Origin of the sequence: Caballeronia mineralivorans PML1(12), from assembly GCF_001028175.1 — a bacterium.
Classification (GTDB): Bacteria; Pseudomonadota; Gammaproteobacteria; order Burkholderiales; family Burkholderiaceae; genus Caballeronia; species Caballeronia mineralivorans.
On sequence record NZ_AEJF01000228.1, the window covers coordinates 1 to 57,671 of the forward strand.

Sequence of the window (57,671 nt, forward strand, 5' to 3'; positions counted from 1 at the left end):
AAGCGCCGCTTCGGCGGGCGGCAAGGTTCGATTGTTCGCGGTCCACAAGCGCCCGAGCGGCGGGTCGATCCGCGACGGGTACGCGTCCGGCGCCAGGTAGCCCTGCCAGCCGCGATACGTGGCCGAATCGAACGGCAGGTCGCTGAGCGGTCCGCTTGATGCGTCCGCAGCACCGTCACGTTTTGGCAGGGGACCGGCAAGCGTCCAGCCGATCTTGCCGTGCGAATCGGCGACCATGAAGTTCTGGGTGGGGATCCCGCTGGTTTGCGCCGTATGCAGCGCGTCCGCGACGCTCGCGCTGTCTTCGAGCCGCTGCAGGTTCAGGTTGGTCGCCTGACGATCGTGCGCGACCCAGCGCAGCGCATACGCGTGGGAGCCGACGACGATCTGCGGGCCCCAGCGCGTGTCGACAACCGGCAAGTCGACCGGCAAGCCGCCCTTGACGGCGATCTGTTCATGGTGGACGGTCGCTTGTTCCCAGGTGCCGCCCGCGATCCGGTATTGCAACGGATCGGCGGGATTGCGCTGCAATTCGATCAGGTCGATGAAACGGCCGTAGCTGTTGGTGAAGCCCCAGGCAATCTGCCCGTTGCTGCCGGCGATCACCAGCGGCGCACCGGGCAGGCTGACGCCGGTGATGTGGCGCAGGTGCCCATCGGGTCCCGGCCACGCGAGCGACAGCCGGTACCAGATGTTCGGCAGCGACAGGCCGAGATGCATGTCGCTCGCAAGGAGCGCACCGCCGTGCTCACTGTGGGCGCCATCGACCACCCAGCCATTGCTGCCGACCATCGATTGGGTCTCCGCCAGGCTGCTGTGCTGCGACCCGGCGTTCGACGCCGGGTCGCCTGCCGGTTTCGGCGTGCGCAACCAGTCTGGGCGCGTGGAGGGTGGGCGCGCGGGGGCGTCGCGGGCTCGTCGGGCGAAGGCGGTGCGACATCGAACGGCGCGTCCCAGTGGCTCGTGGCCGGCACGAGGAACGCGAACAGATCCGCCGGCACGCGCTCGTGCAACGCCGCGCGCGACAGGATGCGGCGTATCTCTTCCGATTGCAGGTCGAAGTACATCGCATAGACGGCCAGCAACGTGTCTTCAGGGCGCCACGCTGCCGGCTGCGTGCGCAGCATCCAGTACTCGAACGGGCGTGCGGCCAGCGACGCGAGCCCTTCGTTGACGCCCGCCGTGTATCGATCGAGTAGTTGCCGCTGGTCGGGAGGCAGGGCGTCGAGCACCATCCGCGCGCGTTCGCGGAAACGATGCGGCCGGTTGCGGCGATCGAGCTCGAGCGCGGCCGGACCGACCAGTTCGGACATCTCGCCCGCGGCGACGCGGCGCAGCAGATCCATCTGGAAGAAGCGATCCTGGGCCTGCACGAAGCCGGTGCCAAAGGCAACGTCAGCGCGGGTGCTGCCTTGCAGCGTTGGCACGCCGAGCGCGTCGCGTTCGATCGAGACCGTTGCGGACAGCGCAGATGCAGCGTGCGTGCCGTCGAGCTGCGGCAGGCTGGCGCGCAACGTCATATAGCCCGCGGTCGCGACGACCACGATGATAGCGACGAGGGCGCACAACAGTGTCATCAACCAGGCGGAACACCGCCTCTGTAAGGAAAGGCTCGGACGATTCATTGCAGAAGATGGATGTCGTTGTCACCGTCCTGTCATGCCGGTCAGGTCGGTTGGAGGGCGTATGACCATAGCACGGCTGCGATAAAAACAGTGTGGACAGGCGAGATTGGAGCGAGCCCGATGCAGATCAGATGTGGACTTCGTCTCATGTCACTGCCTCATCGCCGAATGCGTCGCTACGGCGATATCGTTCGCCACGGACGCGAGGGCCCGACTGTGTGCCCTCACCAGGGCGTCGTAACCAGGCCCGTCCGCGGCCTCATGTACTACACTGCGTCCACTAACTTTCTCCCCTCGCTTCGGCGGACGCACCGACCAGATAACCGCCATCGTCACCGTCCCGTTCGTCGACGAATCGAAGGCCTGCACGTCGACGGATATGCGGTAGGCATTGTCGTCCACGCGTTGCGGGTAAGTGGACACAATCGCTCCCGGGATGAACTGCACAAGATCCGCAGCCAGCACGCGTGGAATCTGACTCTTCAACGGCTCTGCCCAGCGAGCGAACTCGTCGATAGACACGCGGTTCGCGTCCAGCGTGGTCACTATCTGCGATCGATTGACCAGTTCGGGAACCGTGACTGGATCGATCGCGATCATGACCGGCTTGGTGCCAGACGACTGCTCGACGACTTGAACAGGACTCAACGTGTAGAACTTCGACGCCGGCGACGTTGCGCATCCCGCGAAAAGAGTCAGCACGATCGCGGTCCACGGGAACCACAGATATCGGCTCATTACTTGTCCTCGGTCTTGCCGCGCAGCAGCGCTTCTGGATGGCGTTCGAGATACTCCGCAAGCGAGCGGAACGAGGCTGCGGTCCGTGACAACTCGCGCATTGTTTCAGCGGTGCTTTGCTGCAATGGCGAGTCGCTTTGCAACGCCCGATTCGCTGACGTGAGCGCCTCGCGAGCTTCAGTGAGCGTAGCTTTCGCCTCAGGCGCCACATCCGTATTGATGGTGTTCATCAGCGTGCTAGCGTCACCGAGCGTTTTGCGCAGGTCCTGGCTGATTCCCTCGAACGGAATCTTGTTCAGTTTGGCGACGAGACTGGTGATGGAGTCTTGCAAGCCCTGCAGGTTGCCTGGCACCGTTGGCAGTTGGGGTGTCTTTTTACTCCAGTCGACGGTCACTTTCGGTGCGGCGGGGAAGAAATCGATCGCAATATACAGTTGTCCTGTCAGAAGGCTCGCGGTCCTCAGTTGTGCCCGCATCCCCTTTGATATCAGGTGGTCCGCAACTACTTTCCGTTCCGACGGAATTTGCTCGACGCGACCTCCCGAGTCGTCGCTCGAGATCAGGCGCTCAGGGAAAATGCTGACCTCGACGGGGATACTGAATTCGTTCCCAGCCAGATCAAAGTGCGTGCGGATCGCCGTTACCTCACCGATGACAATCCCCCGGAAGTCGACGGGCGCACCGATAGCCAACCCGCGCACGGACTCCTTGAAGTTCAGCACGTATCTATCGACAATGGTGTCGTGCTGCTTCATTGCCTCGGCGCGATCGGCGAAGAGCTCGTACTGGCGCCGCGCGTCTGCTTCAATCTTGTTAGTCGTGTCAGGCGGGTTCTCGAATGCGAGGCCGCCAATCAAGATTGATACCAATGATTCGGTGTTGACCTTCACGCCGGTCGTATCCAAGGTCACGTCAACGCCGCTTGCGTGCCAGAAGCGGGTGTTGCTCGTCACGTACTTGTCGTAAGGCGCGTTGACAAAAACGTGCAGGGTCATTCCCGCGCCGTCAGGGTCAAGTGCGTACGAGACGATCTGACCGACCTGAAGCCGCCGGAAGAATACTGGTGAACCTATATCGAGTGAGCCGATGTTCTCACTTTTAAGCACGAACTCGCGCCCTGGCGTGCCCGAGGCCAAGACCGGCGGTGACTCGAGTCCGACGAAATCGCGTCGCTCTTTTTGCGCTGTGCCGACGTCCATTCCGATGTGAGAACCGGACAACAATGTCCCTATGCCCGATACCGTGCCACCTGAAATGCGCGGCCGAACGACCCAGAAGCGAGTGTCGTCGACGAGCATGCTGGAAGCGTTGCGGGACATTTCAGCGCTGGCGAGCACCGTCTTGTGATCGTCGGAAAGTGCAACACTTTTGATCGTGCCAATATCGACGTTCTTGAACTTGATCTTCGTCTTGCCAGCCTCGATACCCTCACCGGTGGTAAAGCTGATGGTGATGGTCGGGCCTTTTTGCCTGATCGACTGCACTGCCAGCCATCCGGCGATCAGGACGGCGACAAGCGGCACCAACCACACAAGCTGTATGCGCCACTTCGACCGTTTGACAACAACTGCTGTCGGAATGCCGGGCGCATCCTGGTCATCTTTATTCACTTTCCGGCTCCACTGCGTCCCATATCAGCCGGGGATCGAATGACAGCGCGGCGAACATGGTCAACACGACAACAGCGCCGAAGGCGATCGCTCCGGGACCCGCCTCGATACTTGCAACCGAACCGAATTGCACGAGCGCGACCAGGATGGTAATGACGTAGATATCGAGCATCGACCATCGGCCGACAAACTCCACCAAACGGTAAATACGTGTTCGCTGTCGTGGGATGAGGGGAGAGCGCAACTGAGTGCTCCACGCGAGATAGGCTAACGACAGGATTTTGAGCACGGGCACCACGACACTGGCGATGAAAACGATAGCCGCAAGCGACCACGATCCTGCGTTCCAGAGATAGACAACGCCGCTCAGGATCGTGTCGGATTGAGCCCCGAACAAGGTGCTGGTAACCATGACCGGCAAAAGAATGGCGGGGATGTAAAGGACCATGGCGCCGAAAACGAATGCCCAGGTGCGTACGAGACTATCGGGCTTGCGCCGATGCAGCGTGGCGTCACAACGCGGACAGATTCCGGCATGGACGTGGGCAAAAAGAGGCTTTGAGAGCAAGCCACAGTCATGACAAACGAATAGACCAGCGCGCGCGGCCGTATCTGCCGTGGCACTTGCCTGTGCCACGTATGACACGCCACGATCGCTCTGCACGGAATCGATACGCGCCCATATATCACGCGGATTAAACGTAACGGCCGCTGCCGCCAGCAGCAACATCACCGCTCCGAATGCCCAGATCGCGACGCCGGGGACAACGGTTGCGATGTGCTGGAGTTTGACGAGCGCGACCAGCATGCCGAGCATGAGCACTTCGATCATGCCCCAGGGCGCAACGTGCCGCAGCACACGAAGGACAAGTTCGGGTCTTTGAGGCAGACCACCGATATGCAGCGGAACGAGCAGATAGACCACAGCCGCTATGTTCATTGACGGCATCAGGATCGTCGTCACGAAGACGAGGCCCGCTATTGGCCACATGCCATGGACGTATAGGGACCAGGCTGCCCCAAAAAGCGTGGTTTCGACCAGTGTTCCATTGACCCAAAGTCCGACGATTGGAAAGCAGTTGGCGAGCACAAACAAAATCGCCGCTGCCGACGTGAACGCCAGTGCGCGATCGAACCTTGCCGGTAAGCTTCGGTAGAGGGCGGCACCGCATCGTTGGCAACGCGCGGTGCCGCCCTCCCGTAGCGGTGCCTCCCACTGGAGCAAATCACATTCGTGACACGCAATTAACTTCGCTTCATTCATCTTCGGCATCCGCTTGGGGCGAGGCGCATGATCCAGGGGCGCGTGCCCTTAGTCCGGCTAGCGCCACAGGCATCGGCTAACTTGAGGGGAACCAGTTTTGTAGGGCGCCGCTTCCGAGAAGGTGCTGTGCATACGGGCGACGCGGGACCGGCCATACTGTAAGCGGGCAATCGTCGTCCGGTATGTCGGCTCATTTAAGTTGCGCAACCAGCGCATCAGCGCCCTTCTCGATACCGGTCTTCGATGCGTTTAGCGACCCGAAGCTCGCTCCGACGTTGTATGGATTCGGGTATTGCTTTGTCACGTAAGCACTGAGGAGTTTGTCGTTCGATGCGTCGTAGATTTCAACGGCGTACATGACGGAACCTGTGAAGGCGCCTTCCTTGCCACGGGCCGTTTGAACCACGTTGTAAATGCCGCCTGAAAGGTCAAACCGTGTGAAGGGGCCGAGAAAAGGAGTGGTTGTTGAAGCACCTGTCAGAGTCAGCTTGACGCGCAACGTGCTCGGACCTGGAGCATTCGCCAGTTCGAAGCGAGCCCGCAGTTTTTCCTCAAACTTGGATTGCATATAGCCGGCGAGCGCTTTTTTGTCTGAGTCGCTCATGTCGCCGAACTGGTTATCAGCGGCTCGATACACGACCACCGGATCAATAATCACCTTCCTGTACTGCTGCCAATCCACCTGAGTCGAGAAGCGATACGGCACACGGCCGGACTTATCCTCTGGATCAGGTTTCAAATAGGACGACGACGTAATTCCAGAATAGGCGACTGGCTGAACGCTTGAGCAACCAACCACAGTTGCGCAAATCGCGATGAGTAACAGATGCCGCGCCTTGATTGACTTGACCATTCAGATCTCCGGGTTCGATGCTGCACCTGTCGGTTTCCGGATCAGGTTCAGACATGACAGCTCATGTGAGGCGCAAGCGTAACACCGCAAATTATTTATGTAAACCGACCAGGCGGTTTGTTTGTAAAATAAATCGCGGAATGTACCGGGGCATCGTCACGATGGGTTTTGCGTCAGGGGAGGGCTTGGAAATGGGGCAAGCACTTCGCGCCCCATTTATCGACACCTTGGGATGGCCGCGGGTCGGTGCCCGGAACGCCACGGTCGTTGAGCGAATCGGCGCCGCGGTTTTGCTTGTGCGGATGTCACTGCAGTCGCAGCAGTCGCTACTGGCGGCCCGTCGGAAACTGACCGTCCATCGCGGATCAGATCCGGATCTGGGCAATTCCCGTTGCCGCTATGCCGGGCAGATACGCGGCTCTCAAGCGCTTTGGTCGCTGTGGCTGGCGCTACGTGATGAACGCGCGGAACGCGGTTTTTTGACTTTGACGTCAGGAGAGGATGGCCATTGGTCCTCGTCAAGCAGGCGATCGAACAAACGCCCGCGCTCCTTGTCGGAAAATGGGCAGAGCCCGAAAACAGCCGTCAATGCAAGGCCTCTGGCCGCTGACCAGCGCAACAGCGCCAGCTCCGGGTCGACCGCTTCGGCCTTGATACGCTTGACCTTCTTTGCATCGCCCTCTCGAACCGTCGACAGAAGCTCAGGGTCTTCCACCAGGGCGGCGAGAATGGCAAGGGCGATCGAGTGCTGCTGGGTAGTGGATTCGCGCACTGTCGCAATCTGCGCTAACAGCGCGGCTTCGGGTTTGGTGTCGCCGATCGTAGCCAGGGAGTCTCGATAGAAGTTCTCGAAATATTCGGTCTGGTGCTCAAGCAACGCTTTCAGAACGTTCCCCTTCGTGCGGAACTGATGCATCAGCCCGCCCTTGCTGATACCGCTTTCGCGCGCAATGGCGTCAAACGTGAGCTGACCCGGACCATCCCGGGAAATGATGGTGAACGCCGCCTCGATGGCCAGTTTGCGGGAGCGTTCCGAGCGAGAGGGATTATCCATAATTTTTCTCAAGGGTTAATGCGAGTTCAGGCAGCCAGACAGAAGTATGCGAGAGCATCAGTTGCTATTCAAGCGTTCTGGATCTTTGTCGATGGAAGTACGCGTAACGCGCACGCCGATCATGTCGATGGCTTGCAGATGTCCCTACGGCGCCCTGTTACCACTCGACTGTCGCCGATGACAGGCGTCCGTGACATTACCACGACTGCGGATCCGGAATTTCCCGCTGTTCGGGGCATGTCGGGTTTGTGAGGGCGAAGCGGGCACGCACATTTTATTTTACGGTTTCCGTGGCAGCACGAACGAATACCCGAGTGTGCAATCGCTTGGCCCTTCGTCATCCGCTCCCTCGGTGCCGCCGACCGACGAATACAGGGCCATCGCGGCGAATTGTCCTCGACTTTGCGCACAGTGGCGGCGTCCTCCGGGAATATCGGAACCACAGATCCTTTTCTGCTCTATTTGCCGTGTGATTCTGCCCGGGAGAACCCTGCCGTGATATTTCCTCAATCCGCGCCTATAACAGAATAGCTTCCCGCGAACGGACCCATGCGAGGACATGCCGATCGCGGAAAAAGCAGAACACCACTCGTCGATCTCGACGCGAGCCGAGACATCCGCAGTGGCCTGCGTCGCCAACGCGATCATAAAACCACGCTGTGCACGGATGGATGACAGCCCTGAAGCACAGTCCCGAGTCGTCACGAAAGATTGGCCGGACCGCAGGCGCCGGCTAACCTCAACAGACCTACTAACCAGGAGCGATGCGATCATGCGCATACTCGTGAACGTCCACATACCGCACGAACCGTTCAACACGCTTGTTCGAGACGGCAGCGCTGGCGCCGTCATCTCGCAGATAGTGGAGGAATGCAAGCCGGAGGTGATCTATTTCACTGAACAAAGCAGGAAACGCGGTGCCGTTCTAGTCGTCGATATCGCGGAGCCCAGTGATCTCCCATCGATTGCAGAACCGTGGTTCCTCAAATTCAACGCGGAATGTGAGTTCCGGCTTGCGATGAAGCCCGAAGATCTACAAAAGGCCGGGCTCGATAAGCTCGGCGCGAAGTGGAAGTGACGCGTTGCGTAGTGAATCGGCATTCGTTGGGGTCATAAGGTCCGACGGATGCCGTCTGCGTGGTGCGTCATTGGCGGGATCGTCATTCGAACGATACGTCATGCTGCCGCGCGAAAGGGTCTGTTAAGGGTCTGTTAGCCAAGCCAACGACCTGAGCGGTTTTACTTGACGCATATGCGCTCGATCAACGCTCTATCTTTCCATAGACGCTGCACCATCCGTTCGCACTGACGAATTCGCCCAGGAATATTGCGCAGGGACCTGAACGGTCGGCGGCAAGCCCCTTATAGTGGCGACAGTTCGCGCAAACCTGTCCGCTTACGTACTTGGGGTGTTCGGCTTTGTCGACGGATGTTGCGTCAATCCGATAGCTGAGCAACCGCGCCGTCAGGTCGCTTTCAGAAACGGATCCGGTTTCGGCGAAGGCGTTTGCCCCCGGTACACAAGCGGAGATAAGTGACGCCGTTCGCAAAATGAAGTGACGACGTGAGGGTTTCACAGTTCAACTCCTCAAACATGATCCCCAAGAAGGCGACTGACTACGCAAGATCCCAACGGGGTTGCGATAGATCGACTCAAGCTCAATGGGCTGAATTGCGCGCTTGACGAAGCCATCGCAGCGGCGTGTGCAGCGCATTGTGCGGCCGTGTGACTTACCTGACACTTACCGCGCAGGCGTGGATCGCGCGTGCTTCACTCAAGCCCATGAACCGGAGGATATTAAGTCCGCGCATCAGTTCGGTTAATATTTGTCGCTTGGGCGAACCTTGGCGGGTCATACGCGGCCTGATTTATTTCGAATGATTATGGGAACAGTAATGCCTAGTTTGAAGGAACTACTGGCACGGCGCGAAGCGCTCCAACAGGAGTTGGAGCAAGCCCGTCAGCAGGAAGCAGATCGAACGCTGCGCGAGATCGTCGCGAAAATGAGGGAATACAAGATCACGCTGCAGGAGGTAGTGGGCACCAAAGCTCATGTGCGCATGGTCCCGCCGGCGGCCAATGCGAAATACCGCGACCCGGCCACCGGGGCCACCTGGAGTGGGCGAGGACGCGTGCCCAACTGGATCGCAGACAAGAACCGGGACGATTTCCTTATCCAGCCATCTTTGTTTCGCAGTTAGTGCGGTGTCGCCTCGCGACGAGCCTCAGAGATGAGGACGCCGTATCCCAAGAGCCGCCTCGTCACGGTTCGAAGTGCGGTTGCATCAACGCTTTAAACCACTCTATGAAAGCGATGAGCCTGCGCGAGCGTTGCCTGCGATGCGGATAGAGCGCTGAGACATCCATCGGCGCCGCTCTGAAGGCGGACATCACTTCGACCAGCGCGCCTGAGTTCAGCAGATGCTGCACGTCAAACCGCGGTATTTGAATCAGTCCCATCCCCGCGGAGCAGCAGGCGATGTAGTTCTCCGCATTGTTCACAATGACCCGGCTCGTGACCGGCACATGCTCTTTCCGGTCCGCGATCAGGTATTCCCATCGCAATTCGCGACCGGTCGCGGGGGAGGCATATCCGACACACAAGTGCCGGTCGGCCAGATCGTCGGGGCGTTCGGGAACGCCATGCTCGCGCAGATAACCCGGGCTCGCGCAGTTGATCATCGCAATGCTGCCAAGCGGTTGCGCCACGAGATTACTGTCGTGCAGGTTACCCACGCGAATGGCGCAGTCGACGCCTTCTTGCACCAGGTCGACCGCACGATCGGTCGAGCTCAAGACCAGCCGCAAGCCGGGGTGGCTGCGCAGCAAGCCGGGCAGCGCGGGCACGACAAGGCGGCGAGCGATGCGGCTGGGCATGTCGACGTTCAATTGTCCGGAGATCTGCCGCTGCCGGACCTGGAATAGCTGGTCAATTTCCTCCGCGTCAGCCAACAGCAGCCGCACCCGTTCCAAGAGTTGAGCGCCGTCCGCGGTCAGCCGGACCCGGCGCGTGGTGCGATGTAATAACCGGATACCGACGCTGGCCTCCAGTTGCTGGATGGCGGCTGACACCGAGGCGCGCGGCAGCTCCAGCGCGTGTGCGGCCTTGATGAAGCTGCCCATATCGGCTACCTGGGCGAAGACACGGTATTGATCAAGTTTATCCATCGGATCGTTTTACCTTGATACGCCGTTTTCGACATCACTCTTCGCCGCAGCGCTCACTATCACTTCGTCGTATAGCCGCCGTTGATGAGAATAGTCTGGCCCGTGATCCACCAGCCGTCGCTGACCAGATGGCGGATGAACGGCACCACGTCATTGATATCGGTCAGTCCGGTCTTGGAGAACGACGATAGCGCCGCAGCGGTCTTATGATAAGCGACCGCATCTTCCCCTTCAGCAGGATAGAAAAACGGCGTATCCATCGGCCCTGGGCCCACCGCTGTCACCGAGATGCCGCGTGCGCCGTACTCCTTGGCGGCAGCCCTCGTAAAATGCTCGACAGGGGCCTTGGTGCCGGCATAGGCGGCATAAAACGGAGTGAATGCACCCAGCAGAGAAGTGACCAGCGTGACGATCTTGCCACTGTCGTTGACGTGCTTGCCGGCTTCCTTGAGAAAGAAGAACGCAACCTTTGAATTGACTGCGGCCATCTCGTCATACTCGGCCTCGCTGATGTCCGTGAATGACTTCTTCAGCACCTTGCCGACCGTGTTGATGGCGATGTCAGGCTTGCCGACCGCGGCTACGGCATCGGCAAAGAGCGTCTCTACAGCGCCCGCGCTGATCAGGTTTCCCTGTAAGGCCACCGCCTCGGCGCCCGCAGACCTGATCGCGGCTACCGTGGCATCGGCTTCAGTTTTGCTGCTGGCGCTGTTGTAATGAATGGCGACGGCTTTGGCTCCTTGCGCCGCGAGGTCACGGGCGATCAGGCCGCCAAGGTTCTTCGCGCCGCCCGCGATGAGGACGACTTTGCCTTTGATGGAATGGTCTGCCATGAGGATCTCCTTTTAGTTCGGGAGATTCAAGTCTACTCAGGATTGGCTGGAGAATAAGCGCCCGCAACCTGGATGGATTATCCAGAAAAACAGTCCAATCCTCGCGCCGGTGCCGTTCATGATGGATTGCCCCGTGAACTACCACTCAATCCAATCGAATGGATTATGAAATAATTCATAATTAAATATGAAAGAAATATGCGACGACATGTCGCACATTTATATTCAGTGATCCTGATTGGAGGATCGATCTGGATCATGCATAACGTGAGCATGAATATGATGTCGCGATAAACGCGGCCGCGGCGTCTCGGCCATACGACAGCTTTTTGATTTAACTAGGGTTTTCACTTAGTTGGGGGGCAGTTGGTTTTCGCTCGCGCCGATGGACGGGTTTTTCGTTCGCACTCGGGGTTGGTTTGGATCTGTCGGTGCTCACTGGTCGGGGTCGATGCCGGGTAGCCGCACTATTTTCGTCGCTGCTGGCCGGCCACCAAAGTGCATTCAGTGGTTTTCACTGGTGACCAGTTGCAACGGCGTCTCGATGAAGCGCGACAAGTCCGCCTGCTTCCTTCTTTCAATAAGCGCTTTTAACGCAACGTCGACCCCGAACGCGGCCTGTCTTTCGGCAAACTGATCCATGGACGCGAGAATCCGGCCGTCGTTGAGCAGCGGTCCGATTGCATCGATGTTGTTATAGCCCGTGACATACACGCGGCCGGTTCTTCGCGCGTTGTGAACCGCCTCGACAGCGCCCATGGCCATATTGTCGTTGCCGCACATGAGCGCCCGGATCCGCGGGTGTTCGTTCAGCATCGCCGACGCGGCCTCCTTGCCTTTTCCGTATTCCCAGTCGCCCGGCTGTATGGCGACAATCCTGATGCCCGCGGCGTTCATTGCGTCCTGGCAACCCGTTGTTCGCTGCTGCGCGTTGCGATCGGCGGAGACGCCTTCGATGATTCCGACTTCGTCGCCCGGCTTGAGCTTCCCCGCCAGATACTTTCCTACCATTGCGGCACCTCTGCGGTTGTCCGGGCCGACGAAAGGCACGGAAATGCCGGCGGCATCCTGGGACGTTTCGTCGAGCGGATTGTCGATGGAGATCACAATGACACCGGCGTTGATTCCGCGCGCCACCACGGATATCAACGCTTTTGAATCGGCGGACGCGAGCACGATTGCGTTCGTCCGGGCGCCAATCAGCTCGTCGACGATGCGTGTCTGCGCGAGGGTGTCGGTTTCCGTCGCCGTGCCCCGGACAGTCAGGTCGAACTGCGACGCATAGTGTTTCTGATAGTTCTGTGCACCGCCTGCCATGGCGACGGCAAACGGGTCCGCGAGCGACTTCAGCACGAGGGCAATTGTCAGCTTGCCGTCCTGCGCGGCGTTGGCGCTCTTTGCGACCGGCAGGCCGGCCGCTGCGAGCGCACCGGCCACGAGCAAACGCCGGCGTATCTTTTGTAGCATCGGTTCTTTCCTTGCACGCTCAGCCCGGCATGATATGACGTCGATCGACGACGTGCCGCCACACGCGGATGCTGACCGCAGCCGGCCAGCGCCTTCCTCATCATCCGCGATCGTCATTAAAACGCCATTCCTCGACATCTCATTCGATATTGCACCAGCTTTGTGATTTGTTCGTGTGCCTCAAGAACAATCGCCTGGTGCCGTAATGCTTTAGTGAAAGACCGGCATGCAACTGCTGTGAATCAGCGTCGGTATTGTTCGACGAGATTATTTTCGCCGGCACTGGCCACTCCAGGACAAACGAAGAAGTGCAGGCAGACCGCCATGAAAATCAAGACTCTCACGACCATTGCAACGGCCACGCTGAGCGTTCTGTTATTGCTGCTTCTATTCATTCTGTACCAGATCCTCGATATTGAGCACGACACAATCCGCGGTCAGGAAAAGCGCTTCGAGTCGTTCAGGCTGGCTGACGAATTGCGGCAAAGCTCCGACGATTTGACGCGCATGGCGAGCACTTATATTTCGACTGGAAACCGGCTCTACGAAAATCAGTACTTTGAGATTCTGGATATCCGTAATGGCAAAAGGCCCCGGCCGGCCGACTACACCAGTACGTATTGGTGGCTGCCGCATGACGCGCAGCTTCCGGGAGCACGTGCAGTGCCGCTCAAGGAACTCATGCGCCGCGCCGGTTTTACCGCACACGAATTCGATCTACTTCAGCAATCCCAGTCGCGCTCGGACAAACTCGTCAATATGGAGAAAGAGGCCTTCGCCGCCATGGAAGGTCTGTTCATGGACTCCGCCGGCAACCTGACGGTCAGACGGACGCCGGATGCGGGTTATGCGCGCTCGCTCCTTTATGGCGAGTCGTATCAGGTCGAAAAGGCCAGCATCATGGCACCAATCCAGACTTTTCTGGCCGCTGTGGACGCGCGTACCGCCAGCGCACTGCAAAACCTGGAGCGACGTCAGTTGCTGTACGTTCGCCTGGCGCTTTTCGTGGTGAGTGCTGCTGTTATTGGCATGGTTTCATTCGGGTTTTACATCCGCAGGCGCATCGTCAATCCGGTCTATCAACTGGTCGGGAATATGGAGTATGTCACCACGGGCAAATACGGCGTGCGCAACCGGGAGACAGGCAATGACGAGCTGTCCACACTGGCAAGGGGATTTAACGGCATGGCCGCAGCGGTCGAGCGCCATACCGCGACGCTGGCAGCGGCCAACCTTGAAATGACGGCAACTCACAAGAAAATCGCTGACTCGATAGATTATGCAAGCCTTATACAGACGGCCGTTTTGCCGCATCGGCAGCTTGCTCGCCATTTTGGTGCGCACTATTTCGTGCTTTGGAAACCGCGCGACGTAGTGGGGGGTGACTTTTATGTTTTCCATCAGGACGGTGATAATTTCCTGATAGGGGTCGTGGATTGCGCAGGTCACGGCGTACCGGGCGCACTCATGACGATGCTGGCTCATGCAGCCATCAGCCACGCTATTGCAGAAGTGGGGCTGCATGATCCGGCCGCCATCCTGGGTCGTACCGACACAGCGTTGCGCGCGATGTTGAGCGCCTCACATCTCGACAGCGCGCTGGCAACACATGCAGACGCCGCGCTCATCTATGTGGATCGTGCGGCCGGGCATATGTCATTTTCGGGTGCAAAAATGTCGCTCTATATCTGCGATGACGGCCGGGTTGAAGAGATCAAGGGAGCCCGGCGTCCGCTTGCCCACAAGCGCATGGGTGAGTTCGCCAATACCGCGCTTTCGCTTGCACCCGGGCGTACTTACTATCTCGTGACCGACGGTTATCTGGATCAGGCCGGCGGGGACGACGGCTTTTGCTTTGGCAACGACCGCTTCAAACAGGCGCTGCAGACTCATGCGGACCTGCCCCTGACGGAGCAATCCGATGCGTTCGCCGAGACGCTTGCGCGCTACCAGCGAAGCCAGCCGCAACGCGACGACGTCACCATTGTGTCGTTCCGCCCGATATGACTACGCCACCCACGCTCACCCACGCCGGAGCCGCCATGCACTCCCCAGACCTTTACGCGTTACGCGAAAATTTCAATCGCGAACGCATCATGCTTTGCTTCAACGGGCCAATATCACGCAGCCTGATCGAGGAAATTGGCAATGCGTTGAAGAATTACCTGGCGGCGGACCAGGCGCTTCCGGCGGCCGCCACGGATGTTTTCGCAGCTTATATTGAAATGACCCAGAATATCCGGCACTACGTGGCACGGCGTGGCTACGCAGAGGCGGAAACCGCAGCCACCGTGGTGATCTCGCGCGACGAGAGCGGCCGCTACATCGTCTCGGCAGGCAACCTGGTCGAGGCCGGCGACGGACGCGCGGTGATGAGCCGTATCAACGCAATTGCCACGCTGGATAAAGCCGCACTGAAAGCGGCTTATAAGGAGCAACTGCGCAAGCCGAGAGACCCGGCGCTTACCGGAGGAGCCGGCCTGGGTTTATTGGACATTGCAAGAAAGGCTAGCGAGCCGCTCCAGGCTGCTCTGATCGAGCATGGCGACGATCGCGCGTTCTTTAGTCTGCGCGCGGTAATCTGAACACTATCGGGGCATCGTATCGTGAAGAATATCAATGTTCCCGCAAGCCAGTCCACGCCGGCCATACAGGGCGACTGGCAGGCAGGTGTACTGAAGATGCAAGGGGATTCTTACCCGGAGAATGCTTTCGAGCTGTTCAGCGAAATCATTCAGTGGGTCGAGGATTACCTGACCCAGTCCGCCGATCCGCTTCGTCTGGAATTGCAGCTGCTTTATCTTAACACGAGCAGTATCAAGGCGATGATGGACATTTTCGACCTGCTCGAAGACGCGCACGTGAAAGGTCGTGCTGTCTCGGTCAGATGGCACTATGACAAGCGCAATGAAAGGCTCGCGGAACTGGCCGAGGAGTTCAAGGAAGACTGCACTTTTCCATTCCTGATCACCAGTCATGAATAAGACGCGCCGTGTGATCAAACGTGATCATTTTGCGTTGGAAAAGCATGTCCAGGCGCTTCTGGCCGAGTCGGCCGCTTCACCGTCCGACTTGAGCGAAGCGCTCGCGCAACTCTGGGAGCATTACGGCGAGCAGCTTGCCCGCCTCGAGCGGATCACCCGTTTGTCGGATGCTTATCAAAGCCTGGCGCGTGAACAGGACAACAGCCTCGTCGCGCGTTTTGACAAGCAACTGCGCCAGTTGCAAAAGGTCACCCGGATTTCCGACCGGTACCAGAAAATGATGGTCGAGCTGAATCTGGCGTTGAAAGAGGCGTCCACGCACGATCCGCTCACGGGCTTGCCGAACCGGCGGTTACTGATGGAACGGCTCAAGGCCGAAGTCGAGCACGCCGGCCGGCATCGTGAGCCCTTCGTGGTGGCGATCGTCGATGTGGATCATTTCAAGCAGGTCAATGACACGTACGGCCATGAAGCTGGCGACACCGTACTGCAGGAGGTCGCGCGTTTCATGACCAGCCAGATGCGCGAGTACGACGTGTGCGGCCGGTGGGGAGGAGAGGAGTTCCTGGCGCTGCTGCCAAAATCGACGCTGGACAGTGCGTTGAGTGTGATCGGCAGAATCCATCAAGGGATTCCAGATCACTCCATGGACGTCGGCGGCCAGGCTGTTTCCATCACCGTCAGCATTGGGGTAGCTGAACATCGCGCCGGGGAGGAATGGGAGGGCACGCTCCAGCGTGCAGACGCCCTTTTGCTGAAGGCCAAGCGTGAAGGGCGTAATCGTGCCCTCGGTGAATAACGAATAACGAGTCACCGTTCGGAGTCACCGTTCGCGTCGACGCCGGCGCACCGGGCAAGCCTGTCAGTTTTCTCCTCGCCCGGACGCTTCATCATATTGGCTTACGCCGCCTTCCAGGTTTCCGGCGGTGCGTTGACCGCTGACTCGGCCGTCATTTTTTCGACGTAAGACCAAAGCTGTTCTGCGGCCCGGCCTCTTTGCTTGCCGGAACGGTACAGACGTATTTCCAGTTCAGTCGCCCAGGCGTCCGAACCCGCGCCGACAAGATTCCCTTCGCTCAACTCCCGGGTGATACAGCTCTCCGGAAGCCAGCCGATACCGTGACCCGCCAGCACCATGCCTTTTAATGCCTCGGACATATGGGTTTCGAAGCAGCGATACAGTGCGTACGGTTCGGTGGCGTTCAGCAACAGCATTTCGACCACGTTGCCGAGGAATGCACCGGATGAATAAGCCAGGAGCGGCAGGGGTTTGCCGCTTTTTCCAGGCAACTCGAATAACGGTTTGCCATGGCTGTCGGCGGCAGAGACCGGCAGAACGCGCTCCACACCGAGAGTAAGGAAGGGAAAGAGATTGGGGTCCAGTCCGATGGGCAGGTGCGGATGGTGGTAGCCCATCAGCAGGTCACTGTCGCCCGCGAGAAGATGTTGCACGCCCTCAGGGACATTGACCGCCTGAACCCGGGCCATGACGTCGCCGAATTTGCCGTTAAGCCGCTTGAGCCAGTCCGGGAAAAGCGTGAATACCAGAGTATGAGCCACCGAAAAATGGACGACATGATCGCTGTCGGCGAACTGTTCGTAGCCACCCACCATATTACGGGCAGCATACATACTCTTCAGGATGTCCGTTGCCAGGCTGCGAAACATCCGGCCTGCCGGAGTGAGTGAGATCGGGTTGACGCTGCGGTCCACCAGTTTCGTTCCCATCCAGGTCTCTAGCGCGACAATTCGTCGGCTAAATGCCGACTGCGTTAAATCCCGGTTGCGAGCCGACCGGGAAAAGCTTTTGGTCTCCGCGAGACTGAGAAAATCTTCCAGCCATTTTGCTTCCATAGTCATCGCTCTGTTTAAAGACGTCGACCGCTAGCATGGGCCGATAAGTTTCTCTAGCGTGCCACAGGTCGGCAAACTAGCAATATCTATTTTCGAATGGCGTTAGTCGAAATTTGCATAGGCATTGCGCCCATCAATTTGGCACCATAATTTTGGGTTTCCCTAGCTGAAAGCGGCATGTCGCTCGATATGCCGATACGGGCCTACGTCATCTGGATAACGTTTGTAGCAATGGGCCGTAAGGTTTTGGGTACGCACGCCCAATCCGTCCAGGCTCAGCGCAGCATTGTCAAATTCTGAAAACCGTTCTTAAGTTGGAGACGATTATGGCTACCGCACCCGATCAACCATCCGCTCAATTGCCCGGTGAAGTGGATAAGAAAAGCTGGCTGGAATCCCATGAAGCTGGATACCACAAAACATTAGGTAATCGTCAGGTTCAGATGATTGCAATCGGCGGCGCGATTGGAACCGGATTATTTCTTGGTGCGGGTGCGCGCCTGCAAATAGCCGGTCCGGCCCTGGCGCTCGTTTATCTGGTTTGCGGCGTCTTCTCATTCCTGATCCTGCGTGCACTCGGCGAATTGGTCATGCACCGTCCGAGCAGCGGCAGCTTTGTGTCGTATGCGCGTGAGTTCCTGGGGGAAAAGGCGTCGTTCGTCGCCGGCTGGATGTACTTCCTCAACTGGGCGATGACCGGCATTGTCGACATTACCGCGGTCGCGCTATATATGCATTATTGGGCGGCGTTCAGCGCCGTGCCCCAATGGCTGTTCGCGCTGCTGGCGCTCTGTATTGTCGCCACGATGAACCTGATCGGCGTGAAATGGTTCGCCGAGATGGAGTTCTGGTTCGCCCTTATCAAGGTCGCGGCGATCTCGCTGTTCCTGCTTATTGGTGTCGCTATCCTCGGCACGGGGACACCCGTTGCCGGGCACGCAACCGGATCGCACCTGATCACGGAGAATGGCGGCCTGTTCCCGCATGGTCTGATGGCCGCGCTCGTGCTCGTCCAGGGCGTGGTGTTCGCCTTTGCCGGGGTCGAACTGGTCGGCACGGCCGCGGGCGAGTGCAAGGACGCGCGCAAGGTCCTGCCTCGCGCGATCAACAGCGTGATCTGGCGTATCGCCTTGTTTTATGTAGGGTCCGTGGTGCTCCTCGTCTGCTTGCTGCCGTGGAGCGCCTACAAGGCGGGGCAGAGCCCGTTCGTCACGTTCTTTGGCGCGCTCGGCGTGCCGGGCGTTGGCTCGGTGATGAATATCGTCGTGTTGTCGGCTGCGCTGTCGAGCCTCAACTCGGGGCTGTATTCCACAGGGCGCGTATTGCGCGCGCTGTCGATGGGGGGATCCGCGCCGCACTTCCTGTCCCGCATGAGTTCTCAGTCGGTCCCGTACGCCGGCATCCTGGTGACGGTGGCCATCTACATCCTGGGCGTGGTGCTCAACTATCTCGTGCCGTCGAGTGTGTTCGAAATCGTGCTCAACGTAGCGTCGCTCGGCATTCTCAGCACCTGGGGATTTATCGTTGTCTGCCAGATGAAGTTGCGCCAGGCCGTCGCGCGCGGCGACGCTGAACCGGCCACCTTCAAGATGCCGGGCGCCCCGGTGACATCCTGGCTGACGCTGGCGTTTCTGTTGGGCGTGCTGGTGCTGATGGCGTTCGACTATCCGAACGGCACGTGGACCGTGGCCTCGATTCCCGTCGTGGTCCTGCTGCTGGTAGCAGGGTGGTACGGGGTGCGCCGTCGGGCGCTGACCATGATGAAACCGACGATCCCGTCGGTCACCCTGACCCAAAGCATTTTTGAGGACAACCCGCGCTAGGGTACGATCGCGGTGAGGGCAAGCGCCGCGGTCCCCGTGCTTCCTGGCCGCCCAGGGGGATCCCGGTTCACGCCATGACCGGTTCACAACACGGCAGGGCTGGACATCCCTTTGCAGTCCAGCCGCAACGACGGAGAAGTTACGTGAAGCCATTCGATGAGATGCTGACATCCGGTGACGGCGTTCGCACGCCGTATAACCTGCTCAAGCAATGGCTGGATACGCAGAATCCGGTGAATCTCGCGCAGAAGGCGCGCGACGCGGAAAGCGTTTTCCGCAAGACGGGCATTACGTTCGCCGTGTATGGCGAAGAAGAGGCGGCCGAGCGCCTGATCCCGTTCGACATCATTCCCCGGATCATTTCGGGTAACGAATGGACCCGGCTGTCGCAAGGCATTGAGCAGCGTGTCATTGCGATCAATGCCTTTCTGCACGACATCTATCATCGTCAGGAGATCGTGCGTGCCGGGATCATCCCCAAGGAGCTGATCGCCCATAACGAGGCCTTCTTGCCGGAGATGATCGGCTTTCGTCCGCCGGGGAATGTCTACACGCATATCATTGGCGTGGACATCGTGCGCACGGCCGAAAATCAGTTCTACGTGCTGGAAGACAACGCCCGCACGCCGTCCGGTGTCTCCTACATGCTGGAGAACCGCGAGACGATGATGCAGCTTTTCCCCGAGCTGTTTCAACAGGTCAAGGTGCGTCCGGTCGAGACCTATCCGCAATTACTGCGGCAATCGCTGGCCGCCGTGTGCCCGCCGGGCGGCAACGAAGCCAGTCCGACCATCGCCGTGCTGACGCCGGGCATCCACAATTCTGCGTACTACGAACATTCGTTTCTCGCCGATCAGATGGGCGTTCATCTGGTCGAGGGCAGTGACCTCCAGGTGATGGACGGCCGCGTGGTCATGCGCATGACGGAAGGCTTTCGCGCCATCGACGTGCTCTATCGCCGCCTGGATGACGCTTTCCTCGATCCGATGACCTTCCGGCCCGACTCGGTGCTGGGCGTAGCCGGCATCATGGATGTCTACCGTGCCGGGAATATCACGATTGCCAATGCACCCGGCACCGGGATTGCCGACGACAAGGCGATCTATTCGTACATGCCGGAGATTGTCGAGTTCTACACAGGCCGCAAGTCGATCCTGGAGAACGTGCCGACCTGGCGCTGCGCCGAGCCGGACAGCCTGAAATACGTGCTGGACCATCTTGAGGAACTCGTGGTGAAGGAAGTCCACGGGTCGGGCGGCTACGGCATGCTGGTCGGGCCTGCGGCGTCGAAGAAGGAGCGGGAGGAGTTCGCCGCCAAGCTCAAGGCGCGGCCGGGCAACTACATCGCTCAACCGACGCTGGCGCTCTCGACCACGCCGATATTGACCGAAAAGGGCCTCGCGCCGCGCCACGTCGATCTGCGTCCTTTCGTGCTCGTGTCGGACCGCATTCGCATCACCCCCGGCGGATTGACGCGAGTCGCATTGAAGGAGGGCTCGCTCGTTGTCAATTCGAGCCAGGGCGGCGGTACCAAGGACACCTGGGTGCTCGCGGACTGAGCTTGGGCTTTTTACGCCGTTCATGGCGCGGACGCGAGGGAACCTGGCAGCGGCCCCGGTCCGGCGCAAATCACGAACGCGGCACTAAACAAAACTGGAGTTGGACAGGACATGCTTCTCGGACGTACTGCAAGCGGTCTCTACTGGATGCACCGCTACATCGAGCGCGCGGAAAACATGGCACGGATTGTCGATGCCGGGTTGCGCATGGCGCTGACCCGAACCTCCGACGCACCAGCGGAATGGTCGTCCGTCGTGGTGACATCGGGTACCGAAGACGGCTTTCGCAAGAAGCATGACGTCTATTCCGCGAGCACAGTGTCGGACTATCTGCTGCGCGATGGCGACAATCCGTCGAGCGTGCTGTCATGCATCGAAGCAGCGCGTTCGAACGCCCGCATGGTGCGCACGGCGCTTACCCGCGAGGCCTGGGAGAGTGTCAACGAAGCGTGGATGGTGATAAAGCGGGCGCTGGCGAGCCCGGTTCCAGCCAGCGAGCTGCCTGTGGTTCTCGACCAGATCAAGCGGGAAACCGCGCTCATTCGCGGCACGTTCCACGGCACGATGCTCAGGAACGAGATTTTCGACTTTGCCCGCATTGGGACTTTCATTGAACGCGCCGACAACACGGCACGCATTCTCGACGTCAAGTATCACTTGCTGCTGCCGTCGGTGTCCTATGTCGGCACGTCACTCGACAATTACCAGTGGGAGTCGATCCTGCGTTCCGTGGCCGCGCATCGCTCGTACCGGTGGGTGTACGACGTTCAGTACAAGCCTGTGAATATTGCAGATTATCTGATGCTTAATGGGCGGATGCCGCGCTCGCTGCATTTCTGCTATCTCAACATTGTCGAGAACCTGGGTTATCTCGCTGAAGACTACGGCATCCGTCACGCGTGCCACGACACCGCCGATAACACGCTAGCCACGCTTAAAGGCAACACGATCAAGCAAATCTTCGCGGACGGCCTGCACGAATTCCTCACCCGGTTTATCGGCCAGAACAACCGTCTCGGCTTCGATATCGCCGAAACCTACAACTTCGATTGAGTCCGGCCATGCGTCTCGCGATCCGTCACATCTCCCGGTATCACTACGACCAGCCCGTGCCTTACGCGTTGCAGCGGCTGCGGCTTCGTCCCCAGACATGCCCGGGGCAGAGAGTCATCGACTGGCAGGTTACGGTCGACGGTATCGCGCCGTCAGTTTCCTATTCCGACGGGTTGGGCAATCGTGTCGATCTCGTCCGTCATGAGCGCAATACGCAGCAGATCGTCATCGTGGCGGAAGGGACGGTCGAAACCGAGGACACGGCCGGGATATTCGGCACGGTCAACGGCGTCGCGCCGCCCTGGATTTTTGAGCGGGTTACGACTCTGACCCACGCCGGAGAATGTATTGGCGCGCTCGCGGCGCCGCTTCGTTCGGAAGGTAAGCCACTGGACTCACTGCATGAGCTGATGAGTGCGATTAACAGCAGGATTGCTTACAAACCCGGCACGACCGAGGTCGGCACGGACGCAGAGACGGCCTTGCGCAACGGACAGGGCGTGTGTCAGGACCATGCGCATGTCTTTATCGCGGCGGCGCGTCTGATGAAAATCCCCGCACGCTATGTGTCGGGCTATCTGCTGATGGACGGCATGCCCGCGCAGACCGCGAGCCATGCATGGGCCGAAGCGTATCTCGACGGGCTCGGCTGGGTGGGGTTCGACGCAGCCAACAATACGTGCCCGGATGAGCACTATGTGCGGATCGCGACGGGCCTCGACTATCGAGACGCCATGCCCGTTTCCGGCGTGCGCACGGGGCAGGGTGCGGAGACGCTGATTGTCGAGATCGATGTCGCGCGTTCGCAAGGCTCGCAAGGCTCGCAGGGTTCGCAGGTTCAGGGCTGACGGTCTGGCATGTCGCCACGAACGCCTGGATGAGTACGTTGTGTTTCCTTAACCATGAGCATGAGGTAACGGCATGTCAATTTCCAACAGTGCAGCGAGCGATGTGAACAATACGCCGGCAACGACAACCCCGGATTTTGGCGCCGGATCGACGCCGGAATCCGGCAAGGTACGAGCACGTCTCAAACAGGCCCGGAAGAAGGCGGCCGATGTGCAAGTCGTCGTGATTGAACGGGGACGGAAATCAGCGAGTCTCGCGAACGACTATGTGCATGAGCGTCCATGGTCGACCGCCGGCGTAGCCCTGGGTGTGGGAGTGCTGATTGGGTGGCTGGCCGGGCGGAAATAGCGCTGTCCTGTTCGCGAGGGGGACGGGTGGGCATGGCTTTGCCTGTGCCTGTGCCTTGTTCAGCCCTGTCCGTCTCCCGCTTTCCAGGCAATCGATCATCTCTCACCTGCATCGGTGCATGAATGCGTGACGGCGCAATTTCTATGCAATGTGCGCAGCGAAGCCGCGTTCATCGGGCGCAATATCAGGCCGCAGGGTGAGTTCCGGGATCTCGTACGCACCGGCGTTCTGTGGGCGAAATGATATCGGCGCAGTCTTCCAAAGCGCATCAAGACGTTGTCCGAGCGAGTCACAAATCTTTGAATACCTTGCTTCGTCAATTCGGCCTGTCCGATAGATCATGAACGGTGGCAGGACGTCGAAGCCGGGGTAATACAGAATTCCGTGCTGGATGGGGAACAACAGATCATCTATTGGGCCATTGATACCCCGTGGGCCGTAATGAGGCTCCCATCCGCCCGCAGTGACAATCAGCATTGCTCGCTTTCCTGCCATCGTGCCTTCCCCATAGCGGTCCCCCCAGCGAGCGTCGGAGTGTTCCCCTACGCCATAGGCGAAGCCGTACGCATAGACGCGCTCCACCCAGCCTTTCAGGATCGCCGGCATCGAAAACCACCAGAGGGGAAACTGCAGGATCACAGCATCCGCCCACACCAGCTTGTCCTGTTCGAGCGCGATGTCTTTGGTTTGCAGACCATTCTCGAACGCATGCTTGGAATCAAGGGATGGATCGAAGGGCATATTGGACTGCCTGTGCGTGCTGTCGCACGTGTCGAGCGACGCTTTCCACTTCATTGCATACAAGTCGGATACCTGGACGACGTGTCCCGCATCTTCAAGGCGTTTGACCGAAAAGTCCTTAAGCGAGCCGTTCAGTGACCGGGGTTCGGGGTGGGCGTAGACGAGAAGAACATTCATGGCTGGGCCTCCGTTGCTAGAAGAGGGCAGAATAGGGCTTGATCAGATATATTGGAAATGAATATCCAATATCGCAGGTATTGCCATGACTAATTTAAGAAGGCTGGACCTGAACCTGCTGGTCACACTTGATGTCCTGCTTTCAGAACACAATGTGACCCGCGCGGCGGAACGCCTGAACTTCTCGCAACCATCGGTAAGCGTTCATCTTGCCAAACTGCGGGATGTCTTTGGAGACCCGCTGTTGCTACCGGGGCCACGAGGAATGCGGCCCACCGCGAGAGCCGAAGAGTTGCGCGAACCTTTGCGTCAGGCACTTGACGCACTTGAGCGCGCGGTGTCGCCCGCGCGCTCTTTTGATCCAGCCGAGGCGAGTCATACGTGGCGCGTTGCCGCTGCCGACTATGGCGAATCGACGGTCCTGCTGCCCGCTTTGGCCGGTTTGCGCTCGGCGGCGCCGGGTACCCGCCTGGCAGTCCTGCAACTTGTTCCGCCACGCATCGCCAAGCAGGCGGAACAGGGGGAGATCGATCTTGCCCTCCATACGAGCGAGGACGCTCCTTCTGGATTGCATCGGCGGCCGCTCTTTACCGAGCGGTATGTTCTGGCAGGCCGCGCCGGCCATCCGCGCTTGAAGCGCCGGCCGACGCTTACGCAATTCTGCCAACTCGATCACGTGGTCGTGTCGCAGGATGGCGGGGGATTTCGCGCCATCACGGACGAAGTGCTCTCGCAGGCGGGTCTCGCGCGCCGGGTGGTGCTCTCCGTTCCGCACTTCCTGTTCATGATGTCGGTCCTGGCGAGCACCGACCTAGTGGCGATGTTGCCTTCGCGCCTGGTTCGCGACACCAGCGTGCTGAGGGTAGTGGAGCCACCTGTCGATATACCCGGCTACGAGATGGCCATGCTCTGGCATGAGCGCTCCCATCGCGATCCCGCGCATCAATGGCTGCGTGAGCACATCGCAAATTCGGTGTGATTCCACCCGGGAAAGATTCGGTAAGGCCTTGAGAAGGTCGCCTCCTTTTCGAGGGGTTCCTTCGCTTAAAAACTAGGATCATCGCTTTAACGAATTCCGCTGGCAGGCACACGCCCAGGGGAGGCTTCCCAAGTTGTCTCACGAAGACATCGGCTAGCCGCTCTTGCGATCAGCATTGGAAACTTGAGCGATGAAACGTGATCCTTTGCGAGTCGTCAAACGCGCTTCCGAAAGTCTTCGTGCAACCGTCCGTTCGCGGTTGGAGTCTCAAAAAGCCCGGCCCGGGAAGACCGTGGCGGAAAAGCAGCATGTTCGACAAACGCAATTTTAACGATGGATCGACGGGGGTAGGTATGACAAGGTCAGGTAAATTGAAAACGAAATTGTTCAACGTGAAGCGTGCGGCCGGGACCGTTACGCTGACGTTACTGGTATTGGGCGGCGGCTTGTTATCCGGGTCCGCACACGCAGCGAGTTTCCACTGTGGCAAGAAAGTCTCAAGCTCAGAGAAGCTTGTTTGCACGGACCCGGAATTGTCATCTCTCGACGACAAGCTGGCGATATCCTTCAAACGTGCGAAAGACGTGACTCCTGACGCAGAGGCCTTTGAGGACGACCATGTCAAGCAGTGGCAATGGCGTCAGCACAACTGCAAAGACAAGACTTGCGTGGTCAACTGGTACAACCGCCGTATCAGTGAACTCGATGCGGACTTCAATCAAGGGACGCAAAACCAGATTGTTGTCCTCAAGGCCAATCTGGCAGAGCAAAAGATCACGGATACGGCTCAAGCAGCCGTGTTGAGAATGAAAGGCGATGCAGTTCCCGGATCTTTGCAATAACCTGCAGACGTTGCTTGTTTAGCGGGGTTTTGTTTGACTGTCGGCTGGCTTGGGCACTCCTGAGCCAGCCGACGGAGATTGCCGGTTTTCTTCCATTTCCGCTTTCCGTGAGTTCACGAAAGGCCGGATATTCACATGTCGCGCTCGGGCCGCGTCATCATCGCGAAGTCCCACGCTCGCGGGGGCCCCGCGCCTCGGTCTACTCCTCGTCCTCGATGCTGGAAAAATACCGCGTCGGCGCAGCACCGAGCGCGCTGCGGAACATCGCGGTGAATGAACTTGGATGTTCGTAGCCGACCCGGGCAGCCACCGCCGACACCGACTCGCCATCAGCGAGCCTCGATACGGCATCCAGCAGGCGTGCCTGCTTGCGCCACGCGGCGAACGGCAAGCCCGTCTCCCTGACGAACACCCGCGCGAGCGTACGCGCGCTCGCACCTACCTTCTGGCCCCATTGCTCAATAGTCGCACCGTTCGATAAATCCGCCATCAGCGCCTGGGCGACCCGCAGGGCGCGCGCGTCGCGGGGCAGGGGGAGGAACATCGACGTGAGCCGGGTTTCGGCGATTTCGTCGCAAATCAGGCTGGCGACGCGCTCTTCGCGCCGGCTCGCGGGGTACGGACGCGAAAACCGCGCAGCCACATTGGTGAGTTCGCGCAGCAGCGGCGAGACCTGCACCACGGCGCAGTCGCTTTGCAGCAACGCGCCGATCGCCGCCGGATCGACGTCGATGCTGCGCTTGTCCAGGTCGTCGCGGGCGTGGATCCGGTGCTCCGCGCCGGCAGGAATCCAGACGGCGCATTTGGGCGGCACGATCCAGTTGCCCTGCGGCGTAAAAACGGTCATTACGCCTGAATCGGTGTACGTAAGCCGCGCACGCCTGTGGCTGTGCGCCGCGTGGGAATAGCCGCGCGGCAAGACGCTGGCGAGCGCGACGACAGGCGGCAGCGCGCCGGGAAGTTCGAGCGGATCCGAGGGGCCGAGCAACATGGCAGGTTCGCGATAGTGGTTGTCCGGGTTCCGGTGACGGCGCCCGGGCGATGCTTCGTAGAATGTCGTGAGATTACCGCAAGGCGCATGAAGCCGTCTTGCATCGGACAAAAAGGACCCGTATGAAGATCATCGATATCCGCGAAATCACCCAGCCGATCAAGTCGGACATCCGCAACGCCTACATCGACTTTTCGAAGATGACGCTGAGCCTCGTCGCCGTCGTGACGGACGTCATCCGCGATGGCAAGCCCGTGATCGGCTACGGCTTCAACTCGAACGGCCGCTACGGTCAGGGCACCCTGATGCGCGAACGTTTCATCCCGCGCGTGCTGGAAGCGGACCCGGCTACGCTGATTGATGAAACTGGCGAGAACCTCGACCCGCACAAGATCTGGGCGACGATGTTCATGAACGAGAAGCCGGGCGGTCACGGCGAGCGCTCGGTAGCGATGGGCACCATCGATATGGCCGTGTGGGACGCAGTGGCGAAGATCGCGGGCAAGCCGCTCTTTCAACTGCTCGCCGAGCGTTACGGCAACGGCCAACCCGAGCGCCGTGTGTTTGTTTATGCGGCGGGTGGTTATTACTATCCCGGCAAGAATCTGGACGCACTCAAGTCGGAAATGCTGAGCTACACGGGGCGCGGTTATTCGGTGGTGAAGATGAAGATCGGCGGCGAGTCGCTTGCCGATGACCAGCGGCGCATTGAAGCTGTGCTCGGCGTGCTCGAAAAAGGCCAGCGCCTGGCGGTCGATGCCAACGGCCGCTTCGATGTGGCGACGGCTGTCGCCTATGCGAAGGCGCTGTCGCAATACGACCTGTTCTGGTACGAGGAAGCCGGCGACCCGCTCGACTACGCGCTCCAGGCCGAACTCGCGAACCACTACGCCGGCAGCATGGCCACCGGAGAAAACCTGTTCTCGATGCAGGACGCCCGCAACCTGATTCGCTACGGCGGCATGCGCGCGGACCGGGACTGGCTGCAGTTCGACTGCGCGCTCGCCTATGGCCTCGTGGAATACCTGCGCACGCTCGACATGCTCCGAGAGAACGGCTGGTCGCCGAGCCGCTGTGTCCCGCACGGTGGCCACCAGATGTCGCTGAACATTGCAGCGGGCCTGGGTCTGGGTGGCAACGAATCCTATCCGGACCTGTTCCAGCCCTACGGCGGTTTCCCTGACGGCGTGAAAGTGGACAACGGCTACATCACGATGCCGGACCTGCCGGGCATCGGCTTCGAGGGCAAGGCGGACCTGTACGCCGAGATGAAAAAGCTCGCCTCGTAAGTCAGTCGCCATTCGACGAAGCGCGGCTGGATAACAACTAACGTTCGGATTGGCGCACGAGCACGCTGCACCGTAAAACGTTCGCTCGCGCCAGGCTGGAGGAGACCTCATGGCTAGTCAAAATACACGCGGTGCACACGGTAACGCGAAGACGCCGCTATTGCGCCGGCTGTATGTACAGGTGCTGATCGGGATCGCGCTGGGCATCTTGCTCGGCCACTTCTGGCCGACCGCCGGCGCCGACATGAAGCCGCTCGGCGACGGGTTCATCAAGCTGATCAAGATGCTGCTTGCGCCGATCATCTTCGGCACGATCGTGGTCGGCATCGCGCGCATGGGCGCTATCCACGAGGTGGGCAGGGTCGGTGCGAAAGCCTTGCTGTATTTCGAGGTGATGTCGACGCTGGCGCTCGTGATCGGCCTGGTCGTGGTCGATATCGTGAAGCCGGGAGCAGGCATGAATGTCGACCCCGCCGCACTCGATGCGCATGCGGTAGCGTCGTACACAACGGCCGCGCATACCCAGGCGCAGGGTGTGACCGGTTTCCTGATGAACATCATTCCATCGACGATCATCGGTTCGTTCGCCGACGGCAATGTTCTCCAGATCATCCTGTTCGCGGTGCTGTTCGGCCTGGCGCTGGGACGCATCGGCGAGCCGGCCGCACGGCTGGTCGATATCATCGACAACTTCCTGCAAGGCATGTTCGGCATCGTGCGCATGGTCATGGCGCTGGCGCCGATCGGCGCATTCGGCGCGATCGCCTTCACGATCGGCAAGTACGGACTGGGTTCGCTCGCGTCATACGGACGGTTGATGCTGTGCGTGTACCTGACCTCAATACTCTTCGTTTTCGGTGCGCTCGGGGTCGTGGCGCGGGTCTGCCGCGTCTCGCTGTGGAGTTACCTGCGTTATATCCGCGAGGAGATCCTGGTGACCTTCGGCACTGCCTCGACAGAATCCGTGCTGCCGCAGATGCTGATCAAGCTCGAACAAGCGGGCTGCCCGCGGCCGATTGTCGGACTGGTGCTCCCCGCGGGTTACACGTTCAACGCCGACGGCACCTCGATTTACCTGACGATGGCCGCCATCTTCGTGGCCCAGGCGATGAACATCCACCTGACGTTCTACGAGCAGTTGCAGATCCTCGCGGTGCTGATGCTGACATCCAAGGGTTCGGCGGGCGTAGCGGGCGCGGGTTTCGTCACGCTGGCGGCGACGCTCGCGAGCATGGGCAAGATCCCGGTGTCGGGCCTGGTCCTGCTGCTCGGCGTGGATCGCCTGCTGAACGAGGCGCGTGCCATCACGAACCTGATCGGCAACGGTCTGGCGACAATTGCCGTTGCCCGTTGGGAAAACGTATTCGACGATGTCAAATGGCGCGCGGCGTCCGGAGACCAGACGCGCGCGGCAGGATCGTCCGCGACCGTAAAGTTGGCTGACGTATCTGCCGATAACCAATCTTGACCCACTGAAAAAAGACGTGACATTCATGCGTTTCAAGCTAACGATCAAGTTGCGTTTACTGGCCACGCTGGCGTTACTCGGCGTCTTGCTCGTCTCCACGGGGATACTCGGAATTGCAGGCATGCGCGCCTCGAACGGCGCCGTCAAACAGGCTTATCTGAACGATGTGGCAGCCGCCACTGCGCTCGGCCGCTCCAACCTGAACCTCACGGTCGTGCGCACGACGCTCGACCGCGTGCTTCTGCATCCCGAGGCGCCTGACACGGGCGCGCTCGTAGACAAGGCATTAAGCTATCTGGCGGTATCGAACACGGCGTGGACGGCCTACCAGGCACTGCCGGCCTCCGATGCCGAAGCGGTGCTGTCGAAAGCGGTGTCGGATGCCCGTGCCGCGCTGCTGCATGACGCGATCGAACCGATGATAGAGGCCATCAGGAAGAGCGATCACGCAACGGCGGACAAGCTTGCGATGGTCGACGTTCCGCCGCTATCTGCCGCGCTCACGCAGAAATCCGCGGCGCTGGACAAGTTCCGTAACGAGCAGGGCGCCACGCGTTACCAGTTGGCGCAGGATCGTTACGACACGCTGCAGACGTTCACCCTGATTGCTATCGCCGTGGGACTGCTTGCGTGCGTCATCAGCGGGTTCAACCTGCTGCGCTCGATTTCGCGCCCGCTGAATCTCACACTGCGTCATCTCGAACGGATCGCCCGGGGTGACATGACGGAGAAACTGAACCTCGACGCCGGCGATGAAATGGGGCAACTGGCCGCGAGCGTAGGCACGATGCAGGACGGCATCGCCACGATGATCGGGCAGATCGCGCGAGGCACGGAGTCGATCGCAGCGGCCACGCACCAGATCTCGGCCGGTAATACCGACCTCTCGCAACGCACCGAGGAACAAGCGGCATCGGTAGAAGAGACCGCCGCGAGCATGGAACAGCTGACGAGCGCGGTCACGCAGAACGCGGAGCACGCACGGCAAGGCAGGGCGCTGGCGGAGTCCACGAACGTCGCTGCGACCCGGGGAGCCGACGTGGTCGACAAGGTGGTTACGACCATGGGGCAGATCGACGAAAGCGCCAGGAAGATGGGCGAAATCATCGGCGTGATCGAAGGGATCGCATTCCAGACCAATATCCTGGCGCTCAATGCCGCGGTGGAAGCGGCGCGAGCGGGCGACAAGGGCCGTGGGTTCGCGGTGGTTGCTGCGGAGGTTCGCACGCTGGCCCAGCGTTCCGCGGTTGCGTCGAAGGAGATCAAGGAGTTGATCGACATTTCCGCAGCGCGCGTGGCGGACGGCTCGCTGCTCGTCAATGAGGCGGGCGTGACTATCGGCGAAGTTCGTGCGGCGGTGCGCCGCGTGACCGTCATCATGGGCGAGATCGCGACGGCGTCCGCGGAACAGAGCGACGGCATCGAGGAAGTCAATCGGGCGGTGTCGCAAATGGACGAGATGTCGCAGCAAAATGCCGCGCTGGTCGAGCAGGCTGCCGCTGCGGCAGCGTCGCTCGATGAACAGACGGTCTTGCTCAAGGCCGCAGCCGGGCGCTTTCAATTGCGGCGGCTTGCATAGCGAGGCGGTCTTTTCGTTCGCACTCGGTTGGGGGGCTGGTTTTTTGGGGGTAACGGTCGGGGTTGATGCTGGGTTGCTGCTTCGCGTAGTGGTCCGCTTGAGTCGGATTTTCTCATTATCACTATTAGCCACTGTGCGTGGCGGCACACGTCATTTTTGTCCAAAGCCCCCCATGACGGCCTGACGTGTGCTGGTTGCCTCATTTCGTGGTGGGTTGGCTACGTGGACTGCGTGCCTATTTTCGTGGGCGGTTGTACGCGGATAGCGCGGGATGAACCTGTGGCAGGTTCAGTCACTGGTGGCGAAGCGTGTGGGTATCTGTGTTCGGAGAGGTCGGGCTTCAAACATTCTTGAGTCTGGCGAGCACCGTGCTATCAGGTGCCAGAAACTTCTAGCCTGCACGCTAGGGACACTAACTTGCCGATTGTTTGAAAGCGCTTTCTTTGCTTCTATTTCTTTTTCGCCGTCGGAAAAAGAAATGACGTGCCGCCACGCACAGTGGCTAATAGTGATAAAAAATACAGCTAACTCACGCAGACCACTAACACCGAAAGCAGCAACCCGGCATCACCCCTCGACCACCCGCCCCAAAAACCCCCGCCCAACCCCGAGTGCGAACGAAAAACCACCCGGGCGCTTTCATCATCAAAGCGTCATCAAACGTTCAAGCCGTTAGGCAACTATCTGCTCACTGACACACCGTGTCAGTGACGCGTCCGTCCGCCCCCTTCACCCGGCCGCAAAGAACCGCGCAGCTGCTCCACGAGCAGCCAAGAGCAGTCGCGGCCATGGCACGGATGCCACCCCGGCACCCAGGAGATACGCATGTCTGCAAAATGTATTGCTCTCTCGAACAACGACGTCATTCTTGTTGCATGGACCTTCGAGCACAAGCTTGTTGGCTGCGTCGGCTTCGACGTACGGCGCGTCGACGCGTCAGAAGCGCAGACGGGCAGCAGCGCCCCGCAAGGGGTGTCGCTGCCCGCCATGGCCGGTTTTCCCAGCAACCCCGATTCGGGACACGCCGGGCAGACGACGGCACAGGGCCCGATCCAGAAGTTTTTCTGGAAGGACCTTTATGTCAGCGACGCCCACGCACAGGGCGTCTACGTCTACCAGATCATTCCGCTGCAAGGCAGATTCAGCAAAGATGCACCTCCGAAGTTAGCGCCGCTCGAAGGTGCCCCCATCCTCTATTCGAACCCCGTCGGCCTGACGGCGGAACATGGGCCGCACGAAGACCCCGGAGCCGTGAAGTGCTATTTCAACCGGGGCATCCTCGCGACGCAGGCGCTTGCCCGGCAACTCCCGAAGAGCAAGAGCGATCTGCCGGATTCCGGGGTGCTGCTCAAACGCATTGCGGACCCCACGGATCCGTTGCGCAAGTCACTGGCAGGCGACCTTCTAACGGTCCTGCCGTCGCTGCTGGCGGAGGCGAAAGCTCACGGTGGAAGCTGTTACGCCGCGTTGTATGAACTTGCCGATAAACAACTTGAAGCGTCTCTCGTCGGCAACAAGCAATTGCATCTGATCCTGTCGAATACCGTCGACAGCACGACCCACGACGACGATAAGGAAAACGCCCCGGCGCGTGAAGCGCTGCATCATTCGGGCGTCGACGTGACGGACCGGATGCTTCCCGACGGCAGTCATATCGGGCACAACAAGTTCATGCTTTACGTCGATGCACGCGGCAAGCCGGACATCGTACTGACGGGCTCGACCAACTGGACACCGACCGGTCTTTGCGCGCAGACGAACAACAGCATCGTGCTGCGCTCCCCGTCGCTGGCGAGTGCGTATTCGACGTACTGGGACGCGTTGAAGAAAGACACGCTGGACGCGGGCACGGACCCCCATGCGTTGCAAAGCAAAGCGTTCCGCACGGCAAATGCGTCCCCGGTTGCCGTGGAGATTCCAGGCGCCAAGAAAGCCACGCTCTGGTTTTCGCCCAACACGCTCCAGAAGAACAAGGCGAAGGGTGTTACGCCGCCCGACATGGCAGACGTGTATGCCCGCATCGAGGGGGCGAAATCAGCGGTGCTTTTTCTCGCATTCGATCCGGGGCAGCCCAGCATTGTCGATGCCGCTGCCTCGGCGCAGGAGAAGAACGGAAAGCTCTTCATTCGCGGCGCGCTCACCAACGCGGACCGTGCGGGAAATTTTGTCATCGACCTGCACAACAACAATTCGACGCCAGCAGACCCGGCACAGGTGATTCCCACCGAGGGTGTCAATGACGCGTTCGGCGTCTGGCAAAAGGAGCTGGCCAAGGTCGGCCACGCCGTCATCCACGACAAGATAGTCGTCATCGACCCGTTCGATCCTGACCGATGCACCGTGGTGGTCGGCAGCCACAACTTGGGCAACAAGGCATCGTCGACCAACGATGAAAACTTCATCATCATCGAAGGCAACGTCAGCCTGGCATGCGCGTACGCAGTCCACGTGATCGATGTGTACGACCACTACCGGTGGCGCTATCTGCTTGCGCAGCACGGAACCCAGGATAGCTGGCAGGGCTTGCATGAAGACGACACGTGGCAGAGCGCCTACTTCTCGCCGAGCGGCGAACCGAGCAATGCTGAACTGGCGTTCTGGCTGGGAGCTTCAGCGGCTGGCAAGGGAGAGTAATGGGCACTAGAGCATCGGAAGCAGGGCGAACGCTGGTGCAACAGCGGTACTCGCCGTGGTTGAGCCAATCTGGCTCGACCACGGCCGAAGTTCATCACTTGCGTGCTTCCGGTGTTGCTTCGACCGTATGCGGAACGACGTGCCACTGTGCGCCGCTAGCGCAAGCGGATCTCAGTGGCCGCAAGTCGTTTCACCTGGCCGGTAATTGTTGAAATGGCGAGCGCGGCAAGGGCTCGCCATCGATGAACGCAGTGGCACTGCGCACAGCAAACTCGTAGGCACAATCGCGATTGGCAAACTGTCCAAGATCCCCAAGAGACGTCGCTTCGCCATCTTCCTCCAGGATGGAAACGCGCGCGAGGAACGTGTTGCCTAGTCGTGTTACGGAGGGTTGAATAGCGGCACCGTGGTGATAAAAGACCATTGCATCTCCTTTCATGAATTGCCGGATTGCAATAACTGTAGCGTTGCAATTCGTCGATGTGAAAATGTTACGTTTCCCCACTGAGCACATAACTAACACCGGGCACGCCCCGAGACAATTAGCACGTTCGTTCCATGCGCCAACGCCCTGGCGGCCGATGCAAATGGCGTCTTGGTGGTGAAGTGAGAACATGCAACTTTCGTGCGGGGAGGCTTACGAAGCTACCCCGGTCTAACGACCGTTGTGTGACGCGAGCGGCCGATCTTCGCAACACAGCATTGCGTGCCTGCACGATGGATCGGAGGGAATTCAGTGCCGTATCGGACGGTTGCGGAACGATAGGGTCCTGATGACTGTCTCTGCAGGAACGCGGTGGGCAAGGCCGTGCTTGCTTGTCGCCGAGCCGCGAAGCGCGACTGTCATCATCGCATTGGAGAATGCGGGTTCGATTGCACCGGTGACCGGACGATGCAGAGCGCAGCGTCGTCTTGCATCGCACGAACTCAGGTAATCACGCAGCTTTAAGGACGCGCCCAACCGCATGCATATTCTTCGGCCTCTCAAACCCCGGATCGTGCCAGACGATTCGCTCGCTCCATCGCGATATAACCTGCCGATGTCGAGTTCATGCGCCCGGCGGCAAGGGCGGACCTCTTGACCGGCGCTCACACACGTAACGCCGCGACGATGCTCGCCATGCTGGGGGTCGGACTCTCGATGGGCGTGCCCTTCGTACTAGGCCCCCACGGCTTGTTCACGAGCCTGCTGACTGTGCCGGTGCAAGTATTTCTGGTGCTGGCTGCGAGCGCCGCTGTGAGCGCGCTGGCGAAGACCGGCAAGCTGCACTTGTTGCAAGCGACCCTGGGGCTTCGTCTTCGTTTCCTGCGCACGTTTGCAATCACCCTCGTGACCGATTTCGCCTTCCTGGTCTCGCCCCTTGGAGCAGCCGGATACGGGGTCAATATGGCTTTGCTGCAGCGCGCCGGAGCCTCGTGGGCTATTGCCACTACCGTTGTGGGCGCCGACCAGGCACTCGACCTGACGTTCTTCGCAATAGCGGTGCCGATCGCGCTTGTGTTTTCCGTCGGCCCGCTGGCTTATCTAGCCCCGAGAGTCAGCTTGTCGACAGTCGCCGGGGGGTTGGCAGTCGTCGCGATCCTGATCGGTGTGCTATGGGCATGTCGTGGGTATGTCGCGCGTGCGTTTGACGCGGCGGGCCACCGTGTCCCATGGCTGAAAGCGCGGCGGGCCCGGTGGGACCGGTTCCGCCAGAGTGTGCGCCAGCAGTGGGTGTTGCTATTGACGGGACCGCGCGACCGGTTCGCCGCGTTATTGCTGCTTACTACGCTGCAATGGCTGCTTCGCTACAGCGCCCTGTGGTTCGTCCTGCTCGAACTGGGGTACCGGTTGCCCCTCGGTTTCGTTCTGGCGGTGCAGGCGGTGGTGCTGCATGCGGCGCTCTGGACGGGCGTGCCCGCCGGCGGAGGTGGCGGCGATCTTGCGCTTGCTGCCGCGTTCGCGGCCTGGGTTCCACGGGAGGCCATGGCGACGGCCCTGGTGCTTTGGCGCTTCGCCACGCTCTATTGCCCGCTGATCCTGGGCGCCGCCGGCTTTGTTGCCCTCGCATGGCGGCGCCGCATGATCACGTCAGCTGCCGCTCCCGACTGAGCTCCGCAGGGTAGCGCAGGGTGGCCCAAGGTGGATTACGCCGCGGTATCGCGTGGTCTCCTGATCCGCACGGAGAACGGCGCGTGTCCGGCATGATCGACTCGGAGAGCAAATAGATGACACGTCTGTGACAGGAGGGCGAGCGGGTAAGTGACTTTCAACAAGTCGGCGATCATGCGCCATTCCGCGCGGATGCCTTTCCAGTAGCCAAGTTTTTCAGTCTTGCGGGCTTGCGTGACCTTGGGCCAGTGGGTGACCGCAATCGAGAGCCGGCGCGCGATGATCAGGTGATTCATGAACACTTCGATTCCAAAGCGCGGCAAGCGATGAATTTCCTTCAACGCCTCGCTCAGCAGTTCTTTCCTGACCACGCGCTCTCCCGAAACGAAATCGAGCCCAATCGCACGAAACAGCAGCAGGCTGTTCTGCCGCAGGCTCAGGCTGACATCCGCGGCGCCGCTCAGGACAGGGGCCGCGAGCGCGGTGACGTGTTCGGCGGCGAGCCCCTTGAGGTCCGCATCGAGCAGCATGAGCAACTCGTTCTGGGCGGCGGCGATGCCAACGGCCATCGCCGCGCTCTTGCCGCGGTTCACCTCGCATTGAATCAACCTTACCGATGGAAAGCGTTTGACGACCTCGGCGGTGCCATCGGTCGAGCCGTCGTCAACCACGATGACTTCGCCCAGCAGTGGATGCGCGGACGCGACCGCGAGCACCGCGCCAATCCGCGGAGCCTCGTTGAATGCGCAAATGATGCATGAAACACGGTGACGATTGTGGCGATCGGACAATGTAGAAATGGCGGTCATGCGCAACGGCAGTTGAATGATGAATGATTCGAGGTTTTCGCAGCCATAGGACGCAATAGTCTGCAACGGAAAACGCGGTGATAGAGTAACCGCTTTGCATCGAACCCGCCAAGGAGACAGCTCGATGACCGATAAATTCATATTTCATGCAGGCGAAGCCACCGTGTTCGCCGCCCCTGGCCAGGCTACCGACGCCATGCCGGAAATCCTGATCGGCCGCGTCGACGGGCCGGTCGGCCAGGCGTTTGCAAACATGATGGCGCAGAGCAAGGGGCACACGGCCATGTTTGCCATCCGCGCCTGCAACCAGCTGGTGCGCCCGGTCACGATGCTCGTGCCGAAGGTGACGCTCAAGGACATGGCGACCATCGAATTGTTCGGCGGCGTGGTGCAATCGGCTACTGCCGATGCGGTCATCGACTGCGTGATTGAAGGGCTGATCCCGAAAGAGCTGGCAAACGACCTGTGCATCATCAGCCTGGTCTGGATCGATCCGCGCTGCGTGACGGATGCGAATCTCGACAAGAAGGATATGTACCGCACCAATTACGAAGCGACCAAGCTGGCGATCCGCCGCGCGCTGACTGGTGAACCGACTATCGACGAACTGATTGCCAATCGACACTCGATCAAGCACGACATGGACGACTGGAGCTGAGCTGAAGTAAAGGTCCCGTCACCCTCGTTGGAGCACGATGTATCGACCGCGTTGGCACGTGCTTGCCGATTCGGTCGATGCGTCGTGCCCGGCTGATTTTTTTGGCTGCCGGAGAAACGAATGGACGAAGATGTGCAGCAGTTCGAAGCCGAGTTAGCCAAGCGAGGCGAGGCGGCTGTCCGGGCAGACCTGGACCACACCAATCATTTTGGCGGAAACACCGCAAAGGCGCGAGCCTGGCTGATCAAACAGGAAGCCGGCCGGCAGGATGAAGAACGCCAGGCGATGTTTGCGTCCGTGCGTGCTTCAAGCGATGCCGCACAGGTGTCCAGGCAATCGGCGGAAGCATCGAGACGTTCCGCGTTCTGGACAATGATCGCTGCCATAGTGTCTGCGCTAGGCGTTGCGCTGAACGCCGCTAACGCGCTCGGCTGGCTGGATTGGGCCAAGCACATCTCGCATTGATCCCGCACCGGCAAGAACATGCTTGCCCGGTAAGTTTGACTCCAACGCATTGGCATCTTTGACCGACACATCGGTCGTCTAGGTGTGCGCCGTACGACAAGATTTCGTTCGCGCCAGCGCAAATGGGGCATTTATTGAGTTCATATGATGGTCCGAGCGAGACGCATACCGGGCGCGTGCCTGGTGACGGATAGCCTTCCTTTCATTGGCAAGCTGCGCGGAGCCCGACCAACATGACAACCCTTACGACCCTCTCAAGATCCTGCGCTTGTGCCGCGCTATTGCTCGCAGGCACCGTCGGCCTGAGCGAAACGGCGCTGGCTGCGCCACCCCAGCCCATCGAATTCGTCGAAGCCGTGCATAACCTTGGGTACATCGACCTCTACGTCGGGCAGCACGCGAAGATCTTCGAGAAGCACGGGCTAACGCTGCATCTGACAGCAGCGGGCGGCGACACGCAGGCCTTCGCCGCCGTGCTCGGCAAGACCGCGCAGTTCGCGGTGGGTGACCCCACGATGGTCGAGATGTCGCGGGAGCGAGGCGGTCCCGGGATGGTCGTCGGCACACTGGTGCAGCGTGCCCATTACTTCGGCGTGTCGAAGACCGTTGCCGCGCCGATCACCAATCCCAAGGGTTTCAAGGGACTGACCTTCGTGACCTCGCCCGATCCGAACACGAACTACAGCGTCACCAAGAAGCTCATGCAGGACAACGGGCTGAAGCTTGGCACCGACGCGAAGATCATCGAAGTGAATCCAGGCACGGAGATCGGTGCGATGCTCGCAGGCCGCGCCGACGTGGCCGTCGCATATCAGCCGAATGTCGCGGCAGCGATCGCGCAGGGCGCGAAGGTCGTGTTCGACTTCTCGAGCTACATGGGTCCGTTCTGCAACACCGGCGTGATGGTTCTGCCCGAGTACGCGAAGGCGCATCCCGACGTGGTCCAGGCGCTTGTCGATGCGCTCGAAGAGTCGGCGCGTCTGACCTACGCGAAGCCGGACTACGCCAAGCAGGTAGCGCGCACTGAATTTCCCGACGTGCCCGGCGACGTAGTCGACCGCGCCATCGACATGGAATTGCAATACAAGATCCCGGCGCAGACGATCCCTGTCGACCAGAAGCAGTGGGCCAACCTGATGTCGATGCAGAAGTACCTCGGCAATGTGCAGGCGTCGATTGCATTCGGCGATGTGATCGACAACCAGTACGCCGACAAGGCGGCGAAGATGGCTGCGGCCGGCGGCGGCACGGCCGTCGCCGCCAAGTGAGTGAGCAAGGCCGACATGCCTGAGAGTGAAACACCATACAGCGCAACCGGCACCCCCGGTAAATCCGGTGCGCCGCTGACTGCGCGCAACATCGGCAAGACCTACGGCGATGACGACGACGCGAGTCCGGTCATCGGCGACATTTCGTTCAGCCTGAAGGCGGGTGAGATCGTGAGTCTGGTCGGACCATCGGGGTGCGGCAAGACCACGCTGCTGAACCTGATGAGCGGACTCGTGCGGCCGACGCGCGGCGACGTGCTGTGGCACGGCAAGCCGCTCACCGATGTCCCGAAGGGCATCGGCTACATGCTGCAGAAGGACATGCTGATGTCGTGGCGCACGGCGCTTGCCAACGTCACGCTCGGTCTCGAACTGACCGGCATGCCGCGTGCCGAACGTGAGAAAAAAGCCCACGCGATGCTGTACAAGGTCGGCCTCGGACCGTTCCACGACTACTATCCGACGGCACTCTCCGGCGGCATGCGCCAGCGCGTGGCGCTGGCGCGAACGCTGGTCACCGGCCCCGATGTGATCCTGCTCGACGAACCTTTTGCCGCGCTCGATTTCCAGACCAAGGTCGTGCTCGAAAGCGACATGGCGAAGCTTGTGCGAAGCGACGGGCGTTCGGTGTTGCTCATCACGCACGATGTGGAGGAAGCCGTGTCGTTGTCGGACCGCGTGATCGTGCTGACGCATCGGCCGTCGCGCATCAAGGCGATCCACGATATCCGCCTGCAGGGCGATCGCAGCGACATGATGGCAATGCGCGACGCGCCGGGGTTCGCTGCGCTGGTACGCAAGATCTGGTCCGAGCTCGACGTGCGCATGGCTGAAACCTGACCCGGCACCTGACAAGGAAGAGAAGCATGTTCGAGGAAGCAAGCAGCGCGGCGCCGCTGGATTCGTCGTCTCGCACATTGGCGTCCGTCAAGCGGCGCCGCGCGTGGAAGCGATTGCGTGGCAGGCTCGCGGTTCTCGCGTGCCAGTTCGGTTTGCTCGCCGTGCTGCTCGGCCTATGGCAATACGCGACATCGAAGCAGGCACTCAACGCGTTTCTATTCGGTTCTCCTTCAGAGATCTGGGGCTTTCTCGTGAAGATGCAGGAGGACGGCAGCCTCGTTCACGATGCAGGCGTGACCGGCATGGAGACGCTGCTGGGGTTCCTGCTCGGCAACGTCATTGGCACGGTGCTCGGGTTGCTTCTCTGGTATTCGCGCTTCGTCTCGAAGGTCGTGCATCCGTTCGTCGTCGCGCTTGGGTCTATACCGGTGGTCGCGCTCGCGCCGCTTGTGATCATCTGGTTCGGCACCGGGCTTGCCTCGAAGCTCGCAATGTCTACGCTATCGGTCGTGGTGGTGGCGCTGGTGATCGCCTACAAGGGCGCGACCGGAGTAGACGACGACCAGATCAACCTGATGCGCACCCTTGGCGCCGCCAAGCGCCAGGTCTTTACCAAGCTCGTCATCCCCGCGTCGCTGCGCGATATCTTCGCGGGCCTGAAACTGACCGTCGGTTTTGCGCTGATCGGCGCGATCCTCGGCGAGTTCATGTCGTCGGCCGACGGGCTCGGGCATGCCATCTTCAAGGCGGGCAGTCTTTACATCATTCCCAAGGTGTTCGCCGGTGTGGTGGTGACCATCGTCCTTGCGCTTTTTCTTTCGTTTCTCGTCGGACGCCTGGAGCGTTTCCTGATGCCCTGGCACAAGTTCGACTGATCCTGCTCACTCAACGGAAACCGATGAAATCATGAACATTGCGTCCACGCATCATCAGGTCATCAGCAAGCAGCAACTGAAATACGCGCTCGCCGCGACCGACAGTTTTATCGCGGAAGTGGTGCCCGGTGAAACCTTCGAGGTGGAGACGGAGTTGAACATCGGCGGCCATCTGATCACGCATGTGCACGAGAAGCTCGATGAAACGAAGGTGACGCTGCCGTTTGTCAATCCGGCCACCGGGCCGGTGCGGCTGAAGGGGGCGAAGCCCGGAGACATGGTGGTGATCGACGTGCTTGAGGTCGGCGTGCATGGACTCGGTTATACGGCGCTCTGGCCGGGCATCGGGATCTTTCCCGACTGGGTGCGCAAGAAGGAATTCGGCATCCAGAACCGCAACGTCGTGGTGGAGAACGGCATTGTGCATTGGAGCGATACCCTGAAGCTTGAAGCCCACCCGATGGTCGGCGTGATCGGGGTGGCCCCGGTCGCCGGGGGCACGCTCACGATCGACAACGGCGTGCATGGCGGCAACCTGGACATCCAGGAGGTCACGAACGGCAACCGCATCATGTTCCCCGTTTTCCATGAAGGCGCGTACCTCTATTTCGGTGACGTGCATGCCTTGCAGGGCGATGCGGAATGCAACGGCATGGGGGCTATCGAAATTCGCGGTCATCTGACGCTGAGGGTGGACCTCGTGCCGGCGCCTAAACATATGACGTGGCCGCGCATCGAAACGCCGACTCATATCTGCACTGTTGGCTGCGCCCGTCCGCTTGACGACGCCCTGCGCATCGCCTTCGAGGAAATGATCTACTGGCTCGAGGAGGAGTACCGGATACCTGCGTCGGAAGCCTACATGTTGCTGGGACAGATAGCCGAAGCCCGCTGCACGCAGATGGTCAATCCGAAGTTCACCTACGTCTGCAAGGTGGCGAAGAAATACCTTCCGAAGCGGTGACCGTGATAAAGCAATCTTGCTTCTGAGGACAACGACCATGGATTTGCAACTTAAGGGTTTGAAGGCGATCGTTACCGGCGGCACCAAAGGCATTGGCCTCGCGATCGCAAGGACGCTTGCGAGGGAGGGCGCCGATGTCGCGATTTGCGCGCGGGATGCAGCAGCTGTCGAAGCGGCGGTGGTTGATCTGAAAGGAGTTGGCGAGGGGCGTGCGCTGGGCGCGTCAATCGACGTAGCCGATGGCGCCGCCTTGAAGGCATGGGTCGCAAGCGTCGGGACGCAGTGGGACGGCCTTGATATCGTGGTCGCGAACGTGAGTGCGCTTGCGATCGGCAACGATATCGAATCGTGGCGCAAGGAATTCGAAACAGACCTGCTCGGCACGGTGAATCTTGTCGATGCAGCGCTGCCGTTTCTGGAGTCGAGCAAGGCTGGGTCCATCGTTGCGATCTCCAGTGTCTCCGGGCGTGAAATAGACTTTGCGGCCGGACCCTACGGCACCTTTAAAGCGGCGCTTGTTCACTACGTGCAGGGCCTCGCTTATCAATTGGCGTCCCGGGGTATCCGGGCCAATACGGTGTCTCCCGGCAACGTGTACTTCGAGGGTGGCGTATGGGACTGGATCGAGCACAACAATCCGACGCTCTACGCCGAGGCACTCGCGTTGAACCCGACCGGACGCATGGCGAATCCTCAGGAGATCGCCCAACGCGGTGGCTTTCTTGGCGAGCCCTGTCGCAAGTTTTGTCAGCGGGACAAATCTCGTTGTCGATGGTGCGCTCACGCGGGGTGTACAGCTTTGAGCTGGTGGTGAGCCGACCGCCTTCATGCAGTGAAAAGCGCCTTGCGGATGATGGCGTGGACGCCCCAGTTGCCATCCACCACCTGGGTCACGCCAAAATCCACGGCGACCGACATCAGCGAGATCGCTTCGTCCTCGGACAGGCCCTTCGTGGACATGAGGAAGCGCCGCGTCTTGATGAAGGCGTCGCGCATCGCCTGGTCGAGCGTCGACTTCTGGTAGACCTCGCTCTGCGCATTCGTGCCGAATTCAGTCAAATAATTCGGATGACTAAATCCGTGCAAAACCCATTCATCAGCGGTCTCGACCAGCGGATAGGTGAGATCGGCGAACGGCTGGTCCGTCAGCGACTTCTTCTTGTGCAGCACGAGTTCGAAGTCACCAGTCAGCGAGCATTCGATCGCCGTGCCGCACAGCTCCGAATCGCCTTGTGACGCGTGCGGATCGCCGATCGACAGCAGCGCGCCCGGCACGCCCACCGGCAGATAAACGCTCGCGCCGCGTGCGACTCGCCAGTTGTCCAGGTTGCCGCCGAACGCCGACGGCGGAATCGAATCGATCAGGCCGTCCTGCTGTGGCGCTACCGCGATGACGCCGAAATGCGGTCGCACCGGAATGGTCACGTTCTTGAGGATGTCGTGGTTTTCGACCACTGTCGAGTGATCGACCGGCACGCCCGGATAATCGATGGTCGGATGGACCACGCCGAAGGGATCGCGCTGCGGCGTCCAGCGGTAGTTATAGACCGCACGTGCGTAAGCGGTGGTGCTGTCGACCGGTGGTTCCGCGTCGATCTCGTAGATGGTGACGACTTCGCGCGGCTTCGGTTCCGTCAGCAACTCGCGATAGTGAAAGCCCCACCATGCGGCGGCATTGCTGCCGAAAGCACGACCATGGAACTTGGGGTTGGCGCAACGCCGCGCGTGAATATCGATAATGCGCACTTCGAGCACGTCGCCGGGCTCCGCGTGGCGAACGGCGATCGGGCCCGTGCAGATATGCACGCCGAAGCCTTCACCCGCGCCGCGGCCAAAGATCGATGCATCCATCGGACCCGCGCCTCGTCGGTTGACGTTCTTGCGCTCGGCTGTCCAGTGGAAAACGCTTTCCGCGCCGGGATCGCCCGCGACCATGCGTTCCCAATCGTCGGACGCGTGTTGCGTCAATGCCTCGATGGTGACCGTGTCGCCGCTGTCCACTTCAAGCACCGGTTTCAGGTTATGGCTGAAATAACCCCAGTGCACGGTGTTTGCCGTCGCGCGCAGCAGGTGATGACGCGGCTTGTCGCGCGGAGCGGGCGCTGCTATCTGGAGCGCGTCGATGCGGGGATCATCGAGCGCAACGAGCGTATCCGCGTCCGCCTCGGCACTCCCTTGCTTCGCATGCAGGAGCAGGCCGGTCGCGTTGACCGGCAAACCACGCGAGATGCGTCGCACGAGATGGCGCGCGATCTCGAGACTCGCTTCATGACGGAACATACGCGGCGACGCGCCGTAACGTTCGCGAAAGACCCGACTGAAATGCGCAGGATCGTTGAAACCCCAACGAAAGCAAATATCGGAGACGGAAACCTTTTCGTACAACGGATCGACGAGTTCTGCACGGCAGCGTTCGAGCCTGCGCGAGCGAAGGTAGGTAGAGAAACTTTGCCCCGCGGTTTCGAACAGCTTTTGCACGTACCGTGGCGACACACGTTCTTCTTTTGCGAGTGTGCCAACGCCCAGTTCGGGATCGCCGAGGTTTGCTTCGATGGACCGGCACATGCGCGAAAAAATGGCCGTCTGCGATGGCGTAAGCCCACCGAATGAACCTTTGTGCTCATGCCCGGCGAGACTCGCCACGAGGAACTCGGCAAGCGCCAGTTCCAACGGACGCAACTCGCCGGTGGAGAGCGTCTCGACACTTTCCGCTACCGACACGAGAAAACCCGAAAAGACGTGACCGATGCCGGTATCACCCGAGAGACGTGCTGCGCGTAGTGAAAACGGCGACAGCAGGCGCGCGTTGATCGCAGCCCGTGGAACTCGTACCATGAACAGGCGAAAATTCGAGGCAAACACGAGCGATGCCGCTTCCTGTGACGATGCGTAGACGATGTCGCGCACGGCCACACGTTCGCGCAGGCCGTCGGTCACGAGCGTCGCGTCGCCGTCGAGATGCAGGACGATCATGAGGCTGTCGGTGTTATCGGCCTTGAGCTCGAGCGTCTGCGGCACGGAAGCAAGCGACGTGAGCTCGAAGCCGCCCATTGATGTCTGCGACGTCAACGTGCCGTGCAGCGCCTGCTCGGAAGCCCCGAGCCTGGGGGACCAGCCAAGCCGGTCGAGCGCTGCGCTCCATGCGCGCACGCGTTCCACCTCGGGATATGACTCGGTAGTAAAGCGCGACAGATTCAAACAAGGCTCCCCAAGGAAAAGCGCCAGGATGGGGGAATCCGAAGCAACCTTCGCGCCATCGGGCGTTATGGGCCGTCGTGGGCGGGTGGTGCTGTCCCACGCGTGGCTTGCCATAGCGCAGTGCATGGATGCGCCGTTGCGGCGCATCCATGCACGATGCAGGCACTTCGCGTGGGGAGCCCGTGCACGCTCATACCAGCAGTTGTGCGCAGCCAGACAAGTCCCTCGGATTTCGTTCGCATACGCTCTTGCTCGTGCGATACAACATGGCGTGCGTCGTGCGAGCCATTGTTATCAGCCACTTAGGAGCGTCTCAATGCATATCAATCTTTTCGGCCGTGGGCGACGCTTCCTGAGCGCAAGCGCTAATCGCGCACGCTTGCGCCAAGCGATCCTCGGCAGCGTTTGTCTTGCGGTCTTCCTGGTATCCGGACAGGCCAAAGCGGCGGGCCCGGCAACGCCGGCAGCATGCAAAGCGCTACAGGCCAAGTATCCGCAGCTCAAAGGCAAGACGCTCGTCAATGCGATCAATCCGCATACGCCCGGCTACGAGGCCCTGGACCCCAATGATCCGAGCAAATACATCGGCTTCGACATCGATCTGGGCGAGCTGATCGGCAACTGCCTCGGCTTTACGATGACCTACAAGCCCGTCACGTTCGCCGCCTTGCTGACCACCTTGCAGAGCGGCCAGGCCGATATCGTGATCTCCGACATCTATGCGACCGAGGAGCGCGCCAAAGCAGCCGACTTTATCACCTACTCCAAAGTGTTCGATGGCGTTCTGGTGGTCAAAGGCAATCCGAAGAAGATCACCGGCATCAACACGACGATGTGCGGCACGACGGCGGCTGAAAACACAGGCTACGTAGAAGTTCCGCTCATCCAGAATCTTGCCCCGGCATGCAAGGCGCCGGGCAAGCCAGAGGCCACGGTGCAACTCTACGACAACAATGCGAACTGTATCCAGGCGATCCTGGCCGGTCGAGCCGACACATACATCAACGATGTCAACACGGTGGACCAGGCGGTCAAGGCGTTCCCCGACAAGCTCGAGAAGGCGACAGCGGTGACGCTGCCTTACTCGGTAGGCATCGCCGTGCCGAAGGGCAAGACCGAATTCCGTGACGCCATCATGGCGGCACTGGTCACGGTTCAGAAGAGCGGTGCGCAGACCGAACTGCTGAACAAGTGGCAACTCGGCGCGGAGAACCTCGAAACGCCCAAGCTGATCGTATCCAACTAATGGATCTTTTCCTCCATTATCTGCGCTTGCCTTACCTGCTTCAAGGCATCGGCTTTACGATCGCCGTCACTGGCCTGGCCCTGGCCGGCGGACTGGCGGTGGGGCTGCTTCTCGCCAGCATGCAGCTTAGTCGCCTCAGGCCGCTGGCTGCCATCGCCCGGGGCTATACGGTCATCTTCCGTGGAACGCCCCTGATCCTTCAACTGGTGTTCGCCTACGACGCGTTGCCGCACATCGGGCTCAAACTGAGCGCGATGGGCGCAGCGGGTCTCGCGCTGGCGGCTAACGAGGGGCCATTCATCGCCGAGATACTGCGCTCCGGCGTGCTTGGCGTCGACCGGGGCCAAACCGTGGCGGGTCAGGCTCTGGGCATGACGCCCGCGGTTCTGATGCGGCGAGTGATCGCGCCACAGGCGATCCGCACCATGGTGCCGGCGCTCGGTAACGAGTCGGTCAGCGCATTGAAGAACTCGTCGCTGGCTTCGGTGATCTCCGTCGGCGAGCTGACGTTGCGCAGCACGCAGCTCGCCTCATCGACGTTCGACTTTTTCTCCATCTTCTTTGCGTCAGGCCTGATCTATCTGTTCCTGACCGGCGCCATCGCCGCGATCCAGCTTGTCATCGAGGGAGCGCTCGATCTGGATCGGCCGGCATCGCCGAACCGCTTCCTGCGCCTGCTGCCGTGGCATCGCTCGAGCCTTGCCGCCAGGCCGGCTGCCGTTGCGCCGGCTGCATCCCCGGCGGACGCAGCCGGCGACATTTCGTCAGCTTTCGCGCGCGCGACGGTTTCAGACCGTGCTAAACGGTACACCGCGCTGGCACGGAACGGTGCGTCGGTGCAAATCAGCGCTTTGCACAAGCGCTATGGCGAGCAGATCGTGCTTGATGGGTTCGACCTCACGATTCGCACGGGAGAAGTTGTCGCGCTGCTAGGGCCAAGCGGATCTGGCAAGAGCACGCTGCTGCGCTGTATCAATCATCTCGAGCAGTGGGACGCGGGCGAGATACGCGTCGGAGGGCGGCGCCTCGGCTTTCGCGACGACGGGCGGCGGTTGAACCCGCACGACCTGGCGAACGAGCGCGCGAGCGTGGGCGTTGGCATGGTGTTCCAGCAATTCAATCTGTTCAGCCATTTGACTGCACGGGAAAACATCGCCGGGCCGCTGCGCTGGGTGCACGGTATGGCGCCCGCCGACGCCCACCGGCGCGCGCACGAACTACTGGAACGCGTTGGCCTGAGCCATCGCGCGGATGCACTGCCACGGCATTTGTCCGGCGGCCAGCAGCAGCGCGTGGCCATTGCGCGAGCGTTGGCGCCGAATCCTCGTGTGCTGCTGCTCGACGAGCCCACGTCGGCCCTGGACCCGGAACTGGTTGGCGAAGTGCTGGAGGTGATCCGAAAACTGGCGCTCGAGGACGGGCTGACGATGATTATCTCCACGCATCAGCTGCGCTTTGCCGACGAGGTGGCCGACCGCGTCGTGTTCCTCAGCGGCGGAACGGTGGTCGAGGACGGCCCGGCTCACGAGGTGCTCACGCGGCCTCGCCATCCGTTGACGGCCCGATTCCTGAGCGTGATGGGCGCCGACAGCAGGGTGGAGGTCGTGTCGTGAGCTGAGTGCCGTGAGTCCACTAGAGAGCCGTCCCTATCCGAACAATCCGAAAACAGACTGCCACAGCCCGCACGTCACTTCTCGAGGCCCGAACATGAAGCATCACACCCTTCCCGTGTCGCCCGCCACCGTGCATTGGGGATACTTCAGCAAGCAAGTCGCACCATGCCTGACGCTGCGGTCCGGCGACCGGGCCACCATCGAGACGCTGACCCATCACGCGAACGACGACCACGAGCGCATGATTGCCGGCGACCCCGGCGCCGAGAGCGTGTTCCATTGGACCCGGGAGCACAAGGCGGTGTCGCGCCGTGGCGCAGGCCCGACGGCGGGACCCTTCAGGCTCGGCTCAGGTGAGGGGATAGGCGTGCACCTGCTGACCGGCCCGGTGGTCATGGAAGGCGCTGAGCCCGGCGACGTCCTGGAGGTTCGCATCCTGGACGTTCGCCCACGGCCGAGTTGTCACGCTTGTCACGCCGGCCGCTGCTTCGGCTCGAACGTGGCTGCCTCGTGGGGCTTCCAGTACCACGACCTGATCGAAGAACCGAAGCCCAGGGAAGTCGTCACCATCTTTGAGCTCGATACCTCCGGCGAACCTTTTGCGCGCGCCGTCTACAACTACATCTGGACGCCGCAAACCGATCCGGACGGCATTGTCCATTCGATGATCGACTATCCCGGCGTGCAGGTGGACCATGCACTCGTGCGGAGACGGGAGAACATTCTTCCCAACATCAAGGTGCCGGCGCGGCTGCATTTCGGGACCATGGGGCTGGCGCCTTCCGAGTCGGACTATGCCAGCTCGACCCCGCCCAGCTATACCGGCGGCAACATCGACGACTGGCGCGTCGGCAAGGGGGCGACGATGTACTACCCGGTCGCCGTCGAGGGCGCCTTCTTCTCAGTAGGCGACCCGCATGCGGCGCAAGGCGACAGCGAACTTGGCGGCACCGCGATCGAGACCTCGCTCACCGGCGATTTCGAATTCATCCTTCATAAAAAGGATCAACTGGGCGGGACGATACTCGAGGGTCTTAGTCACCCCATGCTCGAAACGGAGCAGCAATGGTCGGTGTACGGCTTCACTTTTCCCAACTACCTGGCCGAACTCGGGCCCAACGCGCAGGTCGAAGTGGCGCAACACGCCAGTCTCGACAAGGCCATGCGCGACGCGTTCCGGAAGCTGCGGCGTTTCCTCATGACGGTGCACCACCTGAGCGAGGACGAAGCGATTGCGCTGATGTCGGTCGCGGCGGACTTCGGCGTGACTCAGGTTGTGGACGCGAACTGGGGCGTTCACGGCTCAATTCGCAAAAGTGTATTTACCGGAACGTGAGTGTGTCCCGGACCTTTGCGATAAGACTTTCATTAAAAAATACATCGCAATCCTAAGTTTTCGTGGCAAACACCGATTCGGCCGCTTGCCTGGCGCCGCGTTTTCACCAGCGACTGCGGAATCAAAAAAAAGCACCCCGAAGGGTGCTTGATTTTGACATGCCTTTGTTTTTCTTCATTGCTCGGCCCCGACGCCCCGACCCCGTTCTCAATGCCGACTGAGCACCGATACATGAATCAGCGCGTTTCAGTGGTGACTTGTAGACGGTTTGTTTTTGAAGTTGTGGAACTGAATATAGGTCAGACGAAAATAATGGTGTGAGGAATCTTCGGCGAAGTGTGGGCTGGCGCACGCAACGCTACAGGCAACCAATATGCGGCCTGCAGGAGCCGGCCAGCAGGGCGCTCAACAACAGTATCTGCCGCCCGGCGGGTGAACCGCGTAGTGACATCTCTACGGCGCGACCATGCACCGGATTCGATACTTGCCTGATCCGCCTGTTCCAAAAATCATCCGCCACGGCTGCAACGAAAATACGCAAGAGATCATTCGTGCTGATCCAAGTCGGTTTTTTGACCCGATCGTATCTTGAGACATCGACGTCACCTGTGTCGTGCCGTCCATAAACGATGGAATGGGAGAACCAGCTAATGTTCCAAAATCCGATCAAGGAAGTAATCGATCTAAGTCACGAAGTCTCCGAGAACATGGAAAATATCTCGGGGTGGACGACTGCATTTCCGATGATGGATACGATCGCCAAGACAAAGCAGCTCAGTGGTGGAAAGGTGGGTTATGCAGCTCGAATGATCCTTATCTCGGAGCACACGGGCACGCATATAGATGCCCCTCGCCATTTCGTCGAGGACGGCATGGACGTAGCGTCTATTCCCGTCCAGCAGTTGTGCCTGCCGGGCCACCTCCTGGACCTCACTCATCGCAAAGTCGGCGAGGCGATCACGGTCGATGATTTCGAGGCGGCCGAGAAGGTGTCGGGAAAGGCGGTGGGTCCGGGTAGTGCGCTTATATGCTGGACGGGTGTCGACAAGGTGTGGGGCCAAAAGAATATGAACCGTATCCGGCCGCATATCCCGGCGGAATCGGCGCGCTGGATGGTCGAGAAAAAGGTCACGCTGTTCGCTACGGACCTCATCGGCATGGATCATCCGGATGAATGGCATGACCCGACACATCTGGCGTGGCTCGAGAACAATATCTGCATGGTTCAGCAGCTTTGTCATCTCGACAAGCTGGTTGACAGGGATTTTCTTTTTTGCGCGTTCCCGATCAAGACCATCGGGGGAACCGGTTGTCCGGTGCGCGCGGTCGCGCTGGTCGTCTGAGTTGGTCATCCGAGACTCGCAAGGCACCTGTGGTACGAACTACTTGGGAGAGATATTGCCATGATCCGCAAGAGCTTCGCTTTACTGATAGTTTTGTTCCTCGTTACTGCGGGCGTTGCCCATGCGCAGGATGCTAAATGCGAGCCGGCCAGGCTTAAGGAGAAGTATCCAAGCCTCGTCGGGAAGACGGTCAAGGTAGCGCTGGATGGCCTGCAGCGGCCGTTCACCTACCGCGATCCTCAAAATCCCGACAAGATCATCGGTGTGGATATCGATCTCGCCAAAGCAACATTCGATTGCATCGGCGTGCCGTGGACGCAGAGCGTCGGCGTGTGGGCGGGTCTGATTACCTCGGTGACCGAGGGTCGCAATGACGTCATGTGGGACACCCTGAACTACACGCCGGCCCGCGCGAAGCAGGTGAACTATGCGCTCTATCTTTCCGCGGCTACGGGCTTCCTCGTACATGCCGGCAACCCCAAGCACGTTGATAGCCTCGATTCGATCTGTGGCCTGAATGCGGCGGCCGGCCTTGGCACGGTTGAAGAGGCGGCGTTTCACGACCTGGGCAAGAAGTGCGTCAGTATGGGAAAGCCCGACATTAATCTGGTCACTTACACTGATCTGAATGCCGGGCTGCGACAGGTCGCGAGCGGTCGCGTGGATGTCATCATGACCGATCTCGCCATGTCGAACATCCTTGTCGCCGACCAGCCGCAGAACCTCGCGCTGGCATTTAACATCCTGAGCGGCTTTCACGTCGGCGTCGCGGTGAACAAGGGCGAGACCGAACTGCTCCAGGCTATTTCCGAAGCGTTGAAGGTCGTTCAGGCGAGCGGCCAGGAAAAGGCAATATTGGCCAAGTACAGGGTCGATCCGTCGCTGCAGTATCCGGTTGAGATCAAGACGGAATAGCGGTCTGCGATGCCGTGCCGGGGCGGCCGGAAGGCCGTTTGTCCAACACGGCATGACGGCAACATACCCGCAATCGGACGGCCGCTCGCGCCTGGCGAAGTGCCGACGTGTCGAATGGAGCCTATCGGACCCGTTTCCGGGAAAGGCCGGCGAGAAGGAATAGTTGCCAATGGCATACCGATCTATTGCCCGAACAAACGCAGGAACGAGAACGCCATTCATCGCACTGCTGGACGTGTTGCGGGGTCTGCTTCTTGTCGGCGTACGGTTCCTGAATCGAAGCGTTCTGAAGCGGACCTTACTGGTCGGGGGATTATTCGCGCTGTCCGTGACATTGGCCTTCGCAGCGAGCGATCTGGTGGGTGGACAGGGAGGAAACTTCGGAAGCGGTGGCTGCATAGTAGGGTGCCCGGACGCTGCATCGACGCCTACAGCAACACCCAAAGCGGCGCCAGCGCCGCCGCCTCCCGCGGCTACTTCGGCCGCAACCCGATCGATGATCACCGTAACGGCGATCCAGGCAGCGATAGGCTATCTCTTCGATCCGTTCCTCGCGAAAGGGGCGCTGCTGGCCATCGAAATAGCCGCCCTCGCGATGGTGGGCGGCGCGATCCTCGGGCTGATCCTTGCCTTGATGCGGCTGTCCAGTGTCCGCGCGGTCAGCAGCGCGGCCTGGTCTTACATCTGGTTCATGCGCGGAACGCCGGTCATACTGCAGATCATATTTCTTTATGACGCGTTGCCCGTGGTGGGCATCGAGCTCGATAGCTTTACCACGGCAGTTCTCGGGTTCATGCTCAACGAGGCCGCTTTTAGCGCTGAGATCATCCGCGGCGGCATTCTCTCGGTGGACCGCAAGCAGAGCCTTGCCGCCGCCTCCTTCGGCATGGGACCGCTCCTGACGCTACGGCGCATCATCCTGCCTCAGGCAATGCGGGCCATCCTGCCGGGCATGGCCAATCAGGGCATTTCCATGATCAAGGGCACGTCGATCGCCTCGGTGATCTTCGTGAACGAACTCACTTTCCGGGCTCAGCAGATCGTCGGACAGAATTTCAAGTTCTTCACGGTCTTCGCTGCCGCTGGTGTCCTCTATCTGGTGATGACGAGCGCGGTCGCCGTGGCGCAATACTATCTCGAGCGTGCCTTCAATCCGGAGACGGAACGCAAACGGCGCCCGACACTGCCGGCGCTTACCGATGGCGTGGACAGACCGGCCGCGCCACCGGCCAGGAACCTGTTGTGGATCGATGCCGTTCGAACCGGCGATACTCTGGTGCCGGTTTCCGAAGATCCCTTCGTCGTCTGCTACAACGTGCAGAAGGCCTATGGGCAGAAGGAGATACTTCGAGGCATCGACCTGGTGATCAAGCGCGGTGAAGTCGTGGTCTTGATGGGGCCGAGCGGTTCAGGCAAGAGCACGCTGCTGCGCCTGGTCAATCATCTGGAACCGCTGGACTGGGGGCAAATAACCGTCGACGGCAAATATGTCGGTTATGAAAAGCAGCTTGGCGGCGGCCTGCGCCCGACCCGCAATCTTGCGAAAGCACGGGCCGATGCCCGTATCGGCATGGTATTTCAGCATTTCAACCTGTTCGATCATCTCACCGCGCTGGAAAACATCGTCGAGGCGCCGGTTCATGTCTATGGGGAACCAATGGCAAAAGCGCACGCGCTGGGCCTCGACTTGTTGAGCGCGGTTGGATTGGCGGCCCATGCAGATCATCTGCCTCATCGTCTTTCCGGCGGCCAGCAGCAGCGTGTGGCGATCGCCCGCGCGCTCGCCATTTCGCCTCGCCTGATGCTGTTCGATGAACCGACCTCCGCGCTCGATCCCGAGCTGGTGGGTGAGGTGCTGGCTGTTATTCGCAGGCTCGCCAAGGCCGGCATGACCATGATGGTGGTCACGCATGAGGTGCGGTTTGCGCGTGAGGTGGCGGATCGCGTGATCTTCATGGACGAAGGACAGGTGATCGAGGAGGGCCCGCCGAATGAAGTACTCGACCATCCGAAGCATGAGCGAACACAGCGATTCCTGAGGATGGTTGAAACGCGAGCCGAATGAACTTCGCCGGGACGACTATTTGCACGCCGGATGTTCCCTTGAGACGTCGGTTGTTTCTGCTTCCAGATAACCTCGGCCCATCTCCTTGGCAAAGCGCGCGGGATTACCTTCCCACACCACGCGGGCATGTTCGAGCACGTAGACACGATCGGCGTGGGGCAAGGCAAAGGTGACGTTCTGCTCGCCCAGCAGCACCGTGATGGGCGTTGTCTGTTGCAGCTTTTCCAGTGCCTTCGAGAGCTGTTCCAGAATGACCGGTGCGAGACCCAGAGTGGGCTCGTCCAGGATCAGGAGCTTGGGTTGCATCATCAGCGCACGTGCGATGGCCAGCATCTGCTGCTCGCCGCCGGAAAGCGTGCGCGCCGTCTGGCTCTGCCGGGACTTGAGGATCGGGAATAACTCGAAGAGCCAGGTCAGTTGTTGCGATCGTACGGTGGAGGAGAGGTGATAACCGCCGAGATCGAGGTTCTCGCGTACGGTCATGTCGCCGAACAACTCGCGAGTCTCGGGACATTGGACTACACCGGCGCGGGCTATAGCCGCGCCGGTCATGCCTTTCAGATCGCGCCCGCCGAAGCGGATGGTGCCCTGGTAGGGCAGCAGCCCGGAAATGGCGTTAAAGAGGGTTGTCTTGCCGGCGCCGTTGAGCCCGACTACCGATACGAATTCACCCTCGCGCACGTGGATGCTCACCTTGTCGAGCGCACGTGCCTTGCCGTAAAAGACACTGACGTCGTCAACTTCAAGGGCTGACACTCTGCTTCCAGCTTCGACAGGCAAGCGTTCCCTCGTCTCGATCTTGCCGCCGATATAAACCCGCCGGACCGTTTCGTTCTGCATCACTTCTTCGGCGGTACCCTCTGCAACATGTTCGCCTAGATACATGGCGAGCACGCGATCAACCAATGCCGCCAGGCTCTTGACGTTGTGGTCGACCAGCAGCACAGCGCGTCCCTCAGCGCGAAAGCCCCGGATCAGCGCTGAGAAGGACTCCGACTCAACCGCGTTGAGCCCGGCAAATGGTTCATCGACGAGAACCACTTTCGGATCGCGCGCTATCGCCTTGGCCATCTCCATGCGGCGAAGATCGGCGAAGGGAAGGCTGGACGGGTGCCGGTGCATCACCGCGCCGAGCTCGACACGCTCTGCGATTTCGCGGGCGCGACGGTCAACATCGGGATCGGCGAAAAGCTTGATCAGCGAATCAGGCAGAAGGGCCAGCTTGATATGTTCGAGCACTGTTTGCCGATGCAGTGGGCGCGAGTGCTGGAAGACGATGCCGACCCCGGCCCGGGCGATGCGATGCGGCGCCCAGCCAGCCATTTCCACGCCGTCAACTTTGACTGAACCGGTATTGGGCCTTTCTATGCCCATGATCAGCTTCATCGCGGTCGACTTGCCCGACCCGTTCGGACCGATGAGGCCAAGTATCTCGCCGGCCTGGATATCGAAGCCGATATCCTTGACGGCAACCAACCCGCCGAAGCGCTTGGTCAGGCCGCGTACTTCGAGGCGAGGCGCGCCGCTCATTCCCGCTCCCTGACACGCAACAGATTGCCGAGAAGGCCGTCCGGAAAGAACAGGATGACCGCTAGCGCCACGGCCGCGACCACGAAGGTATTGATCTGGCCGAGAGGACGCAGGAACTCGCCGGCCACGATGAGAAACACCGAGCCGAGCACGGCGCCGAGTATGGTGCGGCGCCCGCCGAGCACCGCCGCGATAATGATCTGGACACCCACGCCCAGGTCGACCACGGTGCTGACCGACGCGGTTCCTTGATAGAAGATCAGCATGGCCCCGGCCACACCTGAGAACAGCGCGCTGATACAAAAGGCCGCGATCTTGTGCTTGGTCACGTTGAAACCCAGGGCCTGCGCACCGATGGCGTCCTGACCGCTCGCCTGCAGAATGAGTCCAATCGCCGAGCGGGACAAGCCGAAGAGAATGATCGCGCAGACAACGAGAAAACCAAGCGCATACCAGTAGTTGTCTTCTGCACGGACGGACAGCACGTCAGGTACCGTCATGCCGATCTCGCCGCCGGTGACACCCGCGAAGATCACGATAGAGTTCTGCAGCAACAGCACGGCGACCAGCGTGACGAGACCGAAATAGGGGCCGCGCAAGCGCATTGCCGGCACGGCCAGCAGCAGGCCTCCGATCAGCGCGACCAGCCCCCCGGCGATGATGCAGACGGGAATTGGCGGCCCCCACTTGGCATCGAGTATGGCGGCTGTGTAGGCGCCCAGGCCGATCAGGAAAGTGGGCCCGAAGTTGACCTCGCCGGCGAAGCCGAACAGCAGGTCCCAGGCCATCGAGAAGACCCCGAAGTAATAAGCGACCGTCAGGATGCCAAGGATGTAGCCGGACAACCACCAGGGCAGGGTTGCCGCCGCTGCTGCCAGCAGCAGCGCGGCCCACAGCATCGGGGAGCGAAGAAGGTTCGTCATGGTGGCTCTCAGGCTAGCGCCGGCCCAGGAAGCCCTGCGGCCGTACATAGACCACCAGCACTAGTAACAGGAGCGCAGGCAGGGGGCGCAGCGTCGGCGCGATGAGATACGCGGTAATGGTCTCCAGATACCCCACGACGTAAGCGGCCATCAGCGAGCCCGACACACTGCCCAGGCCCCCGAGGACCACGATCGAGAAGGCGCTCGCTGTGAGCTGCCCCGTGTTGTTGGAGCTGACGCCGAGGAAGGAGGCGAGCAGCACGCCGGCGACTCCGGCGAGCACGCCATAAATGCTCCACGCCAGCAAATAGACGCGAGAGAGTTCGAAGCCGAGCAGGGTCAGTCCGCGTGGATTGATCGATGCGGCGAGCAGCGCCTTGCCGGCGCGCGTACGGTTGACGAACACCCAGAGCAAGCCAATCACAACCCAGCAGATCACCGCGATCATGATCTCGTTGAGCGGCGTACGAACGCCAGCAATGCTCACGACGCCCGAGATCAGCGGACGCATTGTCACCGGGTTGTCGGTGAAGAGATAGGCCATGCCCTGCTGGATCATGATGCCCCACAGCAGGGTGCCGGTCAGGACGAAGATCTCTTTCTCCTCGCGCGGAATCGCGGCGGAGCGCTGGATCGGGCGCACCACCATGAGATAGGTCACATAGGCACAGGCCAATCCTGACAGCACGCCCAGCAAGGTGCCGAGATAGGTGCCGATACGGGCTTCGCCAGCCAGCATCCAGCCCATCAGCGCCGCCACCAGCATGACGCCGCCATGAGCGAGATTGAGGACGCCCGATACGCCGAAAATGAGAGTGAAACCGATCGCGCCCAGCGCGTACAGCGAGCTGATCGCAAAGCCGTCGATCAAGATTTGCAGCCAGACCATTCGCGCCCCTTTGGCCCGGCAAGCTGCCGGAATTGCTTGGATGAACGACTTGAACGACTTGCTTGGATGCGTTGCTGGAACGATAAGCGGCCGTGATCCGTACCCATACCGGAGCGCGGCCGTTTTTGGTTTTCCGGGCTAGTTCGCCGCGGCTTGCTGCAGCTTGATGAACGATGGGAACCTGAGCTTCGCGTTAGCCACGCTCTTCGGCCAGATCGCCACTTGCTTGCCGTCTTGCCACTGGAGGTTGATACCGGTAATGAAGCCCGGGCCGTACTTCAGCGCATGGGTGAACTGGTCGTTTTTCCCATAGAACTGCCAGCGGCCGATCGTGCCGACGTAGTCGGTCTTCTCTAGTGCGTCCACCATCTTGTCCGGATCGGTCGCGCCGTGGTTTCGCTTGATGGCGTCCGCGAGAATGTAGACCAGGTCGTAGCTCGTGAACCCGCAGTAGGCCGGGGAGACTCCGAACTGCTTGGTGTAGGCATCGACGAACGGCACGGTCTTCGGCGTAATGGCAACGCCAGGAGCCGCCGCGCTTGCCGTGATGACACCTTCGGTGGCGCCGTTCGTGTCCTTCCAGAAACTGCTGGTCGTTGCCTGCGAACTTTGGCCGCTCATCGGGATCGGCACCTGCTGGTCATGCCATTGCACGGTCGGCTGAACACCGACGTGGCTGATGCCCGTGGTGATCGTATCCGGGTGCTTGCTTTCGATCTGATTGAAGATCGGCGTGAAGTCCGATGTGTCAGGGTTAAAGCGGATGTGGTCGAGCACCTTGAGTCCGGCCTTCGGCAGGCAATCGAGGTAACGCTCGTCCAGCGGTTTGGTCCAGGCGGCATCCTCGCTCATCACCACC

The 57,671-nt window shown here is 60.4% G+C and carries 50 protein-coding genes and 2 pseudogenes (1 of these 52 running past the window's edge); 31 read left to right on the plus strand and 21 right to left on the minus strand.

The features are described from left to right. The 7 genes and pseudogenes from EOS_RS48480 to EOS_RS36910 form a co-directional block, all read right to left on the minus strand. Positions 1 to 870 (minus strand): penicillin acylase family protein (locus EOS_RS48480; protein WP_235443085.1); only part of this gene is annotated, 870 nt, incomplete at its 3' end. 158 nt (positions 871 to 1,028) lie between these two features. Further along, a pseudogene (locus EOS_RS48485) lies at positions 1,029 to 1,625 on the minus strand (penicillin acylase family protein); the annotation flags it as partial. Between the two features lie 150 nt (positions 1,626 to 1,775). Beyond that, the gene (locus tag EOS_RS36890; RefSeq protein WP_047897161.1) at positions 1,776 to 2,363 is read right to left on the minus strand and encodes a PqiC family protein; all 588 of its coding nucleotides are present in this window, start codon (positions 2,361 to 2,363) and stop codon (positions 1,776 to 1,778) included. Further along, complete coding sequence (locus tag EOS_RS36895; protein ID WP_047897162.1) at positions 2,363 to 3,973, minus strand: PqiB family protein; 1,611 nt, start codon at positions 3,971 to 3,973, stop codon at positions 2,363 to 2,365. Before EOS_RS36895 ends, EOS_RS36890 begins: the two co-directional genes overlap by 1 nt. After that, positions 3,966 to 5,237: a paraquat-inducible protein A gene (locus tag EOS_RS36900; protein WP_047897218.1), complete on the minus strand. Its 1,272-nt coding sequence runs from the start codon at positions 5,235 to 5,237 to the stop codon at positions 3,966 to 3,968. Before EOS_RS36900 ends, EOS_RS36895 begins: the two co-directional genes overlap by 8 nt. A 190-nt stretch (positions 5,238 to 5,427) precedes the next feature. Beyond that, positions 5,428 to 6,090, minus strand: a complete 663-nt coding sequence (locus EOS_RS36905; RefSeq protein WP_047897163.1) for a DUF3313 domain-containing protein — start codon at positions 6,088 to 6,090, stop codon at positions 5,428 to 5,430. A gap of 421 nt (positions 6,091 to 6,511) precedes the next feature. Then, complete coding sequence (locus EOS_RS36910; RefSeq protein WP_047897219.1) at positions 6,512 to 7,147, minus strand: TetR/AcrR family transcriptional regulator; 636 nt, start codon at positions 7,145 to 7,147, stop codon at positions 6,512 to 6,514. A 769-nt stretch (positions 7,148 to 7,916) separates the two neighbouring features. Between EOS_RS36910 and EOS_RS36915 the strand changes: the two genes are divergently transcribed. Next, entirely contained in the window at positions 7,917 to 8,222 is a 306-nt protein-coding gene (locus EOS_RS36915; protein WP_047897220.1) for a hypothetical protein, read from the plus strand. Positions 8,223 to 8,406: 184 nt separating this feature from the next. Here the strand turns inward: EOS_RS36915 and EOS_RS45230 are convergent, their stop codons facing one another. Further along, entirely contained in the window at positions 8,407 to 8,721 is a 315-nt protein-coding gene (locus tag EOS_RS45230) for a high-potential iron-sulfur protein (RefSeq protein ID WP_075645470.1), read from the minus strand. A 319-nt stretch (positions 8,722 to 9,040) separates the two neighbouring features. Here EOS_RS45230 and EOS_RS36920 point away from each other — a divergent pair, with 319 nt between their 5' ends. Further along, positions 9,041 to 9,346, plus strand: coding sequence for an H-NS histone family protein (locus EOS_RS36920; RefSeq protein WP_047897164.1), 306 nt, complete (start codon positions 9,041 to 9,043; stop codon positions 9,344 to 9,346). A 61-nt stretch (positions 9,347 to 9,407) separates the two neighbouring features. On the opposite strand, the gene EOS_RS36925 is transcribed toward EOS_RS36920, so the two are convergent. The 3 genes from EOS_RS36925 to EOS_RS36935 all read right to left on the minus strand — a co-directional run bounded on the left by EOS_RS36925 (position 9,408) and on the right by EOS_RS36935 (position 12,613). After that, positions 9,408 to 10,313: a LysR family transcriptional regulator gene (locus EOS_RS36925; RefSeq protein WP_047897165.1), complete on the minus strand. Its 906-nt coding sequence runs from the start codon at positions 10,311 to 10,313 to the stop codon at positions 9,408 to 9,410. Positions 10,314 to 10,372: 59 nt separating this feature from the next. Further along, complete coding sequence (locus EOS_RS36930; RefSeq protein WP_047897166.1) at positions 10,373 to 11,146, minus strand: SDR family oxidoreductase; 774 nt, start codon at positions 11,144 to 11,146, stop codon at positions 10,373 to 10,375. Between the two features lie 504 nt (positions 11,147 to 11,650). Then, the gene (locus tag EOS_RS36935; RefSeq protein ID WP_047897221.1) at positions 11,651 to 12,613 is read right to left on the minus strand and encodes a substrate-binding domain-containing protein; all 963 of its coding nucleotides are present in this window, start codon (positions 12,611 to 12,613) and stop codon (positions 11,651 to 11,653) included. Positions 12,614 to 12,937: 324 nt separating this feature from the next. Here EOS_RS36935 and EOS_RS43850 point away from each other — a divergent pair, with 324 nt between their 5' ends. Genes EOS_RS43850 through siaD form a run of 4 tightly spaced genes read left to right on the plus strand, consistent with a single transcriptional unit; the run spans position 12,938 to position 16,396 of the window. Further along, positions 12,938 to 14,620: a SpoIIE family protein phosphatase gene (locus EOS_RS43850; protein ID WP_053064178.1), complete on the plus strand. Its 1,683-nt coding sequence runs from the start codon at positions 12,938 to 12,940 to the stop codon at positions 14,618 to 14,620. 35 nt (positions 14,621 to 14,655) lie between these two features. After that, positions 14,656 to 15,198 carry a biofilm regulation protein kinase SiaB gene (gene siaB / locus EOS_RS36945; protein WP_047897167.1) on the plus strand — a complete coding sequence of 181 codons (543 nt, stop codon included), beginning with the start codon at positions 14,656 to 14,658 and terminating at the stop codon, positions 15,196 to 15,198. 21 nt (positions 15,199 to 15,219) lie between these two features. Next, positions 15,220 to 15,597 (plus strand): biofilm regulation phosphoprotein SiaC, encoded by a 378-nt coding sequence (gene siaC, locus EOS_RS36950; protein WP_047897168.1) that lies wholly within the window; start codon positions 15,220 to 15,222, stop codon positions 15,595 to 15,597. Next, positions 15,590 to 16,396 carry a biofilm regulation diguanylate cyclase SiaD gene (gene siaD / locus EOS_RS36955; RefSeq protein ID WP_082163664.1) on the plus strand — a complete coding sequence of 269 codons (807 nt, stop codon included), beginning with the start codon at positions 15,590 to 15,592 and terminating at the stop codon, positions 16,394 to 16,396. The genes siaC and siaD overlap by 8 nt, the downstream gene beginning before the upstream one ends. Positions 16,397 to 16,497: 101 nt before the next feature. Here the strand turns inward: siaD and EOS_RS36960 are convergent, their stop codons facing one another. After that, entirely contained in the window at positions 16,498 to 17,451 is a 954-nt protein-coding gene (locus tag EOS_RS36960; protein ID WP_047897169.1) for a LysR substrate-binding domain-containing protein, read from the minus strand. Between the two features lie 326 nt (positions 17,452 to 17,777). On the opposite strand from EOS_RS36960, the gene ansP reads away from it, so the two are divergent. The 5 genes from ansP (at position 17,778) to EOS_RS49055 (ending at position 23,083) form a co-directional block, all read left to right on the plus strand. Further along, positions 17,778 to 19,274: an L-asparagine permease gene (gene ansP, locus EOS_RS36965; protein ID WP_047897170.1), complete on the plus strand. Its 1,497-nt coding sequence runs from the start codon at positions 17,778 to 17,780 to the stop codon at positions 19,272 to 19,274. Positions 19,275 to 19,417: 143 nt separating this feature from the next. Then, on the plus strand, positions 19,418 to 20,833 hold the full coding sequence (locus tag EOS_RS36970; protein ID WP_047897171.1) for a circularly permuted type 2 ATP-grasp protein: 1,416 nt from the start codon (positions 19,418 to 19,420) through the stop codon (positions 20,831 to 20,833). 111 nt (positions 20,834 to 20,944) lie between these two features. After that, positions 20,945 to 21,886: an alpha-E domain-containing protein gene (locus EOS_RS36975; protein ID WP_047897172.1), complete on the plus strand. Its 942-nt coding sequence runs from the start codon at positions 20,945 to 20,947 to the stop codon at positions 21,884 to 21,886. An 8-nt stretch (positions 21,887 to 21,894) separates the two neighbouring features. Next, complete coding sequence (locus EOS_RS36980; RefSeq protein ID WP_047897173.1) at positions 21,895 to 22,734, plus strand: transglutaminase family protein; 840 nt, start codon at positions 21,895 to 21,897, stop codon at positions 22,732 to 22,734. 73 nt (positions 22,735 to 22,807) lie between these two features. Continuing rightward, positions 22,808 to 23,083, plus strand: coding sequence for a DUF883 family protein (locus tag EOS_RS49055; RefSeq protein ID WP_047897174.1), 276 nt, complete (start codon positions 22,808 to 22,810; stop codon positions 23,081 to 23,083). Between the two features lie 141 nt (positions 23,084 to 23,224). On the opposite strand, the gene EOS_RS36990 is transcribed toward EOS_RS49055, so the two are convergent. Continuing rightward, positions 23,225 to 24,001, minus strand: coding sequence for an NAD(P)H-dependent oxidoreductase (locus EOS_RS36990; RefSeq protein WP_047897175.1), 777 nt, complete (start codon positions 23,999 to 24,001; stop codon positions 23,225 to 23,227). An 85-nt stretch (positions 24,002 to 24,086) separates the two neighbouring features. Here EOS_RS36990 and EOS_RS36995 point away from each other — a divergent pair, with 85 nt between their 5' ends. Together EOS_RS36995 and EOS_RS43855 are read left to right on the plus strand one after the other, a co-directional pair. After that, entirely contained in the window at positions 24,087 to 24,980 is an 894-nt protein-coding gene (locus EOS_RS36995; protein WP_047897176.1) for a LysR family transcriptional regulator, read from the plus strand. Between the two features lie 308 nt (positions 24,981 to 25,288). Further along, the gene (locus tag EOS_RS43855; RefSeq protein WP_053064179.1) at positions 25,289 to 25,822 is read left to right on the plus strand and encodes a lysozyme inhibitor LprI family protein; all 534 of its coding nucleotides are present in this window, start codon (positions 25,289 to 25,291) and stop codon (positions 25,820 to 25,822) included. Positions 25,823 to 26,021: 199 nt separating this feature from the next. Here EOS_RS43855 and EOS_RS37005 read toward each other — a convergent pair whose 3' ends face one another. Continuing rightward, positions 26,022 to 26,813: an AraC family transcriptional regulator gene (locus EOS_RS37005; RefSeq protein ID WP_047897177.1), complete on the minus strand. Its 792-nt coding sequence runs from the start codon at positions 26,811 to 26,813 to the stop codon at positions 26,022 to 26,024. Between the two features lie 122 nt (positions 26,814 to 26,935). On the opposite strand from EOS_RS37005, the gene EOS_RS37010 reads away from it, so the two are divergent. From EOS_RS37010 to EOS_RS37025, 4 genes are all read left to right on the plus strand, one after another. After that, positions 26,936 to 28,102, plus strand: coding sequence for a mandelate racemase/muconate lactonizing enzyme family protein (locus EOS_RS37010; RefSeq protein ID WP_047897178.1), 1,167 nt, complete (start codon positions 26,936 to 26,938; stop codon positions 28,100 to 28,102). A 109-nt stretch (positions 28,103 to 28,211) separates the two neighbouring features. Next, on the plus strand, positions 28,212 to 29,570 hold the full coding sequence (locus EOS_RS37015; protein WP_047897179.1) for a dicarboxylate/amino acid:cation symporter: 1,359 nt from the start codon (positions 28,212 to 28,214) through the stop codon (positions 29,568 to 29,570). A gap of 4 nt (positions 29,571 to 29,574) precedes the next feature. Then, positions 29,575 to 31,149 (plus strand): methyl-accepting chemotaxis protein, encoded by a 1,575-nt coding sequence (locus EOS_RS37020; RefSeq protein ID WP_407639215.1) that lies wholly within the window; start codon positions 29,575 to 29,577, stop codon positions 31,147 to 31,149. Between the two features lie 825 nt (positions 31,150 to 31,974). After that, entirely contained in the window at positions 31,975 to 33,783 is a 1,809-nt protein-coding gene (locus tag EOS_RS37025) for a phospholipase D-like domain-containing protein (RefSeq protein ID WP_047897180.1), read from the plus strand. A 190-nt stretch (positions 33,784 to 33,973) separates the two neighbouring features. Here the strand turns inward: EOS_RS37025 and EOS_RS37030 are convergent, their stop codons facing one another. Then, the gene (locus tag EOS_RS37030; protein WP_047897181.1) at positions 33,974 to 34,207 is read right to left on the minus strand and encodes a hypothetical protein; all 234 of its coding nucleotides are present in this window, start codon (positions 34,205 to 34,207) and stop codon (positions 33,974 to 33,976) included. 654 nt (positions 34,208 to 34,861) lie between these two features. Here EOS_RS37030 and EOS_RS37035 point away from each other — a divergent pair. Beyond that, positions 34,862 to 35,875, plus strand: a complete 1,014-nt coding sequence (locus EOS_RS37035; RefSeq protein WP_160312569.1) for a lysylphosphatidylglycerol synthase transmembrane domain-containing protein — start codon at positions 34,862 to 34,864, stop codon at positions 35,873 to 35,875. Positions 35,876 to 35,910: 35 nt separating this feature from the next. On the opposite strand, the gene EOS_RS37040 is transcribed toward EOS_RS37035, so the two are convergent. Continuing rightward, complete coding sequence (locus tag EOS_RS37040; protein ID WP_082163666.1) at positions 35,911 to 36,684, minus strand: glycosyltransferase family 2 protein; 774 nt, start codon at positions 36,682 to 36,684, stop codon at positions 35,911 to 35,913. Between the two features lie 124 nt (positions 36,685 to 36,808). Between EOS_RS37040 and fae the strand changes: the two genes are divergently transcribed. The 7 genes and pseudogenes from fae to EOS_RS37075 all read left to right on the plus strand — a co-directional run bounded on the left by fae (position 36,809) and on the right by EOS_RS37075 (position 42,557). Next, positions 36,809 to 37,342: a formaldehyde-activating enzyme gene (gene fae, locus EOS_RS37045; RefSeq protein WP_047897183.1), complete on the plus strand. Its 534-nt coding sequence runs from the start codon at positions 36,809 to 36,811 to the stop codon at positions 37,340 to 37,342. 120 nt (positions 37,343 to 37,462) lie between these two features. After that, positions 37,463 to 37,807 carry a hypothetical protein gene (locus EOS_RS37050; protein ID WP_047897184.1) on the plus strand — a complete coding sequence of 115 codons (345 nt, stop codon included), beginning with the start codon at positions 37,463 to 37,465 and terminating at the stop codon, positions 37,805 to 37,807. Positions 37,808 to 38,040: 233 nt separating this feature from the next. Beyond that, positions 38,041 to 39,075, plus strand: coding sequence for an ABC transporter substrate-binding protein (locus tag EOS_RS37055; protein WP_047897185.1), 1,035 nt, complete (start codon positions 38,041 to 38,043; stop codon positions 39,073 to 39,075). Positions 39,076 to 39,090: 15 nt separating this feature from the next. After that, on the plus strand, positions 39,091 to 39,915 hold the full coding sequence (locus EOS_RS37060) for an ABC transporter ATP-binding protein (RefSeq protein WP_047897227.1): 825 nt from the start codon (positions 39,091 to 39,093) through the stop codon (positions 39,913 to 39,915). 26 nt (positions 39,916 to 39,941) lie between these two features. Continuing rightward, positions 39,942 to 40,790: an ABC transporter permease gene (locus tag EOS_RS37065; protein WP_047897186.1), complete on the plus strand. Its 849-nt coding sequence runs from the start codon at positions 39,942 to 39,944 to the stop codon at positions 40,788 to 40,790. A 31-nt stretch (positions 40,791 to 40,821) separates the two neighbouring features. Further along, positions 40,822 to 41,754 (plus strand): acetamidase/formamidase family protein, encoded by a 933-nt coding sequence (locus EOS_RS37070; RefSeq protein WP_047897187.1) that lies wholly within the window; start codon positions 40,822 to 40,824, stop codon positions 41,752 to 41,754. 37 nt (positions 41,755 to 41,791) lie between these two features. After that, a pseudogene (locus EOS_RS37075) lies at positions 41,792 to 42,557 on the plus strand (SDR family NAD(P)-dependent oxidoreductase). 22 nt (positions 42,558 to 42,579) lie between these two features. Here the strand turns inward: EOS_RS37075 and EOS_RS37080 are convergent. Further along, complete coding sequence (locus tag EOS_RS37080; protein ID WP_047897188.1) at positions 42,580 to 44,952, minus strand: acetamidase/formamidase family protein; 2,373 nt, start codon at positions 44,950 to 44,952, stop codon at positions 42,580 to 42,582. A 316-nt stretch (positions 44,953 to 45,268) separates the two neighbouring features. Between EOS_RS37080 and EOS_RS37085 the strand changes: the two genes are divergently transcribed. The 6 genes from EOS_RS37085 (at position 45,269) to EOS_RS49060 (ending at position 53,470) form a co-directional block, all read left to right on the plus strand. Next, positions 45,269 to 46,198: an ABC transporter substrate-binding protein gene (locus EOS_RS37085; protein WP_047897189.1), complete on the plus strand. Its 930-nt coding sequence runs from the start codon at positions 45,269 to 45,271 to the stop codon at positions 46,196 to 46,198. Then, positions 46,198 to 47,811, plus strand: coding sequence for an amino acid ABC transporter permease/ATP-binding protein (locus EOS_RS37090; RefSeq protein WP_047897190.1), 1,614 nt, complete (start codon positions 46,198 to 46,200; stop codon positions 47,809 to 47,811). The genes EOS_RS37085 and EOS_RS37090 overlap by 1 nt, the downstream gene beginning before the upstream one ends. A gap of 94 nt (positions 47,812 to 47,905) precedes the next feature. Further along, positions 47,906 to 49,147: an acetamidase/formamidase family protein gene (locus tag EOS_RS37095; protein ID WP_047897191.1), complete on the plus strand. Its 1,242-nt coding sequence runs from the start codon at positions 47,906 to 47,908 to the stop codon at positions 49,145 to 49,147. Positions 49,148 to 49,797: 650 nt separating this feature from the next. Beyond that, on the plus strand, positions 49,798 to 50,490 hold the full coding sequence (locus tag EOS_RS37100) for a cyclase family protein (RefSeq protein ID WP_047897192.1): 693 nt from the start codon (positions 49,798 to 49,800) through the stop codon (positions 50,488 to 50,490). Positions 50,491 to 50,550: 60 nt separating this feature from the next. Continuing rightward, positions 50,551 to 51,405: a transporter substrate-binding domain-containing protein gene (locus tag EOS_RS37105; protein WP_047897193.1), complete on the plus strand. Its 855-nt coding sequence runs from the start codon at positions 50,551 to 50,553 to the stop codon at positions 51,403 to 51,405. A gap of 496 nt (positions 51,406 to 51,901) precedes the next feature. Next, positions 51,902 to 53,470, plus strand: coding sequence for an amino acid ABC transporter permease/ATP-binding protein (locus EOS_RS49060; protein WP_047897194.1), 1,569 nt, complete (start codon positions 51,902 to 51,904; stop codon positions 53,468 to 53,470). A 15-nt stretch (positions 53,471 to 53,485) separates the two neighbouring features. Here EOS_RS49060 and EOS_RS37115 read toward each other — a convergent pair whose 3' ends face one another. The 4 genes from EOS_RS37115 to EOS_RS37130 all read right to left on the minus strand — a co-directional run. After that, positions 53,486 to 55,000 (minus strand): ATP-binding cassette domain-containing protein, encoded by a 1,515-nt coding sequence (locus tag EOS_RS37115; RefSeq protein ID WP_047897195.1) that lies wholly within the window; start codon positions 54,998 to 55,000, stop codon positions 53,486 to 53,488. Then, positions 54,997 to 55,923: a branched-chain amino acid ABC transporter permease gene (locus EOS_RS37120; protein WP_047897196.1), complete on the minus strand. Its 927-nt coding sequence runs from the start codon at positions 55,921 to 55,923 to the stop codon at positions 54,997 to 54,999. The genes EOS_RS37115 and EOS_RS37120 overlap by 4 nt, the downstream gene beginning before the upstream one ends. 13 nt (positions 55,924 to 55,936) lie before the next feature. After that, a complete protein-coding gene (locus EOS_RS37125; protein ID WP_047897197.1) occupies positions 55,937 to 56,812 on the minus strand; it encodes a branched-chain amino acid ABC transporter permease in 876 nt (291 codons plus the stop codon). Positions 56,813 to 56,950: 138 nt separating this feature from the next. Further along, a protein-coding gene (locus tag EOS_RS37130) for an ABC transporter substrate-binding protein (protein WP_047897198.1) crosses the window boundary here: on the minus strand, positions 56,951 to 57,671 show its 3' portion. Its footprint extends 551 nt past the window's final position; the window shows 721 of its 1,272 coding nt (coding positions 552-1,272); its start codon lies off the right edge, out of view; it ends in the stop codon at positions 56,951 to 56,953.

Coding starts and splice junctions, on each gene's coding strand:
- EOS_RS36890 (WP_047897161.1), bottom strand. CDS start 2,363: ATGAGCCGATATCTGTGGTTCCCGTGGACCGCGATCGTGCTGACTCTT.
- EOS_RS36900 (WP_047897218.1), bottom strand. CDS start 5,237: ATGAATGAAGCGAAGTTAATTGCGTGTCACGAATGTGATTTGCTCCAG.
- EOS_RS36905 (WP_047897163.1), bottom strand. CDS start 6,090: ATGGTCAAGTCAATCAAGGCGCGGCATCTGTTACTCATCGCGATTTGC.
- EOS_RS36915 (WP_047897220.1), top strand. CDS start 7,917: ATGCGCATACTCGTGAACGTCCACATACCGCACGAACCGTTCAACACG.
- EOS_RS36920 (WP_047897164.1), top strand. CDS start 9,041: ATGCCTAGTTTGAAGGAACTACTGGCACGGCGCGAAGCGCTCCAACAG.
- EOS_RS36925 (WP_047897165.1), bottom strand. CDS start 10,313: ATGGATAAACTTGATCAATACCGTGTCTTCGCCCAGGTAGCCGATATG.
- EOS_RS36930 (WP_047897166.1), bottom strand. CDS start 11,146: ATGGCAGACCATTCCATCAAAGGCAAAGTCGTCCTCATCGCGGGCGGC.
- EOS_RS36935 (WP_047897221.1), bottom strand. CDS start 12,613: ATGCTACAAAAGATACGCCGGCGTTTGCTCGTGGCCGGTGCGCTCGCA.
- EOS_RS43850 (WP_053064178.1), top strand. CDS start 12,938: ATGAAAATCAAGACTCTCACGACCATTGCAACGGCCACGCTGAGCGTT.
- siaB (WP_047897167.1), top strand. CDS start 14,656: ATGCACTCCCCAGACCTTTACGCGTTACGCGAAAATTTCAATCGCGAA.
- siaD (WP_082163664.1), top strand. CDS start 15,590: ATGAATAAGACGCGCCGTGTGATCAAACGTGATCATTTTGCGTTGGAA.
- EOS_RS36960 (WP_047897169.1), bottom strand. CDS start 17,451: ATGGAAGCAAAATGGCTGGAAGATTTTCTCAGTCTCGCGGAGACCAAA.
- ansP (WP_047897170.1), top strand. CDS start 17,778: ATGGCTACCGCACCCGATCAACCATCCGCTCAATTGCCCGGTGAAGTG.
- EOS_RS36975 (WP_047897172.1), top strand. CDS start 20,945: ATGCTTCTCGGACGTACTGCAAGCGGTCTCTACTGGATGCACCGCTAC.
- EOS_RS36980 (WP_047897173.1), top strand. CDS start 21,895: ATGCGTCTCGCGATCCGTCACATCTCCCGGTATCACTACGACCAGCCC.
- EOS_RS49055 (WP_047897174.1), top strand. CDS start 22,808: ATGTCAATTTCCAACAGTGCAGCGAGCGATGTGAACAATACGCCGGCA.
- EOS_RS36990 (WP_047897175.1), bottom strand. CDS start 24,001: ATGAATGTTCTTCTCGTCTACGCCCACCCCGAACCCCGGTCACTGAAC.
- EOS_RS36995 (WP_047897176.1), top strand. CDS start 24,087: ATGACTAATTTAAGAAGGCTGGACCTGAACCTGCTGGTCACACTTGAT.
- EOS_RS43855 (WP_053064179.1), top strand. CDS start 25,289: ATGTTCGACAAACGCAATTTTAACGATGGATCGACGGGGGTAGGTATG.
- EOS_RS37005 (WP_047897177.1), bottom strand. CDS start 26,813: ATGTTGCTCGGCCCCTCGGATCCGCTCGAACTTCCCGGCGCGCTGCCG.
- EOS_RS37010 (WP_047897178.1), top strand. CDS start 26,936: ATGAAGATCATCGATATCCGCGAAATCACCCAGCCGATCAAGTCGGAC.
- EOS_RS37015 (WP_047897179.1), top strand. CDS start 28,212: ATGGCTAGTCAAAATACACGCGGTGCACACGGTAACGCGAAGACGCCG.
- EOS_RS37025 (WP_047897180.1), top strand. CDS start 31,975: ATGTCTGCAAAATGTATTGCTCTCTCGAACAACGACGTCATTCTTGTT.
- EOS_RS37030 (WP_047897181.1), bottom strand. CDS start 34,207: ATGGTCTTTTATCACCACGGTGCCGCTATTCAACCCTCCGTAACACGA.
- EOS_RS37040 (WP_082163666.1), bottom strand. CDS start 36,684: ATGACCGCCATTTCTACATTGTCCGATCGCCACAATCGTCACCGTGTT.
- fae (WP_047897183.1), top strand. CDS start 36,809: ATGACCGATAAATTCATATTTCATGCAGGCGAAGCCACCGTGTTCGCC.
- EOS_RS37050 (WP_047897184.1), top strand. CDS start 37,463: ATGGACGAAGATGTGCAGCAGTTCGAAGCCGAGTTAGCCAAGCGAGGC.
- EOS_RS37055 (WP_047897185.1), top strand. CDS start 38,041: ATGACAACCCTTACGACCCTCTCAAGATCCTGCGCTTGTGCCGCGCTA.
- EOS_RS37060 (WP_047897227.1), top strand. CDS start 39,091: ATGCCTGAGAGTGAAACACCATACAGCGCAACCGGCACCCCCGGTAAA.
- EOS_RS37065 (WP_047897186.1), top strand. CDS start 39,942: ATGTTCGAGGAAGCAAGCAGCGCGGCGCCGCTGGATTCGTCGTCTCGC.
- EOS_RS37070 (WP_047897187.1), top strand. CDS start 40,822: ATGAACATTGCGTCCACGCATCATCAGGTCATCAGCAAGCAGCAACTG.
- EOS_RS37085 (WP_047897189.1), top strand. CDS start 45,269: ATGCATATCAATCTTTTCGGCCGTGGGCGACGCTTCCTGAGCGCAAGC.
- EOS_RS37090 (WP_047897190.1), top strand. CDS start 46,198: ATGGATCTTTTCCTCCATTATCTGCGCTTGCCTTACCTGCTTCAAGGC.
- EOS_RS37095 (WP_047897191.1), top strand. CDS start 47,906: ATGAAGCATCACACCCTTCCCGTGTCGCCCGCCACCGTGCATTGGGGA.
- EOS_RS37100 (WP_047897192.1), top strand. CDS start 49,798: ATGTTCCAAAATCCGATCAAGGAAGTAATCGATCTAAGTCACGAAGTC.
- EOS_RS37105 (WP_047897193.1), top strand. CDS start 50,551: ATGATCCGCAAGAGCTTCGCTTTACTGATAGTTTTGTTCCTCGTTACT.
- EOS_RS49060 (WP_047897194.1), top strand. CDS start 51,902: ATGATCACCGTAACGGCGATCCAGGCAGCGATAGGCTATCTCTTCGAT.
- EOS_RS37115 (WP_047897195.1), bottom strand. CDS start 55,000: ATGAGCGGCGCGCCTCGCCTCGAAGTACGCGGCCTGACCAAGCGCTTC.
- EOS_RS37120 (WP_047897196.1), bottom strand. CDS start 55,923: ATGACGAACCTTCTTCGCTCCCCGATGCTGTGGGCCGCGCTGCTGCTG.
- EOS_RS37125 (WP_047897197.1), bottom strand. CDS start 56,812: ATGGTCTGGCTGCAAATCTTGATCGACGGCTTTGCGATCAGCTCGCTG.